Genomic DNA, 47,023 nt, shown 5'->3' on the forward strand with positions numbered 1-47,023 from the left:
GCACAGATCGATCGCGAGATCGCCGCCTTCCGGCGTCAGCACCACTGCCTCGATGAGCGCGCGCAACCGTTCGAACGCCTGCGCTCTCAGCGCCCCGTCGCGGTCTGGCTGTTCACCATCGAACGCAAAGACTGGTGGGCGAAGCGCGGTCGCCTAGCCGCCGTCATCGGGCCGTTACCCACGGAAAGCGGGCCGACGTTGGCCGCAGACTATCTGCGATTGGTATTCAGCCCTGGCGTGACTGCCCAGGTCCACATCCACTCGGGACCGAAGGCGTTCTTTGCACTCACTGTCGACACCTGCCTAGCGACACCAGAGGGAACGCAGGTCGGTCGCGGACCGGGCAATTCGCTGATGATCAGGCCGGGGCCGCCCATGCTGCTCATGGCTGTCGGCAAAGAGGAACGACGCGGTTTTGCGTTCATCCTGCATGACGCTACCAAATCGCCAACCATCTTGACCCAGCAGTGGCGACCGCAAGGCTCCTGCGCACGGCTGCTAGCCCTCGCGTGCGGCCGTTGACGATCACGGTTGCGCTCGCTCGAGCCAATCCCTGCGCGATGCCGAAGCCGATGCCTTCGGTCGAGCCGGCGACGAGCACGGTCTTGCCATTGAGGTCGATGTTCATGGTGTTGGTCCTTCGATGGGTCGGAATGGTGTGCCGGTGGGGATCGAGGGCATGCCGGAGTCTTCGTGTGAGCGTTGTGACCGGGAGCGATCTTCATGGGGCCAATTCGGAGGCGCGCTGCTGTATCCAGTTACCGATATCGTTCGTGACACGGTCCCGGTCGAGATCGTTGAGCAGATCGTGGTAATGCTCTTCGTACAGCTTGAGCGTCTTGTCGCTCGCACCGGCAGCCTCGAAGAAGTCTTGGCTACCCTGCGCGTTTGCCGCCTTGTCCCCGGTGCCGTGCAGGATGAGGATGGGCAGGACGATGCGGCCGAAGTCCACGCGCAATCGATCGGCAGCGCGCGCCAGTGCCGCGACCGTCTGCACCGGTTGCACTTCATCGCGCACCAATGGATCCAGCTCGAGCTGTTCGACCCAGGCGGGGTCGCGCGAAAAGTCCGCTATCTTCAGCCGCAGTACCCGCGCGTGCGGCATGATGTGGCTAGTGCCCTTCAGGATCGTCAGCGCGACATTGGGCGTGAACACGCGATAGGCGAAGCTCTCGCAGATCAGGCCGTCGATCCGCTGCGGAAGGTCGAGCGCATAGGTCAGCGCGATCGCCCCGCCGGCGCCGTGTCCGAGGAGGTAGACCGGCAGACCGGGGGTCAGCGAACTGCACGATATGTCCCGCAAAAGGCGTTTGGTCGCACCTGCGCTGAGACATTCTGCTCTCAACAGATTATGACAAAACCGTTAGATTGATAGTGACTCGCAACAGCGCTTCACCTAGAGGCCTCCCGTCAACGGGGGTTCAGTATGAGTTTTTCGAGTATATTGCTGGCGAGTGCAGCGTTTGTCGGGGCGCCTTTGCCAGCTCCGGCCGAGGAGCCCAGGACCGTAGAAGGGTCCACCAGATCGGACGATGCGCAGAAGTCGGACGAGATCATGGTCCTCGGCAAGAGCTATGGTCGCGAGGTCGGCAAGACCGTGACTCCGCTGAAGGACACGCCCAACACCATCACCGTGATCGATCGCGAGCAGATCGAGGCGCAGAACCTGTTCACGCTCGAGGACGCGCTGACCGCTACCAACGGCATCACCGTCAACGGCATCGGCAGCGAGGACCCGGCGTTCTTCTCGCGCGGGTTCGCGATCACGAATTACCTGATCGACGGCGTCCCGAGCTTTGCGTTCAACTTCCCGTCCGCCGTGCCGGACCTGTTCTTCTACGACCGGCTGGAAGTGCTCCGCGGCCCGGCAGGCCTGTTCAGCGGCTCGGGCAACCCGGCCGGCAGCATCAACATGGTGCGCAAGCGACCACTCGACGCTTTCAGGATGCAGGCGAGCGCGGGCGTGGGCAGCTACGACAATCTACGCTTCGAGCTCGACGTCTCGACGCCGATCGGCACCAAGGCGGGCTTGCGGTTCGGCGCGATGGCGCAGGACCAGGACCAGTTCTTCGCGACCGCGCACCGCAATCGCGTGGGCGGGTTCGCCGTCGGCTCGCTTGAGATCGGATCGCGCACCACGCTGACGGTCGGCGGCTATTACGACCGCTTCCGCCCGGCGGTGCAGTCGGGGCTGCCCGGCATCATCGGCGGCGCCGACGGCAGCGACGGGCAGTTGCTTGACGTCAAGCGATCAACCTATCTCGGCGCCGACTGGAACCGGTTCAACGCCGAGACCTGGACCGGGTTCGCCGAACTCGCGCACAAGATCAGCGACCGCTGGACGCTGCGCGCGACCGGGCTGTTCACCGACGTCGATCGCGTCGACATCTACAGCTATATTGGCAACCAGCCGGTCACCGCGACCAACGGCTCGACCAGCCACATCGCCTATCGCGGTGACAGCAAGCAGCAGACGCGTTCGTTCGACTTCAACGGCATCGGCAGCTTCCCGATGTTCGGACGCGACCAGACGCTGATCCTCGGTACCGATTACCAGGCGAGTTCGGGCACATCGTACAACACGCGGCTGTCCAACTATGCACGGATCGACGTGTACAATCCGGTATCGCCGTTCGAGCCGCCGCTGAACCCGTATGGCGCGTCGCCCTACTATCCGGTGCAGGGCAGCGGCGCCACGTGCCCCAGTTCCAGCACCGCGATCACGCCGGCGCCTGCTAATTGCGTGCTCCAGGCCTTTGGCGGCACTGGCACCGATATCGAGCAATACGGCATCTACGGGCAGATGCGACTGAGCCCGGTCGCCGGCCTGACGCTGATCGGTGGCGGGCGCGTGACGTGGTGGGATACGACGACGGCCACGCTGCTGACGCCGAGCGGCGTGCTGCCACCGTCGACGCGCTACGGCGTCGACAACCGCTTCACGCCCTATGCCGGCATCGTCTGGGACGTGACGTCGCAGTTGAACCTGTATGCGAGCTATGCCGACAGCTTCACGCCGCAGGCCGCACCGGTCGGTCGGGCACGTCCCGACGGGCAGCAGATCGAGCCGCTGGTCGGCGCGCAATATGAGGCGGGTACCAAGCTTTCGGTGATGAATAATCGCCTGCTGCTGTCGGCGGCGGCGTACCAGATCACGCAGACCAACCGGTTGTTCAACGATCCCGACATCGCGACGGTCGTGCTGCAGACCGGCAAGGTCCGCGCGCGCGGTATCGAGGCCGAGGCGACCGGCGAGATCCTGCCGGGCTGGCGGATCAACGGCGGCTACACCTACACCAAGACCAAGTATCTGGAGGACCAGACCGCTGCGTTCGAAGGATTGTCGCTGGTGCCGATCGTGCCCAAGCACATGATCAAGGCGTTCACCAACTATGCCCCGGTCGACGGGCCGCTCGCGGGCGCGAGCATGGGCGGTAGCGTGACGTGGTTCAGCTCGACCTTCGGCGGCAATGCGGCGGTGTTCAACGCCGACGGTACGCTACGCACGCGGTCCACCATCGTCCGCCAGCCGGGTTATGCGGTGGTCGACCTGCGTGCGGGGTACAAGTTCAGCGAGCGGGTGGGCGTCTCGGTCAACGTCGCGAACGTACTCGACAAGAGCTATTACGCGCGCATCGCAGCCACCGGTCGCGGCAATTACTATGGCAGCCCGCGTACCGCGTTCGCAACGATTCGGTACACCTTCGAATGACGGCGGGCGATGCGCATGCTCGAGCGCGCTGGGCGCGGCGTGGCGACATCGCGCTGCGCGTCGTCGCCGCGGTGCCGCTCGGTTATGCGACGGCGAGCCTGTGGGCGATGGCGATCGCGCGGCTGCTGCCCGGTGACCGTGCCGAGGCGAGCGTCACTGCCGCGCTGATCGCGCTAGCCTTGTGCGCGATCGCGGCGATGTGGGCGTTCGCGGCGCGTAGCGGTTGGCGGGCGATCTGGACGCTGGCCACGGTTGCAGGGATCGCGGCGGCGATTGCATGGGTCTCGATCGACGCGACGGGGCGGCTATGAGCAAGGGCTTCCGACAATCGCAGGCGTTCCTGCACACATGGTCCGGGCTGCTGCTCGGCTGGATCCTGTTCCTCGTGTTTGTCGCCGGCACGATCGCGTTCTGGCGCGAGGGTCTGAACCGCTGGATGCGCCCGGAGATCGCGCACGTCGAACAGCCGATGCGCGTTCTGGCCGGGTCGCAGGCGTTCCTTGCCAGGAAAGCGCCCGACGCAAAGAGCTGGATCATCCCGGTGGCGACCGAACGATCGCCCGGCGCGCAAGTCTTCTGGGTCCCGCAGCCCAAGCCCGGTGAAGAGCGCGGGCGTGGACGACGGAGAGGGCGCAGCGACACGCAGGCGCTGATCGGCGCCGACGGACAGGTCGCGCAGGTGCGCGAGACGCGGGGCGGGGAGTTCTTCTACCGCTTCCACTTCGATCTCCATTACATGCCGGTGATCTGGGCGCGGTGGCTGGTCGGGTTCGCGACCATGATGATGCTGGTCGCGATCATGAGCGGGATCGTCACGCACAAGAAGATCTTCAAGGATTTCTTCACATTGCGGCGCGCCAAACGCCAGCGATCCTGGCTCGACGGACATAATGCGACCGCGGTGCTGGCGCTGCCGTTCCACCTGATGATCACCTATACCGGGCTGGTCACGCTGATGGCGATGCTGATGCCATGGGCGGTGGTCGCCAATTATACCGATCAGAAAACTGTGTTTGCCGCGCTGTTCCCCGCCGCTGCAGTTGTCGAGCGGACCGGACGTCCCGCGCCGTTGATCGATCTGCGACGGATCGCGGCGGATGCCGAACGCCGGCTCGGCGCACCGGCGAGCTTCATCGAGGTGAGCGATCCCGGCGATGCCGCCGCGCGCGTGTCGGTGAGCCAGAGCGCCAGTTCGATGCTGTCGTCGCGGACGCCGCGATTGACTTATGACGGCGTGACGGGGCGCCTCGTCTGGCGTTCGCCGCCACCGGGCGCGGCGGCCGAGACCGCTGGCGCGATGATCGGGCTCCACGCCGGACGGTTCGCAGGAGACGGCGGCCGCTGGCTCTATTTCCTGTGTGGGATCGCCGGCACGCTGATGGTCGCGAGCGGCCTCGTGCTGTGGACCGTCAAGCGTCGCGAGCGCCTGCCCGACCCGAGCCGACCGCATTTCGGGTTCCGCCTGGTCGAGCGGCTCAACGTCGCGGTGATCGGCGGCTTCCCGCTCGCGATCGCGTACTTCTTCTGGGCCAACCGCCTGCTGCCGGTAACACTCGGCGGGCGCGCGGACTGGGAGATGCATGTGATGTTCATCGCCTGGGCTGTCGCCGCGGTGACGGCGTTCGTCGTCAGGCCTGCGCGCATGTGGTCGGCGCTGTTCGCGACGACCGGCGTGCTGCTCGTCGCGTTGCCGGTGTACGACGTCGTCGCGACCGAGCGCGGACTGTTCGCGTCGCTGGCGATCGGCGACCTGATGATCGCGGGCATCGACGCGACGATCGTGGTGTTCGGGGTCGCCTTCCTACTGCTCGCCCGCCGCGTCGCGCGCCATCGCCCCGCTGTGAAGCACGTGCGCAACCCAAGGGCCGTCACCGCCTCCAACGTTCTGGAGCCCGCCGAATGAGCATCTTGACGCTCTTGCTCGCAACCGCGGCGTTTGCGCTGCTCGGCCTCACCACCGACGCGCATTATCGCCGTAGGTTCGGGAAAAGTCCGCAGGCGAGAGGCCGCAGGATATTGCGGACCGGTGGCTGGCTCACGCTGATTGCCAGCGTGGTCCCCGCAATGCTCGCCCGAGGCTGGATATTCGGACCGATCCTGTGGGCGGGCGCGATCATGGCCGGTGCCGGGATCGCCTTCCTCGCCCTCAACTTCATTCCCGCACGCGACGCGCGGCGCTAGAAAGGACTTCGATTATGCGTTTCCCCTTGATCGCAGCATTCATTTGCTGCCTCCCCTCGACCGCGTACGCACACGAAATCTGGATCGAACGCGATGGCACCGGCCCCGCACGCATTTATCTGGGAGAGCCGGGCGAGCCGATGCCGGTTGGCGGTGATCCCGAATTCGCCAAGCTAAAAGCGCCGCGGATACTCGCTCAGCCAAGCGCGGTCCTGACGCGGCGCACCGGCTTCCTCGAAACGAACCTGCCGGCAGGCGACGTGCGTGCGTGGGACGATTCGGTGTTCGCGCTTTGGGGGCAGGACGGGAGGAAGGAGGGCGTGGTCTATTACGCGCGCGCCGGCCGTGTCGAGGCGCAGGCGAAGCTGCCGTTCGAACTCGCGCCGGTCACCGCGAACGGATCGCGTTTTGTACTGACGCGCTCCGGCAAGCCAATGCCCGCTGCCACCGTCACGATGTACGCGCCCGATCGTTCGAAGATCGAACTCACGACCGATGCCGCGGGTATGATCGACACGGGTATCGCCAAGCCGGGACGCCATCTCCTGGTCGCCACTGCCAAGGAGAATGGCCCGATTTCGCTTCCGGACGGCGTTGCACAGACCGTGTACCGCATCACGACGACCTCGTACGTCGTGCACTAGAATGGTGACGTTGTCGCGCAACGAACGGGCACTGCGTTCTATATCAAGACCTCTCACCAATCGCGGCCGGACCCTCAACCGAGGGGTTTTCATCGGTGAACGCGTCAAACCGCCTATGTAACGGTTTGGCGAGCGAGTGCTGCCCACCCGTCCGATGAATGAATGGCCGATATTGAATAGCTGATAACAGCCTGTGAATGTCGGCTTGCGGGTCTGCGCGAACAAGCTTGGAGCCAACGATCAGCGTAACTGAATCGTGGTTGAAAAGGACCTTTGTCTGGCTGCTGACGCGGTAACATCGCCACGGTACATGGTATTGGAGTTCTCGCGTGGACTGCGATCTGAACCTCCGGGCAGCCGCTCATGCTATCGTCTTCGCGATCGCGTTCATTGCCGATGTGGCCAGCTAACCGGTATGCGCAAGAAACTGTACCATCGACGATGACGGAGACGACCCGATCCACCTGAATCCAGCAAAATTCGTTGCGCTTCCTCGGGCGTGGATGGCCAAGGCAACCGAAGACGTCGATCATGACGGCGTCCTTCGACAGATCGCGGAGGAGGCGGGGTGGTCGGGGCGCTATGCCTTCCTGATCGTCATTTCGGCCGCGATCTCGCTGCTCGGGCTGCTGATGCCCTCGGTCGCGGTGCTGATCGGCGCCATGTTGCTGTCACCGTTGATGATGCCGATCATCGGCCTGGGCTTCGGCATTGCGACGCTCGACTTCCACGAGATACGCAGGGCGGCGACCGCGTTGACCTTGGGTGCTGCTATCGCGGTCGCGCTGTCGGTCGTGCTGATCCTGCTCTCGCCGATCCAGACGATCACGAGCGAGATCGCCGGGCGGACGCAGCCGACGCTGTTCGACCTGCTTGTCGCGTTGCTCTCCGCAATCGCGGGCGGCTATGCCCTGATCCGTGGGCGCGGGGGTACGGTCGTGGGCGTGGCGATCGCCATCGCCTTGATGCCGCCGCTGGTCGTGGTCGGGTTCGGCATCGCGACGTGGAACTGGGTGGTATTCTCGGGCGCGTTGTTGCTGTTCCTCACTAATGCCATCACCATCGCGCTGACCGCCGCGCTCGTCGCGCGCTGTTACGGTTTCGGCGGCCATCTTTCACCGCACCATACTGGCTGGCAACTCGTGCTGTTCGCCGTCGCGATAGGGGTCTTGTCCATTCCCCTGGGGACCGGTCTGCGTCGAATTGCGTTCGAGGCGGTTGCACAGCGGCAGGTGCGCGATGCGCTGGGTGAGGACTTTCCACTCGGCGCGCGACTGAGCCAGGTGGAGATTGACCATGGTGCGAACCCGGTACGTGTTCGCGCGGTCATGCTGACGCCGCGGATCGAACCGGGAGCGGATCGCAAGCTTGCGGCGGACCTTCGCCAACGATTGTCGCGGCCGGTCGATGTCCATGTTGATCAGGTGCGCATCTCACCCGAAACCGGGGCGGTCGAGGCTGCGCAGATCGCGCGGGCGGGCACTGGCGATGCGCTGCGCGTCGCGCGCGAGCGTGATCGTGCAATTGCGGACGTTGCGCTGATTGCAGGCATTCCTGTTTCATCCGTGCGGTTCGATTCAGCGGGGCGAACTATCCGCGCAACGGCAGCGCCCCTTACCGGTCTGGGCGTCGCCGGATATCGCGCTCTGGAACGTCGTGCGGACGCAGCGGTCGCGGACTGGCATGTCATTCTCGGTCCGCCGAGCGATGTCACCTTGCCGGACGTAGCGATCAAATCCGGCGTCATTGACGATCAAGCGCTCGGCGAAGCAGGCTGGGTATCGGCTCGGCTGTCCCGGACGGTCGATGTGCGGGGCGGGACTCTGCGGCAGCGCACGGCAATCGTGCAAGGTATCATCGCTCGAGGAGGCAGGGCGGCCCCCGGTCTGGCGGGCGGTCGCCTGCGACTGGTATGGTCGGTCGAGACGGACCCATCTGCGTCTGAATCTAGCGAGCGCAGGCCATAGCTGCGCATAGGTCCGCTCGAACACGGCGAGGTCATCAGGATCAATACCTGAACGGCGTGCTGTATCAGCAGCGATTGAAAGGACTTGAAAGCAAGCAAAGGTGCGCGGCTGGGATATGTTTGCTTCGTCACGAAGATACGCGAGCGCGCCGACCCCAAACCCGAAGTATGGTGATTTCCGACAAGGCACTCACATTGCCAGACGTTCGGCCGGTCTCACTTGCCGGCCGGCGTCCAGCTAGGCGTCCCCGATCGCCTGGATGATGCGATACGCGGCAACAACGTCGCGCTCGACCACTGCGGACGTGAAGCGTTCGATGATGGCGCGCAGGCGGTTGGTCGGCGCCGTCGCCGCGCTCAGGAGCGGGCCATCGATGAGGCGACTGCCCCATTCCATGCCCAGGCGCTGCGCTTCGTCATCGGCACCGACGACGATCGAAGGGAAGGGCAGGCCGATTTTCGGCGCCGCGAAATGACGCTGGTGCAAGCTCGTGCCTTCGGGGGCGACCAACAGGGCGCCGGCAACGTTCGCGGTATAGGCTTTCGGCGACAGTCGTGCCCACCATGCGGCCGCCGCGCAGGCACTGCCCTGTGCCAGGAGCATGACGGCACGATCGGACGCGAATACGGCGGCATCGATCCGCGCCGCCAGCGCCGTTCGCTCGGCAGCGGTACGGCTGCGAACAGCGATATGCTGTGCATCGCCAAACCGCGGAAACTCCCGAAACCGCTCGAATATGGAGACGGCCTTGTCGGGGACGAGCGCGATGAGCGTCAGCCGAGGGCTATCCAGGACGGCAACAGACACAATCCGGTCTCCCTTTCCGTGAATGCCTAAGCTGCCTTCTTTCGGTCGACGACGCAACGCTGCTTCTCGGATACGCGCCAGACCGTTCTATCCTGGGTCTCGGCTGAGATCAGGGCGGTTAGCTCCACGCTATGTGACCGTCTTGTTTAGCGAGTCATGCAAAGCGAAGCTTTTCCCATTCGGCCTCAGCGAGCGCCGTCCGCTTGAAAAGGCCTTTCCGGATGCATGAAGAACGACAGACCGGCGCCGACCAAGAGTAGCGCCAGCGATGCGCAGAACGGGATCGACCAGCTTCCCGTCAGGTCGACCGCCGCGCCGAACACTAGCGGAGAAAGGATACCGGCGATGCCGAAGCCGAAGTTCATCATGCCGCTGGCGGTACCTGCATATTGTGGCGCGATGTCCATTGGTACGGCCCAGATCGGCGCCACCACAAGCTCGGAGAAGAAGAACGCGAGCGACAGGCACAGGGCGACCGTCGTCAGGTCGTGGGTGAGGACGACAGGCACGAGAAATATGAAAGCACCGATCATCCCGACGATGATCAGGTTACGCCGCGCCGCCTGCAGGCTCCCGGTCCTGCGATAGATATAGTCACTGGCTGCTCCACCGACCCAGTCGCCGACCACGCCACCCAGTAGCACCCCGCCCGAAAATAGCGCCGAGTGCTTCAGGTCGAGCCCGAAATTCTTGAAGAAGAACGAGGGGAGCCACGTCAGGAACACCCAGAGCGTCCAGCCGTAGCAGAAATCGACGGCGGTGACGGGCGCAATCCGCCGCGCGAGCCGCCACCATGGAACGGGAGGCGTGGTGGCAGCCGGTTGCGCGGCCGGGGCCAGTTCGGCGCGTTCCTCGTCGGACATGCCGGGATGGCGTTCCGGATTCTCCCGCGCGACCACCAGCCACAGGATCACCCAGACCGCGCTCGCCAGTCCGAGCACCACGAATGCCCCGCGCCATGATACGAGCGCCATCAACCCGACCAGCAGCGGCGGGGTCAGCGCATTGCCAAGCCGCGCGGCGGCGTGCGTGATCCCTTGGGCAAAGCCCCAGCGCGCCGGTGGCAGCCATGTCGCCATGGCGCGCGTCGCGGCGGGGAAAGCAAACCCCTCGCCAATGCCGAGCGCGAGACGCAGTGCGAACAGCGATGCCATCCCGCCGACAAGCCCAGTCAACACCGTCGTCACGCAGACGATCGCACCGCAGATCAGCAGCATGCGTCGCGGCCCGAAGCGGTCGATGACCCGACCGCCGAATAGCTGGATCAGTGCGTATGGATAGGAAAAGGCCGAGATCGCCAGGCCGAACTGGGTGTTGCTCATGCCCAGTTCGGCGGTCATCCGCGGGCCTACCGTCGCCAGGTTCACCCGGTCGATGTAAAGGACCAGATACATCAGGCAGAGCACCGCGAGGATGCGGTTGGGGATGCTCATCCACCGCGGGACGTGACGGGCGACCGCGTCGGACCGGCTCAGGCCATGGCCCGTCATGCAGGTCGACCCGCCCCCTTGATCTGCGTCCTGTGCATCACGCGCCGTGCGGCAGGATCGAACGCATCACGCCGGTGCATCGTGCAGCGATTGTCCCACAGCACCAAGTCACCCTTGCGCCAGTGATGGCTCCAGCCAAACCGGTCGCCGTCGACATGCTCCCAAAGCTCGTCGAGCAGCGCTTCGGATGCGGCCAGATTCAAACCATCGATATAGGCATTACGGCGGCGGCCGAGATACAGCGCGGGGCGTCCGGTTTCTGGATGCGTGTAAACCAACGGGTGCAGACTGCCCGGAGCCTCGCGCGGATCGTCGCTTGGCGTGACGCCCTGACGCAGGAAACCACCGCTATTGTAGGTGCCGTCGTGCTTGACGCGGCGTCCGGCGATGCGCGCCTTCAGGTCATTGGGCAGAGACTCGTACACGGCGTACATATCGACGAAGCTCGTATTGCCGCCCGTCGGTGGCACCTCCAGCGCATAGAGCGCGCTCGCCTGAGGCGGGACTTCGACATAGGACATGTCGGTGTGCCAGACCGCCTCGCCATTCCCGAGGCTGCCGATCGGGACGCCGCCCTCGACCACGTTCGAGACGACATAGAGTTCGGGCAATCCCTCGACGAAGCGGCGGCCGGTCTCCTGGATGGGCGCGAGATCGAGGTCCCCGAACCGGCGGCTGAAGGCGATCAGGTCCGCGTCCGACAGCGATTGGTCGCGGACGAGCAGGACCAGATTGTCGAGCCAGGCCTGGTGCAGGTCGGCGAACTGCTGATCATCGAGCGTCCGAAGATCGATACCCCGAACCTCCGCGCCGACGCCCATTCCCGTTTTGACCACGTCGAGGCCAAATCGGCTCGCCAGAAGATCGCCCATCATCCGTACTCCATAATCGCACGTTCGCAGTCGACGACGGTCGACTGCCGCATGACGGTTTTAACGATTGACCGCCGACGTGGACCGCAAAGCATTTGTTTGGGCCGGTCAACCGAGCCGTATTTGTGTACAGCAACGGCGCGAATTGGGCGCCGCGTGGATCGCTGAAGGCGGTCGAGGCATTCCCCCATTGGCCATGATCCCGGCCAGCCTCTTGCCGATTACCCGTCGTCCGGGATAGCGGTCCATACAAAGGAACCATGCATGGTGCGCATCACGCTCGAACTTGCCAGCAAGATTATAACGGCGACGCTGGAGAGGAGGGTGGAGCTCGGTTTCAAGCCGCTCTGCGTGGCAGTGCTCGATCCCGGAGGGCATCTCGTCGCGCTGCAGCGTGAAGACGGGGCCTCGACGCTGCGGCCTCAGATCGCGATGGCCAAGGCGGGCGGGGCGCTCGCGCTGGGCGTATCGAGCCGCAAGATCGCTGAAATGGCATCGGAGCGTCCGACGTTCATCGCCTCGCTCGGGCCAATCTCGCCGCACGGCGTCGTGCCTGCGGCGGGCGGCGTGCTCATCGTCGACGCAGACGGCCAGTTGGTCGGGGCAGTGGGTGTGACCGGCGACACCTCGGACAATGACGAGGCGTGTGCGCTTGCCGGCGTCGCTGCGACCGGGCTTTCGGTCCTGGAGTGAACGCGGCAAATTGCTCGCGCCGACCGCTAGCGTTTCGATCGACCGAAGATGTGCAAACCATGGCATCGCTGCCATTTTTCAGGCATTCTAGATTTGGGTGATGATTGATCGGACGGCGTTGATGATGGCGTCGGCCTCGGTTCTCTTCATCCAGTCCGGCGTTACATCCGACCATGCAACAACGCCTGTTTCGTCGACCACAAGGGCCGTTGGGAAAGGCAGCTCCCACGTGCCGGTGCCGGTCACCTCGCCCAAGGGTGTTGACGCGGCCTGCCGGGTTGCCGAATTGGCTTCGAAGGTGATGCCGAGTTGGCGTGCGAGGTGGTTGCCGCGGTCGGTCGCTATGGTGAAGTCAAGCGCGTGACGCTGCTGTATCTCCGAGAGTTTCGAAGAAATTTGCGGGCTGATCGCGACGAGCGGGACACCCAGTTCGCGCAAGGTCGGCCAGAGCACGCGCTGATAGACCGGTAGTGCGACGTTGCACGCGGGGCAGCCGGCGAACCTGAAGAATATCAGCACGGCAGGACCAGTGGCGATCAGGCTGTCCAGTCGTATCGTCGTACCATTCACAGCTTCCAGCGCGAAGTTCGGCATCGGATCGCCGACCTTGATCGTGCGCGCCCCATCGAAGCCGATGACGAGTTCGCGTCGCTGGCTGACGTTCAGATCCAACTGCGTCGGCGTCCAGCTATGGTCACGCTCGTCTTGCAATGCACCAAGCGCGGCGCGGACGGATTCGGTCATGAGCGGTCTCCTCACACGTGAAAGCTGTTGGCGGGGCGATCGAGTCCGAGATGGCCGCGCAACGTCGATGCCGCGTAGTCGTGGCGGAAGACACCCCGTGACTGGAGCAACGGCACGACGTCGCGCAGCATCCGGTCGACGCCGGCCGGCATGAACGCAGGCATGACGACGAACCCGTCGCAGGCTTCTTCGACGAGCCAGCGTTCCATTTCGTCGGCGACGGTGCGCGGGCTGCCGACCATCTTGGCGAAGGACAGGCTGGAGCCGTACCAGCGACCGAGGTCGGCGAACGTCCAGCCTTCCTCGATCGCCTTGCCGATGACGTAGTGGAAGCGGCCCTTGCTGCCCCGGATAAGGTCGCGGATGTCCGGAACGGGCTCGTCGAGCGCGTGGTCGGCGAGGTCGTAGTTCATGCTGCCCGACATGAAGCTGAGCCCCGCCAGCGGCTCGACCAGCGCGTCGAGTTCGCCGAGCAGGTCGGCGGCGGCATCGTCGCTGTCGGCGATGATCGGCACCATGCCGGGCAGGATCTTCACCGCGTCCGGCGATCGTCCGGCGGCGGCGACATCGTCTTTAAAACTGCGATATCCCGCCTTCGCACGATCGATGTCGGGGTAGACCGCGAAAACCACCTCGGCGTTGCGCGTTGCGAGATCCTGAAACGCGCCGGATGCGCCAGCCTGGATCAGGACCGGGTGGCCTTGGGGCGGACGTGGCAGCGACAGCGGGCCCTTCACGTCGAACCATTTTCCCGCATGGTCAGCGTAGTGGACCTTCGTCAGATCGCCGTAAGTGCCGGCTGCCTTGTCCGGCGCGATCGCGTCTTCCTCCCACGTGTCCCAGAGCCGGCGAACCACGTTCAGATATTCGGCGGCGCGGTCGTAGCGCGTGGCGTGATCGTAATGCTCGGTGCGGCCGAAATTATGCGCTTCGGCGTCGCTGACCGAGGTGACCGCGTTCCATGCCGCGCGGCCGCCGCTGAGATGGTCGATCGACGCAAACATTCGGGCGACGTGATAGGGCTCGGTATAGCTGGTCGAGATCGTCCCGCCGAGGCCGATACGTTCGGTCGTGACCGCGAGCGCCGATAGCAGCGTGAGCGGCTCCGTCCCGCGTGACGCGCGGTAGCGGACCGTCGTTGCGAAGTGGTTCCCGTAGAGATCATCGACCGCCAGCTTGTCGGCGACGAACAGCATGTCGAGCTTGGCGGCTTCGGCCTGTGCGGCGAGGCGGCGGTAGAAACCGAAGCCCTGGTCCGCGTCGCTCGCCTGCGGATGACGCCAGCCGCCCTGGTGAATGCCATCCGCGGTGACGAACAGCGCAAGGTGCATCTGACGGGTCACAGCGACACCCCGACGCGGGCGTAATAAGAGCCGCCACTGAGCCCGAACGGCGCGAACCCGCCATAGGCACCGCTGCCGTCGGCGGCGATCAGGCCGTTGCGATCTGGGTAGGTGTCGAACAGGTTGTTGGCGCCGACCGCGAGCGTGACGCGGTCGGTCAGGTCGTAGCCGATGTCGAGATCGGCCACCCACTTGCCGCCGAAGGTCCGGTCGCCGGTCGCGACGTTGCTGGACTCGGTGTAGCGGCCGTAGCGCGTGGCACGGGCTAGCGCGTGGACCTTACCCAGCGACCAGTCGCTGGTCAGCACCAGCTTGGTTCGCGGCAATGCCACCACGAGATCGCGCTGCGCTTGGCGGCCGAATAGCACGACGTTCAGCGAACTGAGCGCGGCGGGATTGTCGGCGATATTGAGGATCTTGGTCTTGTTGTAGCTGTAGGCGGCGCTCAACCGGAACGCACCGAGGCTCGACGTGCGCAGCGTGTAGTCGGCGACCGCGTCGATACCGCGCGTGCGCGTGTCGATCGCGTTGGTAAAGAACTGCGCGCTGTCGACGCCGGTTACCCCGTTCGCGATCAGGATGTCGCGGATCGCGGTGCCGCCGTTCGCCGCGGTACCGAGGAACTCTGTCTTGACGATGCGGTCGTCGACACGGATCTGATACGCGTCGAGCGTCAGGTGCAGCGCGCCGGCCTCGTAGGTAATGCCTGCGGTGTAGTTGAGCGACTTTTCCGGCTTCAGCGACTGCGCACCCAGCGCGATCGCCGCGGCACTGTTGACCGGCAGGAACTTCGCGATCGTCGAAACGGGCGTGTTGCCGATCACCGTCGTCGTATTTTGCGTGGTCGAGAAGCCGGTCTGCGCCAGCGCCGGTGCACGGAACCCGGTGTTGACGCCGCCACGGATCGCGAGGCCGGGTGCGAGTTCGTAGCGGGTCGAGACCTTGCCGCTGACGGTGTTGCCGGCGCTGTCGTCATAATGCTCGAACCGACCGGCCACGCCGACGAACCACGCCTCGGTGACGTTGGTCGAGAGATCGACATAACCGGCCAGATTATTGCGGCTGAGCGAGGCGGCGTCGGCGGGCGAGGTGCCGGTGAACGACACGAGGCCCGGCGACGGATAGCGGCCGCCATAGAGCTGCCCGAACGGCGTCGTTTCCACGGGGATCTGGTAGCCGCCGTTGCGGTAGCTGTCGGGCTCGCCTGCGCGCGACTGAAAGCGTTCCCAGCGATGCTCGGCGCCGATCGAGATCGACAGTGGCTTGGCGAGGCCGATCGATACGTCGCGGGTGACGTCGAGATTGTTGACCCACAGGTCCTGGATCTGCGTGCCCATATAGAAGCTCGTCGGGCTGGTCGGCCCGATCGAGGGGTTCAAGGTGTTCTCCGAGCCGAGCCAGACGCGGTCGCGCCCGAAGCTCGAACTCAGGTCCCAGGCCCAGCCGGCAAGCTCGCCCTTCGCACCACCGGTTAGCTGGAAATCGGTTTCCTTGATCCGGCGATAGGCCTGAAAGCCGGTCGGGTAGAGCTTGGGCAAGACGTTGAGGCCGTTGGTATTGGCTTGGCCGCCAAAGCCGGTGGGGGAGGGGATATACGCGCCGCGCGCGTCCCTGATGTCGCGGTAGCTGAGCGTCGAGAAGCTGTAGAGCCGCAGCGTATCGCCGACCGGCAGCTCTGCATTGTAAGACCCGTTGATCATCTTGTCGCGGTTCGACCGGCCATAACCGCCGGCATAGACATGATCGAGCGTCGCCTCGCGCGGGTCCGGCTGGCCGTTCACCAGCGGCAGGATCCGCGGCACGGCGTCGGCCGAAGAGTCTGCGCGATCATGGTATTTCGCTTCGACCGCTGCGCGGAAGAACCCGCCTTCGCCGAGGGCTGTGCCGTAGCTCAGATCGGTCTGTAGCAGCGGCGCACCCTTCGAATATTGCTGGCCGCCGGTGATCGAGAAGCGGCCGCCCTTGGGTGCGTCGTCGAGGATGATGTTGATGACGCCGGACACCGCGTCCGAGCCATATTGCGCGGCGGCGCCGTCGCGGAGCACTTCGATGCGGCCGACCGCGTTGGTCGGGATCAGGTCGATATCGACCGGGGTCGAGCCACCTGAGATGCGCGAGAGGTTGTTGATCAGCGAGGTGGTGTGGCGCCGCTTGCCGTTGACCAGCACCAGCAGGTAATCGCCCGAGAGCCCGCGGATCGCGATCGGCTTGACGCTCGCCGAGGTACCACCGCCGCCGAGCGCGGGCATCGTCAGCGAGGGCACGATGTTGCCGAGAATCTCCTTCAGCCCGGTGCGGCCGGTCGCCTGCAACTCGCGTCGGCTGATGACGTCGATCGGCACCGGGCTGTCGGCGACGGTCCGCGCCTGGCCACCGCGGACGCCAGTCACGACGATCGTGTCATCGGCGCCGCCGCCTGTATCGGGCGTGGTCAAGGTCGTGGCGGCCGCAGGCGGTGCCTCTTGCGCGAAGGCGGGTGGAGCGAACGTCGCGAGGGCGACACCGGCGAGTAGGCGGGAAGTCGATGTCATGATGATGTCCGTGAGCAAGGCGCGCGTCTCCGGTCCCGCCGAAGCGGGGGCGCGCGAGATAAAAAGCGATTGGTCGGGCGGCGGGGGCTGCTGGCGGGTCAGGCCTGCATTCGGAGCTTACCGCGCATTGTTCGTCCCCTGATCGAGCGGGAGATACGCATCGTCGAGCGGCCGATTGCCGGCCAGCGCGCCGGCAGTGCGGAACTGCGCCACCACGTCACGCTCCTCGGCCTTTACCGTCGCATCGACTGGTACTCGCGCCATCGGCAGATGCTTGGCGTGGAACAGCGCGATCGTCAGCGGCAGGCCGGTTTCCCTAGCGAGCACTGCGGCATAGGCATCGGGATGCGCGCGCGCCCAGTCGAGCGCACGGGTTTCGCGTTGCAGGAAGTCCTTCAGGATCGCCTGCTTGCTGACCGCAGTGGTCGCGTTCGCAGCATCGAAGGCATAGCCGCTGAGATAATCGGCGCCATCCGCGACGACCCGAGCGCCCTGCGCCAACGCCGCTCCGCTATAGGGCGACCAGATCGACCAGGCATCGATCGAGCCGGTGTCGAATGCCGCCTTGGCATCGCCGGGCGCAAGGAAGGTGAGGAGCACGTCGGTGGGCTTGAGCCCCTTCGCGTCGAGTGCGCGGAGAAGAAGGTAGTGGCCGACCGAGCCGCGGGTCGTAGCGACCCGCTTGCCGCGTAGCCCGCCTGCATCGACGATCCGCGAGCGCGCCGGCACCAGGATCGCGAGGCTGTCCCGCGGCCGCGAGGTGGCGGATTGCACGGCCACCGCCTTGATCGGGCTGCCACTCTGGTAAGCGAACTGGAACGGTGCGTCGCCGACCATCCCGACATCCACCGCGCCCGCGCCGATCGCCTCCAGCAAATTCTGCGCGGCGGGGAATTCGGACCATTCGATACGGTAGGGTGCGCTGTCGAGCGCACCAGATGCGAGCATCAGCGCCTTGGTGCCGCCGCGCTGGCTGCCGACGTGCAATACATCGCCGCTTGCGGTGCCGCGTCCCAGCCACGCGTACAGGCCTGCCGCTAGCACGGCCGCGAGCAGTAACGGCCACCATCGCTTCAGGCCTTCCTTGGGCGGGGGTGGCGCCGAAGCCACCCCTTCGTCGTCCGTCCAGTTCGGCATCAGCCTACCGCCCGCTGCGGCTCGACGAGGTCGCGTTCGGCATCGCGTGCGGCGATCAGTTCGTGGACGACCGGCAGCAGGTCGCGGCCATAGTCGATCGCGTCCTGCAACGGTTCGAAGCCGCGGATCAGGAAATGGTCGATGCCGAGGTCGTAATAATCGAGCATCGCGTCGGCGACCTGCTCCGGCGTGCCGACCAATCCGGTCGAATTGCCCTGTGCGCCGCCTAGCGCCGCCACGCCCGTCCAAAGGCGTTTGTCCACGCGGTAACCCTGGTTGGCGGTATCGAGAAGCCGCTGCGAACCGGCGTTCGGTGGGGCGTGACCGCTGGTCGCGGCACCGGCCGACACGCGCAGATCACGGACCTTTTCGACGATCTGGTCGGCTTTCTTCCATGCCGCTTCCTCGGTGTCGGCGATCACCGGGCGCAGCGAGAGCGAGAAACCGGGGCTGCGGCCATAGCGCGCGGCGGCGTGGCGGATGGTGCCGACCGCCTCGCGCACCTGCGCCTGCGTCTCGCCCCACAGTGCGTAGACATCGGCATGGCGCCCGGCGACGTCGATCGCGGCGGGCGACGATCCGCCGAAGAACACGGGCAGGTTGGTCGGCTTGATCTGGCTGAACGCCTGGCGGACGTTGTAGAAGCGCCCGTCATGATCGAACGGCGTGGCCGACGACCATTCCTGCTTCAGGATCTCCAGATATTCGTCGGTGCGCGCGTAGCGATCGTCCTTCACCGAATGATCGCCGTCGCGCGCCATCTCGCTGTCCGCGCCGCCGGTGATGATGTGGACCGCGACGCGTCCGCCCGAGAGCTGGTCGAGCGTCGCCAATTGCCGCGCGGCGAGCGTCGGCTGGGTGAAACCGGGGCGGTGCGCGATCAGGAAACCGAGCTTGGTCGTGATCGCGGCGGCGTGGGCGGCGACGATCTGGCTTTCGGGGCTGTCGGAGCCGAACGGGATCAGCACGCGGTCGAAGCCGCCCTTTTCCTGCGCGATCGCGGCAGCCTCGACATAGGCCTTGTCGAGCCCGCGCGCCTTGCCGACGCCGTGGATCTCGGACGCGTCGTTAAAACCGATATAGCCGATGAACTTGACGGGCATGACGTGTCTCCTGTGGTATTCGAGGAAATTAGATGACGTAGAAGCCGTGCGTGCCGTCGCGCGCGAGCTGGTCGACCAGGCCGTATTCCCAGTCGAGATAGGCCTGCATCGCCGCGGCGGCGTTGTCGGTGCCTTCGTAAGGGCGCTTGTACCGGTGCGCGGGGTCGCCCGGCGGGATGGTCGGGCCGGGACCGGTTTCGAGGTCGCCCCCAGTGCCATTGGCGAACCCGCCATCGAGCACGAACACCTCCCAGCCGAGCTGTGCGAGCCACGACGCGGTCATGTCGGCTCTGGCGCCGATATCGTCGGCAAGGACGATCCGCGCACCGCGAACCGGCGCGGCGATGTCGGTTTCCTGCACCAGCTGTCCGCCGGGATAGGACCGGAAGCCGGCGATGTGGCCGGCGACATATTCGTCGGGGCGGCGCACGTCGAAACGGTAGAGCGTGCGGCTGGTGTCGCGTTCGAGCACCGCAAGCTCGGCGGGCGTCAGGCGTTTTACACCCGCGCGGTAGGCGACGGCGCGGGCGGTGGCGGCGGTCTCGTCGCTTTGTCGAACTTCCGGCGCAGGGCGGTCGCTGCCGTGCGCCAGCGACTGGCCGGCGAGCGTCCAGCCGATCGTGCCATTGCGCAATGCAACGACGCGGTTGGGGATGCCGGCGTTGATCAGCGACTGCGTGCCGATGATGCTGCGCGTGCGGCCGGCGCAGTTGACGATGATCGTCGTGTCGGGATCGGGCACCGCCTCTGCGACGCGCAGCACGAGTTCGGCGCCCGGCACGCTGGTCGAGCCGGGGATGTTCATCGTCGCATATTCCTCGAACCGGCGCGCATCGAGGATCGCGATGTCGGCCTTCTCCTCGATCAGCGCGGCGACGTCCTCGGCGGCGAGCCACGGCGTGTGGCGGCGCGCCTCGACCAGTTCGCCGAACGCCTTCGAGTAGGAGTTCACGTCCTCGAACACTTCGAAGCCTGCCGCCCGCCAGCCTCCAAGGCCGCCTTCGAGGGTGGTAATTTGGGTGTAGCCGAGCGCTGTCAGCGCTTTGGCAGCGGCGGGCACATAGCCTTCGCCCTCATCGTACAGGACGATCGGTACGTCCTTGCGCGGGAGGCGGATCGTCGCTTCCAGGTCGATGCGATCGAAGGCGAGATTGGCGGCGAACAACGGGTGTCCGGTTGCGAACGCGGCTTCGTGACGGACGTCGAGCAGCGCGATTTCATGCCCGAGCAGCAGCGCGGTGCGGATCTCGGTGGGGGTGGTCATGCGGTGGCTCCCGAACGGTCCCAGAGGTTCGGCAGCACGGCGTTGGCATAGCCCGACACGAACCGCTTTGGGGTGCCCGCCGCGTCATAGATCGCGCGTTCGACCGCGCCGATATTGCTGCCGTAAAGGTGGATGCTGATCGATACGCGGTCGTCGAACGCGTTCGATACGCGGTGGATGTCGCCGACCGAGGGCGAGACGGCCTCGACTTCGCCGGCTTCGAGCCGCTCGATCGCGCCGACCGCGTGCAAGCCACCATCCGGGTAGCGCGCGAACCGTTCGGATAGCTCGGCACCGCGCAACACACCGACGAGGCCCCAGACGCGGTGATCGTGGATCGGCGTGGCCTGTCCCGGTCCCCAGACGAAGCTGACGACGGAAAACCGCTCGCGGCTGTCGCAATGGAGGAGGTATTGCGAGTAACGATCCGGGTTTGGGGCGGCGTAGGCTTCGGGCAGCCAGTCGTCGTGCGCGACCAGCCTGCCCAGCGCCGCGCTGCCTTCCTCGAGCAGCGAGCGTTCGTCGCGGGTGCGGTCGAGCAGCGTGCCGATTCCGGTGACGAAATCGCGCAGACGATCGAGGCGTGGGCGGTGTTGTACGAGGCTCGCCATCATTCGGCCTTCACGAAGGGCAGGGGCTCGTCCCGTTCGACGCCCAGCGATCCCAGCAACCGCTCGCGCAACGCCGTCGCGATCCCGGTACGTTGTCCGCGCGGGACCGAGATGCGTTCCTCGACGACGATCCGCCCGGCATCGAGCACCAGTACCCGGTCGGCCAGCGCGATCGCCTCGTCGACGTCGTGCGTTACGAGCAACACGGCGGGCTTGTGCGCGCGCCACAGCGCCATCACGAGGCCATGCATCTTGACGCGAGTCAGCGCGTCGAGTGCTGCAAACGGCTCGTCGAGCAGCAGCAGTTTTGGTTCGCGAACCAGCGCGCGGGCGAGCGCCACACGCTGTGCCTCACCGCCGGACAGCGTCAGCGGCCAGACGTCGAGCCGGTGGCCGAGACCGACTTCACGCAGCGCCGCCTCTCCACGGTCGCGCACGTCCGGGCCCTTCAGTCCGAGCCCGACATTGCGCCACACGCGCTTCCACGGCAGCAACCGCGCATCCTGGAATACGACGGCGCGAGAGGTCGGGATCGTCACGTCCTGCGCATCGGCGGTATCGAGTCCCGCGAGCGTCCGCAGGAGCGTGGTCTTGCCCGATCCGGAGCGGCCGAGGAGCGCGACGAACTCGCCCTGCGCGATCTCGAGATGCAAATTGTCGAGGACGGTGTTCGTGCCGAAGCTGCGCGAGAAGCGCGAGAGCTTGACAACGGGTCGGACCGGCTGCGGCATCGGAATGATGTGCGAGATGGTCATGGTTCAGGCCTCCACGAGCTTGGGGCGCCACGCTAGCGCACGGTCTTCGATCAGGCGCACGGACTGGTCGGCGGCGAGGCCGAGCCCGGCATAGACGAGCAGGCAGACGACGATGATGTCGGTCCGCATGAAATCGCGCGCGTTGTTGATCAGGAAGCCGAGACCTGCCGAGGCGTTGATCTGTTCGGCGACGACCAGGATCAGCACGGCGACGGAGAAGGCGTAGCGCAGGCCGACCAGCAGTTGCGGCAACGCGGCGGGCAGGACGATGTCGGTGACGATCTGCGCGCGCGACAGGCCGAAGCTGCGCCCCGCGTCGATAAGCCGGACATCGACTCCACGGATGCCGTTGTAGAGGTTGAGATACACGGGAAACAGCGTCGCGAACGCGATCAGCGCGATCTTGGGGGTCTCGCCGATCCCGAACCAGACGATGAACAGCGGCGACAACGCGAGCGCGGGCAATGTCCGCAGCATTTGCACGGGCGAGTCGACCGCTGCCTCGCCCTCGCGGGTGAGGCCGGCGACCAGTGCAAGGACGATGCCGAGACTGACCCCGATCACGAGGCCCGCCGCCGCACGACCGAGCGATACGGCGAGGTTGGCGGGCAATTCGCCCGACACGATCATGCCCCACAGCGTCCCCAACACCTGCGAAGGCGCCGCCAATGTACGGGTGGGGATCAGGCCGATCCGGGACGCCGCTTCCCAGGCCAGCATGAGCGCCATCGGCGATACCCAGCGGCTACGCTGGAGCCTGCTCTGCCATGATCGGCTGGTGGATCGTTGGGACGTCTTCGCCATGGACAGCCTTTCGGACGCTCGTTTTCCAGAGCGCCTTCAATGCGTCTTCAATTCCTATCGGTTCAATAGAGAATAGCTTGCCAGCCTTATGAGCGATGCAAATACGAGCCTAAAACCGCATCGATCTCAGCAGGTTAGCAGACCGGGAAAGAAAGCCTTTGCGGTCGTGAAGAGCGTCAATCCGCGCTGGCGGATTCGACGATCGAACGAAGGACGACGTCGTGGAGCCGGTCGAGTACCGGATGACGCGTGTCGTTGATGCGCAGGACATAGGCGACGCGGGGCAGCGCGGGGAGCCCGTCGTGGATCTGCGGATCGAGCCCCATCAAGGCGTCGGTTCGACAGGTTATACCGATCCCGCCGGTCACCGCCGCGCGCAGGGCTGACAGGCTCGGCGTCTCCAGGACGATCCGGTAGGGCCTGCCCGCCGCCTCCAGCGCGACGATCGCGGCATCGCGAAACCGGCATGGCTTCTGGAGCACCGCCAGAGGCAGGATCGCTGCGGACATCAGGCGCGGATTGCCGAGCCAGTGCATGTCGGCGGTGGCGACGGCGGCCTTGTCGGTGTCCTCGCCGATGCACAGGACGATGTCGAGGCGGTCGGTCGCGAGCAGATCGAGCAGTTCGGCCGACCCCGCGACGCGAACGTCGAGCGAGGCGTCGGGGTTGCTGGATGCAAACACCGACAGGACGCCGGACAACAGCGTCTCCGCGAAATCCTGTACGAAACCGATCCGTGCGGGGCCGGCGAGGCTGCCGTCGCCAAGTGCTGCCAGCGCACGATCGTTGACCGCGAGCAGGTCGCGCGCGTGCGGCAGGAACCGTTCGCCCTGCACCGAGAGGACGAGCCTGCGTCCTTCGCGCCGGAACAGCGCGACCTGGAGCAGTTCCTCAAGGCGTTTCATCTGCAGGCTGAGCGCGGACTGGCTGACGAACACGCGGTCCGCGGCACGGAGCATCGAGCCGGCATCGACGATCGCGACGAAGCTGCGCACGACGTCGGTGGGAATGTTGACGGCCATGATCAGTCCTAGAAGCCAGGCTCATATGCGTTAGCAGACAATCTACATTGATTCGATGGGAAATGAAGCGCTCCTTGCTGCGGGAAGGAGCGCAGCCTTGGTACATCCTAATTCCGGACCCGGATCGCAGCACGGCAGCCTTGCGCCGTGCGCGACCGATCGTCTTCACGTGAAGCCGCTGGACGACCTGACCGGCATGGTCCTGCAATGAGTGCGCAACTCCTCTCGATTGCGCCGCAGGGGCCGACGCTTGATTTGGATGCGATCCTGCCGGGGGTGACGGCCGCGTTCGCTGCAACCGCCGCACAGCATGACCGCGCCGGCACGTTGCCGGTCGAGAACTTCGCGCTGCTGCACCGTCACGGCCTGCTCGTGCTGACCGCGCCGCGTCGGCTCGGCGGTGGTGGCGGCGATCTGGCGGAGGCGCGGCGCGTGATCTCGTCGGTCGCGCGCGGCGAACCGGCGACCGCGCTCGTCCTGACGATGCAGTATCTGTTTCACGCCGGGCTCGACGATCGGTCCGGCTTCTCGGAGACGCTGAAAACGCGTGTCGTCGGCGAGGCGTTGCGCGATGGCGCGCTGATCAATGCGCTGCGAGTGGAGCCGGACCTGGGCACGCCGGCGCGGGGCGGGCTTCCCGGCACGATCGCGCGGCGCGCGGCCGAGGGTTGGCGGCTCGACGGACGGAAGATATTCTCGACCGGCTCGACCGCGCTGACGTGGATGGTGGTCTGGGCGCGTTCGGACGATGCCGAGCCGCTGGTCGGCGGCTGGCTGGTGCGCGCCGATACGCCGGGCATCCGGATCGAGGAGAGCTGGGATCATATCGGGCTGCGCGCGAGTGCCAGTCACGACGTCGTGTTCGAGGATGTACTGGTGCCGTTCGATCAGGCGCTCGAACCCAGGCCGGTCGGCAAGCAGCCGCCCTATTCCGCCGCGTTCGCCAACTGGTCGGCGGTGCTGACATCGGCGATCTATGACGCCGTCGCACGGAATGCGCGCGACTGGCTGGTCGGCTGGCTGATCGATCGCAAGCCGACCAATCTCGGTGCGTCGTTGTCGACCTTGCCGCGGTTCCAGGAGGTGGTCGGGACGATCGACGGATTGTTGTTGCAGAACCGACTGCTGCTTGATGCGGGCACGAGCGGCGCAACGAGCGGGCTGGAGGCGGGGCTGGTCAAGCACCTCGTCACCGAGAACGCGATCGCCGCGGTCGAGAAGGCGATCGCAGTGACTGGCAATGCAGGACTTACGCGACACAATCCGCTGGAGCGGCACTTACGCGACGTGTTGTGCGGCCGCATCCATACGCCGCAGGGCGATGTCGTGCTGGGCAGCATCGGTCGCGCGGCGTTTGCGGAGCGTGGGGCGTGACACGAGTCCAGGTCGTTAGCCAGTTGCCGGCGCTCTTCAACGACGCCTTCGCAGCGTCGACGCAGGCGGCGGAGATCGTCAGCATCGCGCCCGGATCGGCCGGGCTCGCGCATGGCCCGCAAGTGCTGATCGCCGCACCGTTCCGACGGCCGGGCGATGCGTTCCCGGCGCGACCCAAGGGCTGGCCGTTCGATCTGCGCTGGATCCAGCTCGTCTCGGTGGGCATCGATTTCTATCCGGATTGGCTGTTCGAAGGACCGGTCGTCACCACCGCGCGCGGGGCGTCGGCGATCGCGCTGGCGGAGTTCGCGCTCGCGGCGATCCTGGCCGAGGCGAAACATCTCCCCGACATCTGGATCCGCGATCGGAAAGACTGGGTCGCCAAGCCGCTCGCGACCGTCGCCGGCACTACGCTCGGGCTGATCGGGTTCGGGGCGATCGGCGAGGCGCTCGCCCCGCGCGCGCAGGCGCTGGGGATGCGGGTGATCGCCACGCGTCGCTCGGACCTGCCGCTCGCAGCGGATGTCGAGCGTGCCGATCCCGCGACGATCTTCGCGCAGGCCGACCACGTCGTCCTCGCCGCGCCCGCGACCGCGCAGACCGAGCGGATGGTCGACGCGAAACTCCTGTCGCTGGCCAAGCCGAACCTGCACCTGATCAACATCGCGCGCGGCATCCTGATCGACGATGATGCGTTGCTCGCCGCGCTGGACGAAGGGCGGGTCGCGCACGCGACGCTCGACGTTACATACCCGGAGCCGCTGACCGCCGGGCACCGCTTCTACACGCACCCCCACGTCCGCCTGTCGCCGCATACCAGCGTCCACACGACCGAGACGCGCCGCAACCTTTCGCTGAGTTTCGCCGCCAATCTCGATCGCTTCCGCCGCGGGCAACCGCTCGACGGCGTGGTGGATCGCGCCCGTGGCTATTGAGGAGACAGACGATGACGGACCCGCTTCCCCTGCGACGCAAGGAGCCGAACGAGACTGCGATCGTCGAGGCGCTGTTGCCTGAGTTCGGGTCGTCGGTGATCCCGGTCCACGCCGATCCCGCGGTCGAGCGGCTGTATCGCAAACAGCGCTTGGCGGCTGCGTACCGGCTGTTCGGGCGCAACGGCTACGACATGGGCGGGGCGGGGCACATCACGGTGCGCGATCCCGAATGGCCCGATCATTTCTGGGTCAACCCGTTCGGCGTGCATTTCGGACGGATCAAGGTGTCGCACCTGATGCTCGTCAGTCACGAAGGCGTGGTCGTCGAGCCGCCCACGGGCGTACCCGCTCGGCTAAACCGTGCGGCGTTCGCGATCCATTCGGAGCTGCACAAGGCCCGGCCCGACGTGATCGCGGCGGCGCATTCGCATTCCTTGTACGGCAAGGCATGGTCGTCGCTCGGTCGACTGCTCGATCCGCTCACACAGGATTCAGCGGCCTTCTACGACGATCACGCGCTGTTCGAGGAATATAGCGGCGTCGTGCTCGACGCGAGCGAGGGCCAGAAGATTGCGCACGCGCTTGGTCATCGGAAGGCGGTGATCCTCCAGAACCACGGCATCCTGACGGTCGGTCATTCGGTCGAGGCGGCGGTCTGGCGCTATCTCGCGATGGAGAATGCGTGCCAGGCGCAGTTGCTCGCCGAGGCGGCTGGCACGACCAAGCCAATGTGCGAGGCCGTCGCGCGGCACACCGCGTCGCAGGTCGGCACGGAGGTTGGCGCGTTGTGGGCGTTCCAGCCCTATTGGGATGTGATCGTCTCGCAAGAGCCGGACCTGCTCGATTGAGCGCGCTGGTTTCCCGCCGCGCGGTGATCGGGGGCGCGCTGGCCTTGTCGGCGTGCGGACGCGGGGGTTCCAAACCGGTCGCGCTGAAGGACGTCACGCTCCGCGTCGCCACCTACAAGGGGCAGATCGACTCGTTCTTCGCGCAGGCCGGCGAAGCCGCGCCGCCCTATACGGTGAGCAAGGCGCTGTTCGCGGGCGGCAACCAGATCGTCGAGGCGATCAACGCCGGCGCGATCGACTTCGGCGGGATGAGCGAGATACCGCCGATCTTCGCCGCCGCTGCGGACCCGCTGTTCCGGCTGATCGCGGTGCAGCAGTACGACGTGAACAATCAGGTGGTGCTGGTGCCGGGCGGTTCGACCATCCACGATGCGGCGGGTTTGCGCGGCAAGCGCGTCGGCTATGTTCGCGCGACCACCTCGCATTACATCCTGCTGCGCCTGCTCGACGAGGCAGGCCTCACGTTCGCCGACGTCGTGCCGATTGCGCTGTCGCCATCGGACGGACTGACCGCGTTCCAGCAGGGGCGGCTCGACGCATGGGTTATCTACGGCGTGCAGGGCAGTCTCGCCCGGTCGACCGGCGCGCGCGTGCTCGCCACCGGCAAGGGGAGGTTGTCGGGCAATTACGTCGTCGCGGCGTCGACCGCCGCGCTCGCCGATCCGCTCCGCGTCGAAGCCATCGGCGACTATCTCGCCAAGATCGCGCGGACCTTCGCATGGTCGGTGGCCAACCCCGCGGCCTGGGCGATAGCACTCGCCAAGGATACCGGGGTTCCCGAAGCGATCTGGCTCCAGCAGTTTCGAGAGCGCAGTTCCGATCCCCGCATAGTGCCCGTCACCGATGGGGCGATCGCCTCGCAGCAACAGGTTGCGGACCGGTTCGCGACGGCAAAGGTGATTCCGGCGAAGGTGGATGTCCGTCCGCTCTGGTCGGCCGCACTCAATGCACGGATCGGGAAGATATACTGAAGAACAGGCAATGATACATATGTGTATCCACGAACAATCGGTAGTTTGGGACCGGATACCTAAAGCAACTCGTGCGAATACCGGATCGACTCCATAGTTCAGCGACATAATAAGGGGTCGCATTGATGGGTCGTACTACACGGCGTTTGCTGAAGATATCCGTCGCAACCATGACTTTTGGGTTGGCATGGTCCGCGAGCGCGCAGACGACGGGCGGTCCGTCGAACACGGACCCGGTCGATACGTCCGACAAGACCGAGACCTCGGATCGCGGCGAGATCATCGTCACCGCCGAGCGCCGTTCGACGGACCTGCAGAAGACGCCGATCGCGATCTCCGTGTTCGGCGGGCAGCTCGCGCAGGATCGCGACATCCGCGACGTGCGCGATCTGGCTGGGCAGGTGCCCAATCTGTTCGTGCCGCGCACCTCGATCAGCCACACCACGCAGACCTTTTCGTTGCGCGGCGTCGGCGAGAGCGATCCGATCCAGGAGCCGGTGCTCGCGGTCTATGTCGACGACGTCTATATCCCGCGGCAGATCGGTTCGATGGTCGAGTTCAATGATCTCGAACGGATCGAGCTTCTGCGTGGGCCGCAGGGCACGCTTTACGGCCGCAATTCGAGTGCGGGCGCGCTGCGGATCATAACCCGCGATCCGGACCAGGAAACGCATCTGAAGGCCGCGATCGGCTATGGCAGCAAGAACGAGGTCGACGCGCGCGCGCTGGTCAGCGGCCCGCTAAGCGATACGCTGGCTGCCAGCTTCTCGTATATCCACCACAGCCGCGACGGCGTTACGAAGAATCCTACGCTCGGCCACGACGTCAACCGGATCGACGTGGACTCGTTCAGGGGCAAGCTCCGCTGGACGCCCAACGCCGATTTCGACGTGTTGTTGACGGCCAACCTCGTCCGCGACCGATCCGACTCGCGCAGCTATATCCCGGTCAACCAGCCGGGTGTCGTATTCGACAAGCGCACGTCCTATTCCGAGGTCGAGCCGCTTCAGGATCTTGATGGTCGTTCGGGGTCGCTCCGCATCAAATATGCGCTCGGCGAGCATCTCAGCCTGAAGTCGATCACCGCGGTCGGCGGGTTCAACCTCGATCCGGTCTCGTACGACAATGACGGCCAGTCCGCGCTGATTCAGAAGAACCTGATCCATTACAATGATCGCTACGTGACGCAGGAAGTGCAGTTGAATGGCGATTACGGCGCACTGACCTTTACCGGCGGGCTGTTCTATCTGCACGAGCGATTCTTCGTTGAACGCGACGGGTTCACGCGCCTCGGTACGTCGCCGACAGCTGCCGTATCTGGGCTGCGCGCGCACAACATCACGACCACCGATGCCTACGCGATCTTTGGCGAGGCGACGTATCGGGTCGGATCGGTGTTCAGCGTCACCGGCGGGCTTCGTGGGACGATCGAGCACAAGGATTTCGTGTTCGACAACAAGGTCATCAACCTCGCACGCGTGCCCACCGCGCAGTCGATTGCGGGAGAAGCGGACGAGACGTGGCGTGCGTTGACCCCGAAAGCCTCGGTTCAGGCGCAATGGAACTCGACGCTTCTGCAATATGCCAGCTATTCGCAAGGCTTCAAATCGGGCGGGTACGATAACCGTGCCACGCGGCTCGATCTCGCCACGTTGCCGTTCGCGCCGGAGAAGGTCAGCACCTACGAAACCGGGCTGAAGGCGACGCTGTTCGACCGCGCGCTGCGCTCGAACATCGCGGTGTTTTACAACGACTATCAGGACTTGCAGGTGTCGTTCTTCGACCCGGTCTATCAGGGATCGCGGCGTGGCAATGCGGGCAAGGCGCACAGCTGGGGCATCGAGATCGAGAACAGCGCCACCCTGACCGACCGTTTCAGCGTGCAACTGGCAGGCGGGTATCTCCACGCGACGTTCGACGACTATAAGGGCGCCGGTGGGGCCGGGGTGAATGCCGATGGCAACCGCCTGACCAATGCGCCGAAATGGACCGTCACCGGTGGTGCGAGCTATGAGCTGCCCTTGGCGGCCGCTGGCTCGCTAAGGCTGGCCGCGGACGCGAATTACCAGTCGTCCTATTACGTCTCTGCGCTCAACCGGCCGCAGGACCGCTCGCCTGGGCAAGCCTATGTGAACGGTACGATCACGTGGAATACCCCGAACCCGCATGTCGACGTCGCACTGTCGGTCCGCAACGTGCTGAACACGAGCAAGCAGGTCGCGTCGGTCTACAACCCGTCGATCGGTGCATGGTACCGGAATTTTCCCGACCCCCGGACGGCGTTGCTGACGCTGCGCTTCAGCCGGTAGATGGCATCCGCATGATATGTAACCGCGCCTCGTTTAATTGAAGACATTCCGGGCAGGGGTTTGAGGTTTGTAAATTTGATCGCGGAGATGAACGAACGGCTGAAGTCGGGAGGTGGGAAGGGGGCGCGAATGTCCGGGTATGGATCCAGACGTAAGGCTATCGCCTGCCATGCTCTCGACCGAGTGTCACAAATGCAATGATGCCTGCGGTCACAGCTGAAAATGCCGCCAGTAGGGCGGCGGCGTGGAACGCCTGGGCCAACTGTACGACCGATGCGCCGACAACGGCGCCGGCCAGCGCCGTCGCGATCAAGCCGCCGGTTCGTGCGATCGCGCTGTTGAACCCCGATGCGGTGCCGGTGTGGTGATCGTCGACGGACGAAAGAACTGCCGTCGTGAGCGGAGCGACCGCGCCGGCCATCCCGAGCGCTATCACCACCAGACCGGGCAGCACGTTGCTCCAATAGCCGGCCCCCGGGTCGACGGTCGCCATCAACGCGAAACCGACACCGGTAACGATCGGCCCAATCGTCAGCGGCCAGCGCGGGCCGATCCGCTCGCTAAACCGTCCGGCAAAGCGCGACGCGGTGCCGATCACGATCGAAAAGGGGAGCAACGCGAAACCCGCTTGCGTCGGCGTATATCCGCCGCCGACGATCAACAGATACGGCAGCAATACCAGCAACCCGCCCAGCGCGCCGTATAGCAGCAGCGTCAGCAAGGTCAGCCCGACGAACGGGCGTGACGCGAACAGCGTCAGCGGCATCATCGCGCGGTCGCGTAAACGGTGCTCTTGGCCGACGAACGCGACCAGCAGGACGATGCCGATGCCCAGGCCCGCACCGATTTTCGGCGACAGGACATGACCGCTCGACCACAGGGTCAGCGCCCATGTCAGGATGCCGAGCGCGGCGGTTACCAAGATCGCGCCGAGCCAATCGAGTGGTTGCTCGCCGGGATCGCCCTCCTCGACATAGCGCAGAGCGACCACGATCGCTGCCACCGCGACAGGCAGATTAAGGTAGAAGATCGTCCGCCAGCCCAGCGTGTCGACCAGCCAGCCGCCAAGCGGTGGACCGATGGCGCTGGCGATCGCGCCGGCTGCGGCCCATGTCCCGACCGCTCGCCCCCTTGCTTCGCCTTCGAACGAACTGCCGAGGATCCCCAGGCTGTTAGGCATCAGGATCGCGGCGCCGATGCCCTGCACTCCGCGCGCTGCCAGCAGGATCGAAAGCGTCGGCGCCAGTGCGCAGCCGATCGACGCAAGTGCGAACAGGACTGTGCCGAACACCAGCATCCGCCGGCGGCCGTAATGATCGCCCGCTGCGCCACCCAGCAGAAGCAGCGCCGAGAGCGGCAGCAGATACGCGTTGATGATCCAGGGAAGGTCCGACGCACCGCCACCAAGATCCTTGCCGATCGCGGGAAGCGCGACGTTGGTCACCGAGCCGTCGATAAAGGCGAGGCTTGAGGCCAGCATCGTCGCGGCGATCGTCCAGCCAGGATAGCGAACAGCTGTGGTCCGTGCGGCCCCTGCATAAGGGTGGTCACCAGACCCGGGCGGGGGCGCCCTCATGGTTCGGTTCGACGGAAACAGCATGTTTCGTGGTCGTCGACCAGGCCGCAGGCCTGCATCCAGGCGTAGACGATGACGGGGCCGACGAACTTGAACCCGCGCTGCTTGAGCGCCACGGATAAGGCTTCGGAGGCAGGCGAGCGGGTCAGCGCCTTCGCACCGTCGCCGATTACCGGTGCACCATCGACGAAACTCCAGACGAAGCCGGCGAAATCCTCGCCGGCGTCGCGCATCGCGAGATAGGCGCGGGCATTGCCGATCGTCGCCGCGATCTTGGCGCGTGAGCGGACGATACCGGCGTTGCCGAGCATCGTCGCGATGTCCGTCTCTCCGAACCGCGCGACGGTGTCCGGATCGAAGCCCGCGAAAGCGGCTCGGAATGCGTCGCGTTTGCGCAGGATCGTGATCCAGGCCAGCCCGGCCTGAAATCCGTCGAGCATCAGCTTTTCCCACAGCGCGCGCGGGTCGCGTTCGGGCACGCCCCATTCGTCGTCGTGATACGCCGCAAGCAAAGGGTCGCCCTGCGCCCATCGGCAACGAGATAGCTCGGCGCGGGGCATGCCGGGCATTGCCGGGTCTTTGCTGTCGATTTGCATACTGGCCGAGACGATGCTCGCTCGGTGCCGGTGTGTCGATACCGTTCGCCATCGGCAGCGCGGATCAGGTCTTGATGGCGTTAAGCAGTTCGGCGTTGATCCGGTCGAACCGGACCGAATGCTATTCTCGCCTTTCAAGCCGTCCAGGCAGCTGATCGTCCGCCGAGCGCTGCAGTCCAACCAAATGAACGAATGGGTGGAGTTGGGATGCGGGAAGGGCGTCTGAACGTCCGCAACTGGGTCCGTCCAGCCGTCAGCCGCCTGTGCAATTAGCGCAGCACGGCTGGTTTGGCGGGGCCTCCGTATCGACGGAGCGGCTAACTGGCGCGATCAGCTAATCTATCGCATTGCTCAGTTGATATGACAGGTTACTCCTCATCGGGCGTCGCGACACTGCTCGCGTTGGCGACGGCGGCGCTGGCTGCGCCGCCCGCGGTCCATACGCCCGCTCCCGGAAGCCCGGAACGCACCGCGATCGTCAAGACGCTCCACGCTGGCGACGATAGCGCGCAATCGCGTTTCACCTTCCGCGCGTTTCGCGTCCTTTCGGCTGGCCCGGGTGCGATTGCCTATGTTCGCGGCGCAGGGCCAGTCGGCACCTTCCAGGCTATCCTGAAGCGCGACGGCCAAGCTGGATGGCGCAAAATATGGGGCGAGGGCGATGGCGGCAGTAACAGCTGCGAAGTCGGCGCGCGGCATTATGCCTGGGCCTTGCAACTTCTCCGGACCTACACGGCCACCCCCGACGCGATTTTTCCGGGCATCGTTGCGCGGACGAGGGACTTGCGACGCATGGCGAAAGCGGAGCCCGACGTGCAATGCGTCGGTGATTTGGATGGCGGCCCCAGCTGATCGCGGGACACTGGCCCCTCACTCGGCGTTATTGATCGGACGCCGCGCTCGATGCCGCCTCCGCCACGGCCGAAGCCTGTTCCGCCATCTGCCTGCAGAGCGTGCGTTCGGACGACTTCTGCGCGCGGGCATTGTCCGCCAGCGACATGGTCTGTCCTTCGCGAACCTCTTCGGGGCGGGCGGGGTTGCTCGAGTCAATCAGGCCGATCACCTGCGGCCCGACAATGTCGCCACGTCGACCGACGGCTTGCTGAGCAAACGCCGCGGGGGTCACGGTCATGCCTGCGATCGTCGCGACGACCGACTTGCGCGTATTGGCGACATCAACGGCAGTGGCGAACCCCTTGCCCATGCAATATTCCATCAGGCCTAGGTGATTGTAGACCGAGCCGAACGCGGTCTGTAGCTGTTGGTCGGTCGGCAGCTCCTGCGCCTGCAAAGGGCCAAGCGCCAACGCGCTGGCAAGAATGGTGGCCGTCATGCGACCGGCGAGCGCGGTACGAAATTCCTGCATTCAGGTCTCCTAAGCCGGTGCGAGAACGCTTTCGATGTCAGGCCGTGGAAGTAACGGCGGCGTGCTGTCCATATAGGTCAGCCAGTGGAGCCAGATGGTGTATGTCCGCATCCTTGTAAGCCGGATCTGGCAATTCAACGCCATGCTCCCTCGAATGCTGCCACCGATCCAGTTTTCATAGACGGCGCCGCATTCGGATGTTCGATAGGCCACCCATGAACGCTCGGCCTGAACGAGCCTCTGTTCCGATGCGAGTTCACGCTCTTCTCGAAGGCGCTTTATCGCGGCCTTGTAATAGCGGTTTAGCTCGGCATCGGCCTTGTCAAAACGACCTGCGAGGCAAGCGTCGATTTCTTGCGTCGACGATCCAGGGCATTGGCCAGCATCGGGCACTGCAACGGCTAACGCAAAAGCAAAGATCGCTAACATCATGGGCCTCCGGTCTTGGATATCTGAGCGCCGATCCGCTGCCCGAAGGGGTCGGGCTTTGCAACGCGCATCCGTAGGATACGGCTACGGTCGAGTAGCGCGTGGAAGACCCAGCGACGACCACGGGATGACCGCCCAATCCGGCGCGTCGCACGGGCGCTGCGCTCTTGGAAAATAGGCGCCCAGCCAAAGGCCCTTTTCGGAAAGCGCCCATGCCGGAAAATCCCAGACTTCGCGGTCGGAATAATCGCATGCGTCGTCGTCACCCTTGCTCGGCGGCGCCATCTCTTCGGGATGAAAGCGCTTCAGCAACGCGACGACGCCCGGCGCGAAGCGGTTGCTGCGATATGTGTACCACGCATCGCTATCTTCCGCCGGAACCGGTTCCGATCCGAAGGGGAGCGCCGCATCCAGTATCAATTCCCCGCCGGTAGCCATGTCGTAGCTATGGCCCTCGGTGCCGAAGTCCGGGTGTGCGGTACCTGCACAGCTCCAGCTACTCGTCCAGACATAACTCATATGGTTCACCCCGAGCCAGGGCTTGTCCGCCGCCGCAACATCGGTGCCGGGCTGTCCGTCCGATCCGGTGCACGCGAACCAAGCGGAAACATTCTGCCATTGGTTGCGGGCAAGCGCGTGGTTGACCTCCGCCACCGCAGCCGTGGAATAGCCGCCTTCAATCCGGAACAGCCGGATGCCGGAAAGCGGTTCCCGATACCACCGGATCCTCTTGCCGTTGATCGTCTCGGCCTGCTGCGGGGTGAGGTGAAGACCAGCAAGATGCCAACGCTCATAAACGCTGAGTTTGGCCGGCAGGTCGGCCGGAAGTCCGGCCGGACCGGCTGCAGGATGTAGGCTTACGGCCAGGCGTTTGGCCTTCGCAGTCGTCAGCGTGCCGACAAGCTTCGGTCCAATTCGCTTCAGGAGCAGGTGATCGCCGGTCGTTCGCGACTCCAGCGTCAGTTCCGTTCCCGTCGCCGTGCCGGACAGATCGATGTCGAGCCGCGACGTCTGGTAGAAATAGTGACCATCGACCTCGCCCTTGTCCTCCGTCATCGCGACGACGATGCGCGCGGTACCGGCCACCCCTTCGAACACTGTTTCCGGCGCAGCCGAAGCGCTCGTCGGCAGCATCAAAGCGCAGAACGCGGCGGCTAGAGCATGAAGTCGATGCATGGGAAGACCGAACCATTGGGTGGGCGTGAGGCACCGCGTTAAGGCATCTCCACGCCGACGGCGACGGCAAATTGCCATGTCGAGTGAGCTGCAATCGGGGCCGTCACGCGCCGCCTAAGGCGCGTCGCGGCGTGCCTTCGGAGGCCTGAATTTTTTCGATCGGAGGCGTCGTGCTACGCGGCGCCCCGAAGAGTCGGCCAAAGGATGGATCGTGTTCAAGCGAGTTGGATCGGCGGTAGCGGCCATGGGATTGCTCGTCACCCCCGGGGCGCATGCCGCGACACGTTCGCCCATCGATCTGCAATGTACGGCGGTCAAGACCTGGGCATGCGCGGAAGCAAAGGCTTGCGAGCGGCGCGGCGACGAGGCCAAGGAAAGCTACAGCTTCGACTTGGTGGCGATGACGTATCAGGCGCCGCACGATCGGGGAGCAATCACGGAATTCGCAACAGACGACGGTGGCTTCATGACATTCGTGTTCAGTGGTGGCCGACGTTATGTCCACAAGAATGCCGACGCAGGCGATCCGATGACATCGTTCCTGTACATGTCGTCGCACGACATGCGCGAGCTGCTGTGCAACGCCCGCTACGCCCAGGACGCATCAGCGGTTGAACCCGGCACTAGCCGCGGGCTCACCGGTCATTACTACCTGACAGGTGTGATGGAGACGGGATCGGAGCTGGTGCTACGTCCCGATGGAAGCTTCGCCTGGTTCATGAGCTATGGCGCCGCGGATCAGGCGACGGAGGGCAAGTGGCGGATCGATGGCGAAGCGGTGCTGCTGGAGGCCGGACCGAGCGCTGGTGCAGAACCGGCCTTCCGGCAATTGCGGCTGCGGATCGACCATGGTGCGCTGCTCCTGAACGGCGCGGGTAAGGGCCGGTACGAGCGGCATCCGTAAACGCTAGAGTTGATCCTGCTTGATGGCGGGGTAATACCCCGAGCATGGGTTATCGCCACCACTGCACGACCACGTTGCCGACGCGCTCTGCTCTCAGGCGTATTCCAGTACGAGCGATGATCGCCGCCGTGGTCGCCAGCGCGTTGGCGGCATCGTCATCCGTGGCCCAAGCCGAGGATGAGGCGGTGCCGACGCCGGCTTCGCTGACGCAGGTGCTGTCCTGTCAGTCGCGCGACGCGCTCGGAACCTTCGCCGAGCTGCTTTTCCTGCAGAATCGCCCGCCGGCGTGGATGCGCCCGAGTAAACTGCCCAAGGCGCTCGACGGTATGATCGGGTTGTATGGCTTCGCGGTCGAGGGAAATGTCTCTGTGTTCGGGGAGCCGGTCGACCACGTTTATTTTTTGAGCGACTGGGTCGTCGCGCTGCTGCCCCGCGCAAGTGCCGAGCGGGTTATTGCTGCCCAGAAGATGACGCGTGCGCCGATCGCGATGACGGAACAATATTACCGCTTCGTCGATCCCGAGAGCGGGCCGATGATCGGCGGGTTCGCGCCGACCGGTGATGCGATGGCGAAAGTGTTTGTCGATGCCTTCGGCGGCGATCCGGCGGCGAAGATCGCGAAGGGGCCGCCGTCGCCGGATCCGAAAATGCTGCTGGTCGGGTGCAACTACACCGTGGCGTCTCAGGAGGATTTCCTGGCCGCGGCACATGGCGCCGAGGATACGATGCGCAAGGCGGGCGCGGATATTCGGCGGATGGTCGAAGAGGGTGAGGCTCGCCCGCCACGGTAATTATCTTGCGGAAGGCGCGCGGCCGGGAGTGGAATGACTGCGGTGCGACCTCGCAGGATGGCTTGAATAAAACAGATCATCACGATCGCTAAACACCCGCATATCCAGAATGCCAGGCGGTCGTCCACATTCCGCAGTCTGTCTATGATTGGGCAAAGGATCTTCGCGGTAGAGCCTTTTCCCGCTCGTCGAACGGAACCGGGCGTGCTGCGGAGATGTGATTAACGAACGTCCGTAATCAGATGGCGGACAGTCACATGCGAATGTCCACAAGTGGTCATGCCGTCGATCGGCGATGGTACGGTCGTTTTGCAGGTTCTTGGGCCTGTCGGTTTTGGAAACGCAGTCTACTCAGGGCTCATCGCCGATTTAAGGCGAGGGGGAATTTGCTCATGTCGAAGGTCAATGGCCAAACCCTGGCGGCGTCGCGATCACGCTCCTTTTGCACCAGAGCACTCAGCAACACCCTGCGTTCGGCTGCTTCAACGGCGCTATTGCTCACCGCGACCGCGAACGCACAGGATAAGCCTGTCGAAACGGGGCGAGACCTGGTCGAGGATCTTCATACCGCGTTTGGCGAGCATCACGCGCGCGCCGTGCACGCCAAGGGTATTATTCTTGAGGGGCGGTTCGAGCCCACCAAAGCCGCGCGATCGCTGAGCCGGGCGCCTTTGTTCGAGCATGCTACGCCGGTCATCGTGCGCTTTTCGAACTTTACCGGTTTTCCAGACATTGCCGACAATGACCCCGCCGCCAACCCGCGGGGCATGGCGATAAAGTTCGGGTCGCCTGCCACCCCTTCACTCGACATCGTCACGCACAATTTCGACGGGTTCCCGACCCGGACCGCCACGGAGTTCGGCGCGCTGTTGCGTGCGATCGGCACGAGTGGTCCGGGGGTTGCCGCACCGACGCCGCTCGACGGGTTTCTTGCCACACATCCAGATGCCAAGACGTTCCTGACGACCCAGCACCCGGCGCCGCTGAGTTACGCGACGACGGCATATTTCGGGGTCAATGCGGTGACTTTCACCGATCGCAAGGGGCGTGCGCGATCGGTGCGCTATCGCTTCGTCCCCGCAGCGGGCGAGCATTATTTCGGTACCGGGGCGGGCCCGGCGCCTGACTATCTGCAACCTGAGATCGCCAAACGCGTAACGGACGGGCCGGTCCGCTTCGACTGGTACGCGCAGCTCGGCGAGCCTGGGGACCTGCTCGACGATCCGTCGATCGCGTGGCCGCCGAGCCGGAAACTGGTAAAGCTGGGCACGATCACGATCGCGGTGCTGGCTGCGAACACCGCCGAAGCCGACCGTGGGCTGACATTCCTTCCGGGGAGGATGCCGGACGGAATCGCCGCCGCCGACCCGATGCTCGCGATCCGTACCGAGGCGTACCCGGTATCGTTCGGCGAGCGGCAATAATTCGCGGCCGCTCGCCCGTGGTGCAATGGAAGATCGCCAATGTTGAAGCTGCGTCGGTACGACCCCGCGATTACCGTGTCGTTCGGTGCGGGCGCGTTTAAGGAAACCCAGTCATGACGGCGACCCAGCATGCAACGGCCGCACGGGACGCGAAGCGGCGACATGCGGAGGCGCTCGGTATCGACGAGGCCTTCGTGGCGCGAATGATCGAGCGGTTCTACGCCAAGGTGCGGCAAGACGACGTCCTGGGACCGATCTTTGCCGCGCACGTGGCCGACTGGACGCCGCATCTCGTACAGATGAACCACTTCTGGCGTTCGGTGCTGTTCAGCTCGGGCGAGTTCGCGGGAAATCCGATGCTCAAGCATGTCGTCATTCCCGATCTCAGCCGTGCCGACTTCGCTCGCTGGCTCACGCTTTTCGAGGAGACGTTGGGCGAAATCGGCACGGATGCGGCACGGGATCATGTGATCGAGCGCGCCCGGAACATCGCGAACAGCCTGCTCAGCGCGGCGATCGTGCACCGCGGCGGCGGCCTTGGCCCTAGCAAGGCCGATATGCTCTAAGCTGCGACGCGCGGGACTCTCGCGGTCATCGAAGGGGCCGGGTCCGCACAGTCCCGTGCTGCTGCGCGCGCAACGCTTCGATCAGCAATCGCACCTGCCGCTGGACGCGGGGCACAACGGAAGCATCGCGGATCGCGTCCGCGGCAATCGCGTCCGCGGCAATCGCGTCCGCGGCAATCGCGTCATCGGCGAACGCGAGTGCATCGGGCATCACGATCACACCCATGCGCTGGAGAATCGTGCGAAGGTGCTGCAGCGCGATCTCGCCGCTCTCGACGTGTTCGGAGACGGACATGATCGCTGCGATCTTGTCGCGGAAAGGGGCAAGGCTGCCGGTGCCGAAGGTCGGCTGAGATCCCCATTCGAGGGCGTTCTTGAGCAGGACCGAGACCGAGCCGTTATACCCCGGAGAACAGATGAGCAGGCCGTCGTGCGCGCATAGGATCTGCCGGATGACCAGAACGCCTTGCGGAACCGCGGACGCTTCAAGGCCCGGAACATAGACGGGCAACTCCAGATCACGGAGGTCCAGTACCGAGACATCTGCCTCGATCGCGACGGCCGCGTTGATCGCCAGGTCGAGCAGCCGCCTATTGCGTGATCCGCTGCGTGCGCTTCCGGACAGGGCCAGCAGCGCGATCCGGCTGCCGGCCGGCATGCGCCGCGATCTATCCGATGCGGGCTCGTCATCGTACGGGGGCGGTTGGTCGTTCACGCCGCGATACCATCAGTCGGAGGGCTCCGGCGTAAGGCCCAAGAGCTGACGCAGCGACTATACCAAATGCGGGGATGCCAGCTTGGTACAGCGACTTTGCCATATCTCGGGTCTCCAACGGACTCCGCTTGGAAGTTAATACAGATCAACAGGACGGCTTCGGCGTCGCGCTGTGTACCTATTCCAGCGGGAGGCAGAATTCATGAAGATTGTAGTGATTGGCGGAACCGGGCTGATCGGTTCGAAGGTCGTCGGCAAGCTGGCCGCGCTTGGCCATGACGCGCTCGCCGCAGCGCCCAGCACGGGCGTCGACACGATCACCGGCGAGGGGTTGGCCGCGGCGCTCGACGGTGCAGAGATCGTCATCGACATGGCCAACTCGCCGTCGTTCGAGGACCAGGCAGCGATGGATTTCTTCACGACCGCGGGCCGAAACCTGATCGAGGCCGAGCGGGTCGCTGGCGTGAAGCTGCACGTTGCGCTGTCGGTGGTCGGCACCGAGCATCTGCAGGGCAGCGGGTATTTCCGCGCGAAGCTCGCCCAGGAGACGCTGATCGAGGCGGGGCCGATACCCTATACGCTGCTCCACGCGACGCAGTTCATGGAGTTCCTGCGCGGGATCGCCCAGTCCGCGACCGAAGGCGACACCGTGCGGCTGTCGCACGCGCTGATCCAGCCGATGGCCGCCGAGGACGTCGCCGATGCGGTGGTCGAGGCTGCGCTCGCGCCGGCGGTGAACGGGACGATCGAGGTCGGTGGTCCCGAGGCATTCCCGATCGACGAGATCGTCGCGCGCGTGCTCGCCTATGACAGGGATCCACGGACCGTCGTGGTCGATCCGGAGGCGCGCTATTTCGGCGTAAAGCTCGAACAGAATTCGCTGATCCCCGGTCCCGACGCAAAGCTCGGCAAGACGCGCTTCGACTGGTGGATCGAGAACGTCGCGCCGCCGCCCAAGCGCTGACTAGGTCAGCGCATTCCTTTGCAGGAGATAGACGATGAAGACATTCTGCCTCGGCCTGGGGGTCGTGCTCGGCATCGGTGCGGTCGCGAACGGCCTCTGCATGCTCGCGTCGCCGACCGGATGGTATTTCGCGGTGCCCGGCGTGACCACGACCGGCCCGTTCAATCAGCATTTCATCCGGGATATCGGCCTGATCTACCTCTTTCTGGGCGGTGCATTTTTGTTCGGTGCCGCCCGCCCGCACTACCGGGTCGTCGCCTGGGCCGCGCCGGCCTTGTGGCTTTCGGGGCATGCGCTGTTCCACTTCTGGGAAGTCGCGGTCGGCATCTGCGGTACGTCCGCGCTGGCGCGTGACTTCCCCGCGGTGACGCTGCCCGCGCTGCTCGGCACGCTGATCGCGGTGTGGGCGATCGGCGATCGCCGCGCGGCACGACATCCCGCCTGACCCGATCTCATTTCAAGGGCCGATCTCATTTCAAGGGCCGATCTCATTTCAAGGATAATATCATGACGACACGTTTGAACATCGTCGCGCTCGCGCCGGACGCCGTAAAGGGCCTGATGGCGGTCGAAGCAAGCATCGCCGGATCGGGAATCGAGCATGGCCTGCTCGAACTGGTGCGGTTGCGGGCGTCGCAGATCAACGGCTGCGCCTATTGCATCCACATGCATGTCACCGACGCGCTGAAGTACGGCGAGACCGACATGCGCATGCATCTGCTGGCCGCCTGGCGCGACTCGTCGGTGTTCACCGACCGCGAGCGGGCCGCGCTTAACTGGACCGAAACGCTGACGCATGTGTCGAGGGCGGGTGCGCCGAATATCGACTACGCCGTGCTGCAAAGCCAGTTCAACGCGGTCGAGATCGCCAACCTGACGGTGCTGATCGGTACCATCAACCTGTGGAACAGGCTGCAGATCGGCCTGCACGCGGTGGCCGCCCTCGATGCGCCGACCGCGATCGCCGCCTGACGCCATCGAGCTAGGATATATCCGATGAAACTCTATTATTCCCCCGGTGCGTGCAGCCTTGCCGCGCATATCGCCCTCCACGAAACCGGGACGTCGTTCGACAGCGAACGCGTCGATCTGACGACCAAAACGACGAGTTCGGGCGCGGATTTCGAGGCGATCACGATCAAGGGCTATGTCCCGGCGCTCGTGCTGGACGACGGCGCGCTGGTGACCGAGAACATCGCGATCCTCGATTATCTGGCTGGCATCTACCCCCAATTCGCACTCGAAGGGCCGCTCGGACGGACTCGCCTGCTCGAGGCGCTGGCCTATATCTCGACCGAGATCCACAAGAGCTACAAGCCGTTCTGGCATGATGGCTCCGACAGCCAGAAGGCGATCGCAAGCGCCTACATCACCAAGCGGCTCCAGTATCTCGCCGATCGGGTCGCGGGCGCATATCTGCTTGGTGACCGGCCGAGCGTCGCGGACTTCTACCTGTTCGTCACGTTGTTGTGGGCGACCCGGTTCGGCGTGACGATCCCGTCGGCGCTCGTGCCGGTGTACGCCACGCTCCGCGCCCGTCCGGCCGTGCAGGCCACGCTCGCGGCGGAAGGGCTGCAGTAAACGCCGAACGGGGGTGGCGATCTTCCCGCGGCACTGCGTAATGACGCGGCGACGCCATCCCCTGGATACCAGCATGATTGCCCACCTCAAGACCGACTTCGTGTCGGACCTTGCCTGCCCGTGGTGCATCATCGGCCTGCGCGCCTTGACAGAGGCGCTGGCGCAATCCGCCGAAGCGCTCAATGCGGAGATCGCGTTCCAGCCGTTCGAATTGAACCCGACGATGCCGTTCGGTGGTCAGAACATCGGCGAGCACGTCGCGCAGAAATACGGATCGACGCGCGAGCAGTCGGCCGCGAACCGGGCGATGATCGTCGGTCGCGCCGCCGAACTCGGCTTTACGATGGCGATGACCGACGACAGCCGGATCTACAACATGTTCGACGCGCAACGGCTGTTGCACTGGGCGAGCATCGAAGGACGGCAGTCCGCGCTCGAGCATGCGCTGTTCGACGCCAATTTCACCGATGGCGCCGATCCGGGTGACCATCAGGTATTGGTCGCCGCCGCAGCGAAGGCTGGTCTCGACCCGGTCGCGGCGGGCGACGTGCTGAGCTCTGGGCGGTATGCCGACGAGGTCCGCAGGCGGAGGAGTCTTGGCGCAGTCGCGGGATCAATGCGGTGCCGGCGATCGTGATCGACGGCAAGCATCTGATCTCCGGCGGACAACCCGTCGCGGTGTTCGAACAGGCGTTGCGGCAGATCGCGGGCGCCGTTGGTACAGGCGGTTAGCTAGGTCTCGGGTCTGGCGACCCTGCCGCGCATCGATACAGCCGTCCCGTGACGAGGCATCAGCGACGAGGATTTGGTCCGATGACAATTGCGGTGGTTGGCGGCACGGGAATGGTCGGTCGCCGGCTCGTCGCGGGGCTGCGCGTCGATGGCCACGACGTTGTCGTCGTCGCGCGCTCCTGCGGGATCGATACCGTTACCGGCATGGGGCTCGCGGAGGCTCTCGACGGCGTGAATATCGTCATCGACGTCTCCAGCCCCGGCTATGCGGCGGCGGACGACATGCACGCCTTCTTCGACGCGTCGTGTTGCAACCTGCTGGAAGCCGAGCGAAGCGCCGGTGTCGCGCATCACATTGCCTTGTCGGCGGTAGGCACCGATCGACTTGGCACTACCGGCTATTTCCGCGCGAAACTGTTGCAGGAGCGTCTCGTCGCGGGATCGGCCATTCCGTTCACAATCCTGCGATCGACGCCGTTCTACGAATATCTGTACGGGATCGTCGACCTTGGTGGGGATGGCAAGTGTCTCCATTTGGCGCCGTTGCTGATGCAACCGATCGCGGTGAACGACGTGGTTGCCGAACTGCAACGGATCGCACTGGAGCGACCGGCGAACACGGTGATCGAGATTGCCGGTCCCGACGTAAGGCGTCTCGACCGGTTTGCCGAAGATATTCTCGGCGCCAACGAGGACCCGCGCGATATCGTCGTCAGCCCCGAGACGCCCTATTTCGGCGCACGAATGCAGGATGAAGCCTTGGTCGTGAGTTGGGGTTCGCGGAAATCGTCGATCAGGTTCGACGACTGGTTGCGGGAGTCGATCGTCGTCTCCGGCACCAGCGAAATCCCGCAGCGGCCGGTCGATATGGCGTTTTCGAGCGCGCGCCGTTCCGCTCGTCTAAATAGGTCGGGTTGAGTATCGACGCGGCGAAAGTGGTGCCAAGCCGGGCGTCGGGAGCCTGTCGTCATGCACGAGTTCGGCATCGATTTCTTCGGTCTTGGGAAGCATCACCGCCGATGGCGCGAGCGCAGTTCGACACTGAAATCGAGCGCAGGTCGCTGTACGTAGGATCGCCGGAGACGGTCGCGCGCAAGATCGCACGGACGTAAAGGGGTTGGGCTAGCAGCGCTTCCATTTGAAATACGGCGCCGGGCCGTTGGCGCACGATCGCTTGGTCGATGCGATCATTTGTATGGGAACACGATCGTGCCGATGGTTCGGGATATGCCCGCCCAGCCATTCACGCAGCGCGCGCGAACCGAACTGGGTATTCATTCAGCCATCGACGATGTCCGCATATTCCGGATGCTTCCGGTAGAAGTCGGCCATGAACGAGCAGCTGAGCACGACTTTCCGCCCCGCCTGCCGGATCAGGTCGAACACGCCGGTGGCCAGCGCGGTCGCGAAGCCTTGGCCACCATATTCGCTCGGAACCTCGGTATGGATCAGGACCACGCGAGCATTGTCGTCGATGCGGTAATAGGCAGCGGCAATGGCCTCGCCGTCGATCGACGTCTCGAACCGGTGCTGTGCTTCATTGTCGACGACGGGCCTGATCGTACGGCTCATGCGGCGGCCAATATCGGTTGCCCGGTCCACTCCTCGGCGATCTGGTCGAGCTCGATGCGGGCGCGATCCAGTGCGGCGGCGCGGTCGTCTGGCTGCGCGAACTGCACGGGTTGCGCATCGACGAAGCGCGGGTCGACCGCGCCCATGAATTCGAACGCCGCGCGCAGGGCAGGGGTGAGCGCATCCATCCCCGCCAACGGCGAACCGGGGCGCAAATCGCCGCCGCGCGTCGTTAGGAACAGTATCTTCTTCGTTCCCAACGCGCCGACATAGCGTCCATCGGCGGTCGCGACATAGGTTATCCCAGCACGGACCACCGCGTCGATGAACGCCTTGAACGCCGCCGGCATCGACCAATTATACATCGGCATGGCGAACACCAGCGCATCGGCGTCGAGCATTCGGACGCACAATGCATCGGAGGCGACCAACGCTCGCTTCATCTCGACCGTGCGTTCCGCGGCCGGTGTATAGCTCGCGATCGTGAACGCTTCGGTCATGGCCGGCGCAGGGTCGGTTACGAGATCGAGGTGATCGATCGTGAGCGACGCCGTGCCGAGAGCGAGCGTCTCGACGAAGTATCGACCCAAGGCGCGCGAGTTCGATCGTTCGCTCTTGGGACTGGTATCGACGTGGAGCAGTTTCATGCATCAGTCCTTGTCATAGGGCGCGGTCGGCTCAGTTAGCCTCCGCCAGCAGTTGCTTGAGGGACGCGCAGGCCTTTTCGAGATACCCAGGCCGCAGGTTGGTCACGCCGAGCAGGAAGCCCGGCGTCGCAGGACCATCGCCACCCCTCCAGCGCGAAAGCGGCGCTGGCGCGATGCCGAGCGCGAGCGCACGTTCGGCCATCGCGGAGTCGTCGCTCCCATCGGGAAGCGGCACGCGAACGGCGAGCCCGGCAAAAGCGTCTACCCCGAAATTCATGCCGAGACACGCGTTGAGCGCGTCGCGCCGCTCTCGGTATAGCGCTTTCATATGCCGCAGGTGGCGCAGATAATGACCCTCCGCCAGGAAAGCCGCCAGCGCGAGCTGGGTCGTGGAGTTCGGGGCGGGATTGAGGAAGGCTGCAACCTCGCCAAACCGCTCGGCGAGCGACAGCGGCGCGACGACGAACCCGAGGCCGAGCGCCGGGCTGAGCGTCTTGCCGAAGCTGCCGACATGGATCACCCGGCCGTTCGGATCGGTGCCCGCGAACGCCGGGGCCGCGCGTCCCGACAGCTGGAGTTCGCTCAGATAATCGTCCTCGATGATCCAGCCGTCTTCGCGCACTGCCCACGCCAGCAGTTCTCGTCGGCGTTTCGGAGACAGGGCGACTCCGGTCGGCGCCTGCTGCCCCGCCGTCACCACCGCGATCGCCGCGTCGGGGGCGATCTCGACCCCGCGGGCGACCTGGATACCCTCCGCGTCGACCGGGACATAGGCGATCGACATGCCGGCGAGTTCCAGCGCCCGCCGCGCCATCGGAAATCCCGGATCTTCCATCCAGGCGGTGCGGCCTTGTGCCTGCAACGTCAAAATCGCAAGGCTCAGGCCATTCTTGTAGCCGCTTGTCAGGATGATCTGGTCGGGAAGGCACCGAATACCGCGCGCGATCGCCAGATAGCTTGCGATCTGCGCGCGAAGATCGGGATGGCCGCGCGGATCGGGCGGGCCGACCGGTGCCATCGCATCGTCGCGCACCGCCTTGGTCCGCATCCGCGACCAGAGTTTCGCCGGGAAAGCGTCCTGGGCCGGTACTCCCATCTGGAAGGGGAGCGGCTTCAGATAGAAGCCGCGCTCGATCCCCTGCATCGGGCGAGGAATGTCGACATGAACCGCGGCGGGCAGGGTGATCGGCTTTTCCGCGACACGCGTTCCGGCAGCGCCAGAGGATATCACGAGCGATTCATCGATCAATCGTTCGTACGCCGTCCTGACGGTACCTCGGGCGACGCCAAGCTGAGTCGCCATGTCGAGCCATGATGGCAGCCGCGCGCCAGGCTCCAGACGACCCTCGACGATCGCTTCGCGCAAATTTATCGTTATCTGTTCGGCGATTGGAACAGGTCGGTCGCGATCGATGACGATCGACAGGGGCGAAGCAGCCGATGGCATGCTCATGTTCGTTTCCCTGAAAGTTAGTTTGCCCTGCCGGTCAGGTGGTATCGCTGTACAGCTTCGTCGCAGGACTGTCTCGAAGTCTTCCAATGTTCTGAGGAATTATAGATTATTGGGTCGAGAGTATTGGACAGTCACTGGGCACTGGGCACTGGGCAACGGCAGCCCAAGACTAAGCTTATCACGCAAAAGCAGCGAAGTCTCGTGGTTCGCCCGAAGCCTGCCTAGCCGTTTGCGGCCTGACCAACGATCCGAAAATCGCAGATGAACAAGCAGCTGGTTTCGGGAGGCGACGAACGCGACTTGAGCGACCGCTTCTCTATCGCGGCCTGAGTCAACAGGCGCAGACCACTCTCCGCCGCCGCGAGTGCGCCGGTTTGAGGAATTGGTAGGCGACGAAAATACAAATACTGTTTT

At 65.0% G+C, this 47,023-nt stretch carries 47 protein-coding genes and 1 pseudogene; 24 read left to right on the top strand and 24 right to left on the bottom strand.

The window, feature by feature from the left end; all coding sequences use genetic code 11:
* Nucleotides 1–522 (top strand): hypothetical protein (locus ASE82_RS19970; RefSeq protein ID WP_056059707.1); only part of this gene is annotated, 522 nt, incomplete at its 5' end.
* Nucleotides 523–721: 199 nt separating this feature from the next.
* On the opposite strand, the gene ASE82_RS04830 is transcribed toward ASE82_RS19970, so the two are convergent.
* Nucleotides 722–1,303 (bottom strand): alpha/beta fold hydrolase, encoded by a 582-nt coding sequence (locus tag ASE82_RS04830; protein ID WP_235524588.1) that lies wholly within the window; start codon nt 1,301–1,303, stop codon nt 722–724.
* 252 nt (nt 1,304–1,555) lie between these two features.
* Here ASE82_RS04830 and ASE82_RS04835 point away from each other — a divergent pair, with 252 nt between their 5' ends.
* The 6 genes from ASE82_RS04835 (at nt 1,556) to ASE82_RS04860 (ending at nt 8,504) form a co-directional block, all read left to right on the top strand.
* Nucleotides 1,556–3,712, top strand: a complete 2,157-nt coding sequence (locus ASE82_RS04835; RefSeq protein ID WP_235524589.1) for a TonB-dependent siderophore receptor — start codon at nt 1,556–1,558, stop codon at nt 3,710–3,712.
* On the top strand, nt 3,709–4,023 hold the full coding sequence (locus ASE82_RS04840; RefSeq protein WP_056059712.1) for a hypothetical protein: 315 nt from the start codon (nt 3,709–3,711) through the stop codon (nt 4,021–4,023). Before ASE82_RS04835 ends, ASE82_RS04840 begins: the two co-directional genes overlap by 4 nt.
* A complete protein-coding gene (locus ASE82_RS04845) occupies nt 4,020–5,615 on the top strand; it encodes a PepSY-associated TM helix domain-containing protein (RefSeq protein WP_056059713.1) in 1,596 nt (531 codons plus the stop codon). Before ASE82_RS04840 ends, ASE82_RS04845 begins: the two co-directional genes overlap by 4 nt.
* Complete coding sequence (locus ASE82_RS04850) at nt 5,612–5,893, top strand: DUF3325 domain-containing protein (RefSeq protein ID WP_056059715.1); 282 nt, start codon at nt 5,612–5,614, stop codon at nt 5,891–5,893. Before ASE82_RS04845 ends, ASE82_RS04850 begins: the two co-directional genes overlap by 4 nt.
* Nucleotides 5,894–5,907: 14 nt before the next feature.
* Nucleotides 5,908–6,537: a hypothetical protein gene (locus ASE82_RS04855; RefSeq protein ID WP_056059717.1), complete on the top strand. Its 630-nt coding sequence runs from the start codon at nt 5,908–5,910 to the stop codon at nt 6,535–6,537.
* Between the two features lie 503 nt (nt 6,538–7,040).
* Nucleotides 7,041–8,504 carry a DUF389 domain-containing protein gene (locus tag ASE82_RS04860; RefSeq protein WP_056059718.1) on the top strand — a complete coding sequence of 488 codons (1,464 nt, stop codon included), beginning with the start codon at nt 7,041–7,043 and terminating at the stop codon, nt 8,502–8,504.
* A 237-nt stretch (nt 8,505–8,741) separates the two neighbouring features.
* Here ASE82_RS04860 and ASE82_RS04865 read toward each other — a convergent pair whose 3' ends face one another.
* The 3 genes from ASE82_RS04865 to ASE82_RS04875 form a co-directional block, all read right to left on the bottom strand.
* On the bottom strand, nt 8,742–9,311 hold the full coding sequence (locus ASE82_RS04865; RefSeq protein ID WP_056059720.1) for an alpha/beta hydrolase: 570 nt from the start codon (nt 9,309–9,311) through the stop codon (nt 8,742–8,744).
* A 185-nt stretch (nt 9,312–9,496) separates the two neighbouring features.
* Nucleotides 9,497–10,801 carry an MFS transporter gene (locus ASE82_RS04870; protein WP_082441239.1) on the bottom strand — a complete coding sequence of 435 codons (1,305 nt, stop codon included), beginning with the start codon at nt 10,799–10,801 and terminating at the stop codon, nt 9,497–9,499.
* Nucleotides 10,798–11,673: a TauD/TfdA dioxygenase family protein gene (locus ASE82_RS04875; RefSeq protein ID WP_200910672.1), complete on the bottom strand. Its 876-nt coding sequence runs from the start codon at nt 11,671–11,673 to the stop codon at nt 10,798–10,800. The genes ASE82_RS04870 and ASE82_RS04875 overlap by 4 nt, the downstream gene beginning before the upstream one ends.
* Before the next feature lie 264 nt (nt 11,674–11,937).
* On the opposite strand from ASE82_RS04875, the gene ASE82_RS04880 reads away from it, so the two are divergent.
* Nucleotides 11,938–12,366: a GlcG/HbpS family heme-binding protein gene (locus tag ASE82_RS04880; protein WP_056059724.1), complete on the top strand. Its 429-nt coding sequence runs from the start codon at nt 11,938–11,940 to the stop codon at nt 12,364–12,366.
* Between the two features lie 87 nt (nt 12,367–12,453).
* On the opposite strand, the gene ASE82_RS04885 is transcribed toward ASE82_RS04880, so the two are convergent.
* The 10 genes from ASE82_RS04885 to ASE82_RS04930 form a co-directional block, all read right to left on the bottom strand.
* The gene (locus ASE82_RS04885; protein WP_056059726.1) at nt 12,454–13,110 is read right to left on the bottom strand and encodes a peroxiredoxin-like family protein; all 657 of its coding nucleotides are present in this window, start codon (nt 13,108–13,110) and stop codon (nt 12,454–12,456) included.
* A gap of 11 nt (nt 13,111–13,121) precedes the next feature.
* Entirely contained in the window at nt 13,122–14,453 is a 1,332-nt protein-coding gene (locus tag ASE82_RS04890) for an LLM class flavin-dependent oxidoreductase (RefSeq protein WP_235524590.1), read from the bottom strand.
* Complete coding sequence (locus ASE82_RS04895; protein ID WP_056059786.1) at nt 14,450–16,984, bottom strand: TonB-dependent receptor plug domain-containing protein; 2,535 nt, start codon at nt 16,982–16,984, stop codon at nt 14,450–14,452. Before ASE82_RS04895 ends, ASE82_RS04890 begins: the two co-directional genes overlap by 4 nt.
* A 117-nt stretch (nt 16,985–17,101) precedes the next feature.
* Nucleotides 17,102–18,121: an ABC transporter substrate-binding protein gene (locus tag ASE82_RS04900; protein ID WP_082441241.1), complete on the bottom strand. Its 1,020-nt coding sequence runs from the start codon at nt 18,119–18,121 to the stop codon at nt 17,102–17,104.
* Nucleotides 18,121–19,224, bottom strand: coding sequence for an LLM class flavin-dependent oxidoreductase (locus tag ASE82_RS04905; RefSeq protein ID WP_056059730.1), 1,104 nt, complete (start codon nt 19,222–19,224; stop codon nt 18,121–18,123). The genes ASE82_RS04900 and ASE82_RS04905 overlap by 1 nt, the downstream gene beginning before the upstream one ends.
* Nucleotides 19,225–19,252: 28 nt before the next feature.
* On the bottom strand, nt 19,253–20,488 hold the full coding sequence (locus tag ASE82_RS04910; RefSeq protein WP_056059732.1) for a rhodanese-like domain-containing protein: 1,236 nt from the start codon (nt 20,486–20,488) through the stop codon (nt 19,253–19,255).
* Complete coding sequence (locus ASE82_RS04915; protein WP_156348765.1) at nt 20,485–21,099, bottom strand: cysteine dioxygenase; 615 nt, start codon at nt 21,097–21,099, stop codon at nt 20,485–20,487. Before ASE82_RS04915 ends, ASE82_RS04910 begins: the two co-directional genes overlap by 4 nt.
* Nucleotides 21,099–21,854: an ABC transporter ATP-binding protein gene (locus ASE82_RS04920; RefSeq protein WP_056059736.1), complete on the bottom strand. Its 756-nt coding sequence runs from the start codon at nt 21,852–21,854 to the stop codon at nt 21,099–21,101. The genes ASE82_RS04915 and ASE82_RS04920 overlap by 1 nt, the downstream gene beginning before the upstream one ends.
* A gap of 3 nt (nt 21,855–21,857) precedes the next feature.
* Entirely contained in the window at nt 21,858–22,658 is an 801-nt protein-coding gene (locus ASE82_RS04925; protein ID WP_056059738.1) for an ABC transporter permease, read from the bottom strand.
* Between the two features lie 176 nt (nt 22,659–22,834).
* Entirely contained in the window at nt 22,835–23,680 is an 846-nt protein-coding gene (locus tag ASE82_RS04930; RefSeq protein WP_056059740.1) for a LysR substrate-binding domain-containing protein, read from the bottom strand.
* A gap of 207 nt (nt 23,681–23,887) precedes the next feature.
* On the opposite strand from ASE82_RS04930, the gene ASE82_RS04935 reads away from it, so the two are divergent.
* From ASE82_RS04935 to ASE82_RS04955, 5 genes are all read left to right on the top strand, one after another.
* Nucleotides 23,888–25,054 (top strand): acyl-CoA dehydrogenase family protein, encoded by a 1,167-nt coding sequence (locus ASE82_RS04935; protein WP_056059742.1) that lies wholly within the window; start codon nt 23,888–23,890, stop codon nt 25,052–25,054.
* Nucleotides 25,051–25,989, top strand: coding sequence for an NAD(P)-dependent oxidoreductase (locus tag ASE82_RS04940; RefSeq protein ID WP_056059744.1), 939 nt, complete (start codon nt 25,051–25,053; stop codon nt 25,987–25,989). The genes ASE82_RS04935 and ASE82_RS04940 overlap by 4 nt, the downstream gene beginning before the upstream one ends.
* Before the next feature lie 11 nt (nt 25,990–26,000).
* Nucleotides 26,001–26,837: a class II aldolase/adducin family protein gene (locus ASE82_RS04945; RefSeq protein WP_056059746.1), complete on the top strand. Its 837-nt coding sequence runs from the start codon at nt 26,001–26,003 to the stop codon at nt 26,835–26,837.
* Entirely contained in the window at nt 26,834–27,808 is a 975-nt protein-coding gene (locus tag ASE82_RS04950) for an ABC transporter substrate-binding protein (RefSeq protein ID WP_056059747.1), read from the top strand. Before ASE82_RS04945 ends, ASE82_RS04950 begins: the two co-directional genes overlap by 4 nt.
* 170 nt (nt 27,809–27,978) lie before the next feature.
* A complete protein-coding gene (locus ASE82_RS04955) occupies nt 27,979–30,117 on the top strand; it encodes a TonB-dependent receptor (RefSeq protein ID WP_056059790.1) in 2,139 nt (712 codons plus the stop codon).
* Nucleotides 30,118–30,274: 157 nt separating this feature from the next.
* Here the strand turns inward: ASE82_RS04955 and ASE82_RS04960 are convergent, their stop codons facing one another.
* Complete coding sequence (locus ASE82_RS04960; protein ID WP_156348766.1) at nt 30,275–31,597, bottom strand: MFS transporter; 1,323 nt, start codon at nt 31,595–31,597, stop codon at nt 30,275–30,277.
* Nucleotides 31,598–31,689: 92 nt separating this feature from the next.
* Nucleotides 31,690–32,262, bottom strand: a complete 573-nt coding sequence (locus ASE82_RS04965; RefSeq protein ID WP_235524591.1) for a DNA-3-methyladenine glycosylase I — start codon at nt 32,260–32,262, stop codon at nt 31,690–31,692.
* Between the two features lie 387 nt (nt 32,263–32,649).
* Between ASE82_RS04965 and ASE82_RS04975 the strand changes: the two genes are divergently transcribed.
* Nucleotides 32,650–33,141, top strand: coding sequence for a hypothetical protein (locus ASE82_RS04975; RefSeq protein WP_056059752.1), 492 nt, complete (start codon nt 32,650–32,652; stop codon nt 33,139–33,141).
* A gap of 28 nt (nt 33,142–33,169) precedes the next feature.
* Here ASE82_RS04975 and ASE82_RS04980 read toward each other — a convergent pair whose 3' ends face one another.
* The 3 genes from ASE82_RS04980 to ASE82_RS04990 all read right to left on the bottom strand — a co-directional run bounded on the left by ASE82_RS04980 (nt 33,170) and on the right by ASE82_RS04990 (nt 35,218).
* The gene (locus tag ASE82_RS04980; protein WP_056059754.1) at nt 33,170–33,655 is read right to left on the bottom strand and encodes a hypothetical protein; all 486 of its coding nucleotides are present in this window, start codon (nt 33,653–33,655) and stop codon (nt 33,170–33,172) included.
* A 9-nt stretch (nt 33,656–33,664) separates the two neighbouring features.
* Nucleotides 33,665–34,084 carry a lysozyme inhibitor LprI family protein gene (locus tag ASE82_RS04985; RefSeq protein ID WP_162236690.1) on the bottom strand — a complete coding sequence of 140 codons (420 nt, stop codon included), beginning with the start codon at nt 34,082–34,084 and terminating at the stop codon, nt 33,665–33,667.
* Between the two features lie 84 nt (nt 34,085–34,168).
* A complete protein-coding gene (locus ASE82_RS04990) occupies nt 34,169–35,218 on the bottom strand; it encodes a hypothetical protein (protein ID WP_056059760.1) in 1,050 nt (349 codons plus the stop codon).
* Nucleotides 35,219–35,504: 286 nt separating this feature from the next.
* Between ASE82_RS04990 and ASE82_RS19250 the strand changes: the two genes are divergently transcribed.
* From ASE82_RS19250 to ASE82_RS05010, 4 genes are all read left to right on the top strand, one after another.
* Nucleotides 35,505–36,164, top strand: coding sequence for a hypothetical protein (locus tag ASE82_RS19250; RefSeq protein ID WP_056059761.1), 660 nt, complete (start codon nt 35,505–35,507; stop codon nt 36,162–36,164).
* Nucleotides 36,165–36,208: 44 nt separating this feature from the next.
* Complete coding sequence (locus ASE82_RS05000) at nt 36,209–36,955, top strand: hypothetical protein (protein WP_156348768.1); 747 nt, start codon at nt 36,209–36,211, stop codon at nt 36,953–36,955.
* A gap of 494 nt (nt 36,956–37,449) precedes the next feature.
* Nucleotides 37,450–38,379 carry a catalase family peroxidase gene (locus ASE82_RS05005; RefSeq protein ID WP_056059766.1) on the top strand — a complete coding sequence of 310 codons (930 nt, stop codon included), beginning with the start codon at nt 37,450–37,452 and terminating at the stop codon, nt 38,377–38,379.
* A 113-nt stretch (nt 38,380–38,492) separates the two neighbouring features.
* Nucleotides 38,493–38,945, top strand: coding sequence for a group III truncated hemoglobin (locus ASE82_RS05010; RefSeq protein ID WP_056059767.1), 453 nt, complete (start codon nt 38,493–38,495; stop codon nt 38,943–38,945).
* A 25-nt stretch (nt 38,946–38,970) separates the two neighbouring features.
* Here ASE82_RS05010 and ASE82_RS05015 read toward each other — a convergent pair whose 3' ends face one another.
* Nucleotides 38,971–39,603, bottom strand: a complete 633-nt coding sequence (locus tag ASE82_RS05015; protein ID WP_056059769.1) for an NADPH-dependent FMN reductase — start codon at nt 39,601–39,603, stop codon at nt 38,971–38,973.
* A 259-nt stretch (nt 39,604–39,862) separates the two neighbouring features.
* On the opposite strand from ASE82_RS05015, the gene ASE82_RS05020 reads away from it, so the two are divergent.
* From ASE82_RS05020 to ASE82_RS05045, 6 genes and pseudogenes are all read left to right on the top strand, one after another.
* A complete protein-coding gene (locus ASE82_RS05020; RefSeq protein WP_056059771.1) occupies nt 39,863–40,624 on the top strand; it encodes an SDR family oxidoreductase in 762 nt (253 codons plus the stop codon).
* Between the two features lie 34 nt (nt 40,625–40,658).
* Nucleotides 40,659–41,069 (top strand): hypothetical protein, encoded by a 411-nt coding sequence (locus ASE82_RS05025; protein ID WP_056059773.1) that lies wholly within the window; start codon nt 40,659–40,661, stop codon nt 41,067–41,069.
* A 62-nt stretch (nt 41,070–41,131) separates the two neighbouring features.
* Nucleotides 41,132–41,596 carry a carboxymuconolactone decarboxylase family protein gene (locus tag ASE82_RS05030; protein WP_056059776.1) on the top strand — a complete coding sequence of 155 codons (465 nt, stop codon included), beginning with the start codon at nt 41,132–41,134 and terminating at the stop codon, nt 41,594–41,596.
* A 24-nt stretch (nt 41,597–41,620) separates the two neighbouring features.
* Nucleotides 41,621–42,205 carry a glutathione S-transferase N-terminal domain-containing protein gene (locus ASE82_RS05035; protein WP_056059778.1) on the top strand — a complete coding sequence of 195 codons (585 nt, stop codon included), beginning with the start codon at nt 41,621–41,623 and terminating at the stop codon, nt 42,203–42,205.
* 73 nt (nt 42,206–42,278) lie between these two features.
* A pseudogene (locus tag ASE82_RS05040) lies at nt 42,279–42,937 on the top strand (DsbA family oxidoreductase).
* Nucleotides 42,938–43,018: 81 nt separating this feature from the next.
* Complete coding sequence (locus ASE82_RS05045; RefSeq protein ID WP_082441245.1) at nt 43,019–43,855, top strand: SDR family oxidoreductase; 837 nt, start codon at nt 43,019–43,021, stop codon at nt 43,853–43,855.
* Between the two features lie 360 nt (nt 43,856–44,215).
* Here the strand turns inward: ASE82_RS05045 and ASE82_RS05050 are convergent, their stop codons facing one another.
* From ASE82_RS05050 to ASE82_RS19980, 4 genes are all read right to left on the bottom strand, one after another.
* Nucleotides 44,216–44,509: a GNAT family N-acetyltransferase gene (locus ASE82_RS05050; RefSeq protein WP_056059780.1), complete on the bottom strand. Its 294-nt coding sequence runs from the start codon at nt 44,507–44,509 to the stop codon at nt 44,216–44,218.
* Nucleotides 44,506–45,156 carry an FMN-dependent NADH-azoreductase gene (locus ASE82_RS05055; RefSeq protein WP_056059782.1) on the bottom strand — a complete coding sequence of 217 codons (651 nt, stop codon included), beginning with the start codon at nt 45,154–45,156 and terminating at the stop codon, nt 44,506–44,508. The genes ASE82_RS05050 and ASE82_RS05055 overlap by 4 nt, the downstream gene beginning before the upstream one ends.
* A gap of 31 nt (nt 45,157–45,187) precedes the next feature.
* Complete coding sequence (gene pdxR / locus ASE82_RS05060; protein ID WP_235524592.1) at nt 45,188–46,609, bottom strand: MocR-like pyridoxine biosynthesis transcription factor PdxR; 1,422 nt, start codon at nt 46,607–46,609, stop codon at nt 45,188–45,190.
* A 221-nt stretch (nt 46,610–46,830) separates the two neighbouring features.
* Nucleotides 46,831–47,023: hypothetical protein (locus ASE82_RS19980; protein WP_235524593.1), on the bottom strand; the 193-nt coding region annotated here is incomplete at its 5' end.

This window comes from Sphingomonas sp. Leaf230, assembly GCF_001421745.1.
In the GTDB taxonomy this organism is placed as follows: domain Bacteria; phylum Pseudomonadota; class Alphaproteobacteria; order Sphingomonadales; family Sphingomonadaceae; genus Sphingomonas.

What these genes read in the sequence shown, in the direction of transcription:
- ASE82_RS04935 (WP_056059742.1), top strand. Translation starts at nt 23,888, where the DNA reads ATGAGTGCGCAACTCCTCTCGATTGCGCCGCAGGGGCCGACGCTTGAT.
- ASE82_RS19250 (WP_056059761.1), top strand. Translation starts at nt 35,505, where the DNA reads ATGGGATTGCTCGTCACCCCCGGGGCGCATGCCGCGACACGTTCGCCC.
- ASE82_RS05015 (WP_056059769.1), bottom strand. Translation starts at nt 39,603, where the DNA reads ATGCCGGCCGGCAGCCGGATCGCGCTGCTGGCCCTGTCCGGAAGCGCA.
- ASE82_RS04855 (WP_056059717.1), top strand. Translation starts at nt 5,908, where the DNA reads ATGCGTTTCCCCTTGATCGCAGCATTCATTTGCTGCCTCCCCTCGACC.
- ASE82_RS04985 (WP_162236690.1), bottom strand. Translation starts at nt 34,084, where the DNA reads ATGTTAGCGATCTTTGCTTTTGCGTTAGCCGTTGCAGTGCCCGATGCT.
- ASE82_RS05000 (WP_156348768.1), top strand. Translation starts at nt 36,209, where the DNA reads ATGGGTTATCGCCACCACTGCACGACCACGTTGCCGACGCGCTCTGCT.
- ASE82_RS05055 (WP_056059782.1), bottom strand. Translation starts at nt 45,156, where the DNA reads ATGAAACTGCTCCACGTCGATACCAGTCCCAAGAGCGAACGATCGAAC.
- ASE82_RS04900 (WP_082441241.1), bottom strand. Translation starts at nt 18,121, where the DNA reads ATGCCGAACTGGACGGACGACGAAGGGGTGGCTTCGGCGCCACCCCCG.
- ASE82_RS04880 (WP_056059724.1), top strand. Translation starts at nt 11,938, where the DNA reads ATGGTGCGCATCACGCTCGAACTTGCCAGCAAGATTATAACGGCGACG.
- ASE82_RS05035 (WP_056059778.1), top strand. Translation starts at nt 41,621, where the DNA reads ATGAAACTCTATTATTCCCCCGGTGCGTGCAGCCTTGCCGCGCATATC.
- ASE82_RS04835 (WP_235524589.1), top strand. Translation starts at nt 1,556, where the DNA reads ATGGTCCTCGGCAAGAGCTATGGTCGCGAGGTCGGCAAGACCGTGACT.
- ASE82_RS04910 (WP_056059732.1), bottom strand. Translation starts at nt 20,488, where the DNA reads ATGACCACCCCCACCGAGATCCGCACCGCGCTGCTGCTCGGGCATGAA.
- ASE82_RS05010 (WP_056059767.1), top strand. Translation starts at nt 38,493, where the DNA reads ATGACGGCGACCCAGCATGCAACGGCCGCACGGGACGCGAAGCGGCGA.
- ASE82_RS04925 (WP_056059738.1), bottom strand. Translation starts at nt 22,658, where the DNA reads ATGGCGAAGACGTCCCAACGATCCACCAGCCGATCATGGCAGAGCAGG.
- ASE82_RS04990 (WP_056059760.1), bottom strand. Translation starts at nt 35,218, where the DNA reads ATGCTGCCGACGAGCGCTTCGGCTGCGCCGGAAACAGTGTTCGAAGGG.
- pdxR (WP_235524592.1), bottom strand. Translation starts at nt 46,609, where the DNA reads ATGAGCATGCCATCGGCTGCTTCGCCCCTGTCGATCGTCATCGATCGC.
- ASE82_RS05020 (WP_056059771.1), top strand. Translation starts at nt 39,863, where the DNA reads ATGAAGATTGTAGTGATTGGCGGAACCGGGCTGATCGGTTCGAAGGTC.
- ASE82_RS04840 (WP_056059712.1), top strand. Translation starts at nt 3,709, where the DNA reads ATGACGGCGGGCGATGCGCATGCTCGAGCGCGCTGGGCGCGGCGTGGC.
- ASE82_RS04870 (WP_082441239.1), bottom strand. Translation starts at nt 10,801, where the DNA reads ATGACGGGCCATGGCCTGAGCCGGTCCGACGCGGTCGCCCGTCACGTC.
- ASE82_RS04980 (WP_056059754.1), bottom strand. Translation starts at nt 33,655, where the DNA reads ATGCAGGAATTTCGTACCGCGCTCGCCGGTCGCATGACGGCCACCATT.
- ASE82_RS05045 (WP_082441245.1), top strand. Translation starts at nt 43,019, where the DNA reads ATGACAATTGCGGTGGTTGGCGGCACGGGAATGGTCGGTCGCCGGCTC.
- ASE82_RS05030 (WP_056059776.1), top strand. Translation starts at nt 41,132, where the DNA reads ATGACGACACGTTTGAACATCGTCGCGCTCGCGCCGGACGCCGTAAAG.
- ASE82_RS04860 (WP_056059718.1), top strand. Translation starts at nt 7,041, where the DNA reads ATGGCCAAGGCAACCGAAGACGTCGATCATGACGGCGTCCTTCGACAG.
- ASE82_RS04955 (WP_056059790.1), top strand. Translation starts at nt 27,979, where the DNA reads ATGACTTTTGGGTTGGCATGGTCCGCGAGCGCGCAGACGACGGGCGGT.
- ASE82_RS04960 (WP_156348766.1), bottom strand. Translation starts at nt 31,597, where the DNA reads ATGCTGGCCTCAAGCCTCGCCTTTATCGACGGCTCGGTGACCAACGTC.
- ASE82_RS04965 (WP_235524591.1), bottom strand. Translation starts at nt 32,262, where the DNA reads ATGCCCGGCATGCCCCGCGCCGAGCTATCTCGTTGCCGATGGGCGCAG.
- ASE82_RS04895 (WP_056059786.1), bottom strand. Translation starts at nt 16,984, where the DNA reads ATGACATCGACTTCCCGCCTACTCGCCGGTGTCGCCCTCGCGACGTTC.
- ASE82_RS05050 (WP_056059780.1), bottom strand. Translation starts at nt 44,509, where the DNA reads ATGAGCCGTACGATCAGGCCCGTCGTCGACAATGAAGCACAGCACCGG.
- ASE82_RS05025 (WP_056059773.1), top strand. Translation starts at nt 40,659, where the DNA reads ATGAAGACATTCTGCCTCGGCCTGGGGGTCGTGCTCGGCATCGGTGCG.
- ASE82_RS04885 (WP_056059726.1), bottom strand. Translation starts at nt 13,110, where the DNA reads ATGACCGAATCCGTCCGCGCCGCGCTTGGTGCATTGCAAGACGAGCGT.
- ASE82_RS04930 (WP_056059740.1), bottom strand. Translation starts at nt 23,680, where the DNA reads ATGGCCGTCAACATTCCCACCGACGTCGTGCGCAGCTTCGTCGCGATC.
- ASE82_RS04875 (WP_200910672.1), bottom strand. Translation starts at nt 11,673, where the DNA reads ATGGGCGATCTTCTGGCGAGCCGATTTGGCCTCGACGTGGTCAAAACG.
- ASE82_RS04915 (WP_156348765.1), bottom strand. Translation starts at nt 21,099, where the DNA reads ATGGCGAGCCTCGTACAACACCGCCCACGCCTCGATCGTCTGCGCGAT.
- ASE82_RS04975 (WP_056059752.1), top strand. Translation starts at nt 32,650, where the DNA reads ATGACAGGTTACTCCTCATCGGGCGTCGCGACACTGCTCGCGTTGGCG.
- ASE82_RS04905 (WP_056059730.1), bottom strand. Translation starts at nt 19,224, where the DNA reads ATGCCCGTCAAGTTCATCGGCTATATCGGTTTTAACGACGCGTCCGAG.
- ASE82_RS04845 (WP_056059713.1), top strand. Translation starts at nt 4,020, where the DNA reads ATGAGCAAGGGCTTCCGACAATCGCAGGCGTTCCTGCACACATGGTCC.
- ASE82_RS04945 (WP_056059746.1), top strand. Translation starts at nt 26,001, where the DNA reads ATGACGGACCCGCTTCCCCTGCGACGCAAGGAGCCGAACGAGACTGCG.
- ASE82_RS04920 (WP_056059736.1), bottom strand. Translation starts at nt 21,854, where the DNA reads ATGACCATCTCGCACATCATTCCGATGCCGCAGCCGGTCCGACCCGTT.
- ASE82_RS04850 (WP_056059715.1), top strand. Translation starts at nt 5,612, where the DNA reads ATGAGCATCTTGACGCTCTTGCTCGCAACCGCGGCGTTTGCGCTGCTC.